We start from the raw sequence: 57,671 nt of genomic DNA on the forward strand, positions 1-57,671 counted from the left end.
GCCGGTCTACGCCTCCCTCATCCAGGGCGACAAAGGCGAGCACAAGCTCATCTGGTCCCGCTGACCAGCCCAAGGGCGCTCCGCTCAAAACGGGGCGCCTGCCTTCCACGCCTCGGAATTATGCGGAGCAGAAATCCGCCGCAACTACCGGCAAATCCAGCCTTCATCGATTGAGGCTCCGCATAATCCCACTCTCAGCATAATCGACGTTGCCGGCGTAGATGCGGAAGTGCGGTCCCTTGTCGGAGGGGTTCTCAATGCGGGCGATACGGGCCTTGGCGTTGAGGGAGAGTGTGCGGATCGAGCCGTTGAAGCCGTTTTCGGTGGAGGTAAGGTGCCGATGGTTGCCATTTTCATGTTCCTTTCGTTGGTTTCGGGCCGCGCCCTTTGCGGCCTCGATGGCTGTCGCAAGGATCGGGGATGATCGGACCGCACCCATAGGGCCGGAACAGCGTGGAGGACGGCAAGTCGCAAATTTGTTAGTCGGCGAGGAATGGCGGGCGACCTGGGGTCCCCGCTCGACCTGTCGAGTGGGGTGGGTACCGGCAGGGGTAAGAAAATTGCGGCCGGCCGTTGCGGGAGGACGATCGAGGCGAAGCCTCCGATCAGACATGCCTCATCGAGCCCGCGGGAGGTGGCCCATGCGGCGCATCATGAGGAACGGGCAATGACGAGCGCCGTCCCTGCCTTGGCCAACTAGAATATTGCTCTGGCGTTGCCTCTCCTAAAGTCATGGCATTTACCTTGATGTCGATAAACCCGACCGACGGGAGAGTTGCCTCCTATCAGCACGATGGCCTCGCGATTGGGCTCGCCTTTGGCGCGGTTCTCCTAAGATGTCCTGAGGTTAATTGGACCGATCGGATGCTAGGCCGCCGAGACGAGATTTTCCTGAACTACTGCTGTTGGCGTCAGACCCGAGGCCAATGGGCTGGCGGGCTTGATGCTGACACTCTGGCACAAGCCAATGAGTGGATAGAAGTTCGCAATCGCTGATGCCCATTGGGACTCGCGACACGAAAGTGCTCCTAAAACGTGTCCGAACCCTTGACTTGTTTACCGGGAGCGGTGCCGGAATGCCTGCTGATCGAGATGCTTTCGGGGATCGGCGGTCAATTGGTCCTTTGGAGGCGCCTATGCGGCGCCCCTGACCTCATGCTGGCGAGCGCCGGCTTGCTGCGCGTGCATCCAATCGGCGATCTGCTGCGCCTTGCTTGCGGCGGTGAAGATGGCGCGCGAGTCGGAACGAAGCACCTCGAGCCAAGAGACGATGTAGCGGGCATGGTCGGGTCGCGGCTCGACGCTAAGGTTGAGATCGGCGCAGATCATCGCGCTCAAGAGCTCGACCGTGCATTCCTCCATGGCGTAGGCGGCCGAGCCGAACCGTCCGGAAAGATCGCGGTCGAGGCGATGCTGGGCGCCGGAGGCGTGTCCGCATTCATGCAGCAGCACGGCGTAATAGGCGACCGCGTCGCAAAAGCAAGCGAACTCGGGCATCTGCACATGGTCGGTTGATGGGCGATAGTAGGCCTGTGATCCCCCATAGCGGATGTCGATGCCCAGCGCCGCGCAAAACCGTTCGGCCTGTTCGATCCGTTCGGCTTCGGGCAGCGCCGGCACCTCGGGCGGCGTGTAACCGTCAACCTGCGCGCAGTTGAAAACCGTGTAGCCGCGGGCGAACAGGCGCCGTGCGGGCTGGTCGTTGTCTTCGTCACCGTCTCGATCATCGGGCTCGCCGTGGCGATCGGTGGTCTTCCAGAACACGACGAGATGGCCGCGCTCGCCCTTGCGAACCTGGGCGCCGAGCGCCTGCCATTGGCGGTAGGTGCCCCAGATGCCGGCGGGATAGCCAGCAGCATGCGCCGCGGCCCAGAGCGAGAGGATGTTTACGCCGCGATAGGCCTTACGCGAGGCGATGTTGTAGGGTGTCGTGATGGCCGATCCGTCGTGATGCCAGGGCATCCGGTACTCGCCGGCGCCGGCCTCGATGGCGGCGATGATCTGGCTGGTGACGCGCTCGTAGATATCGGTCCGGGTCGGGCTCGTGGAATCTGTGGTCATTGGTGCCTCCTTCAGCTCGCCCTCTTCGTCGAGGGCGAGGCAGCAGGGGCAGACGCGGAAAGCCGGCTTGTCATACCCTGTTCTCGGTGCTGGTTGCGGAACAGGGTTGATGGGCTGGCAGCGTCTGCCACGCAACCGAGCCCCGCCTCGACGGGCGAGTTGAAGGAGGCACCCGAACAGATCGACGCCCGAAATGGCCCAGGATGATGGCCGCTCTCAGCCGGCGTCGTCTCGCGGCGAGCGCTCCAGCGGCACAACAACCTTGCATCACCAGATCGGCCAGCTCTTTCTGCGGACCGTCGGTGGCGGCATCACGCTCGGCGAACTGGAACGTCAGCACCGGTCACGGAGCCATTCCCTGCGGGATCGAAGGGCATGCCGGTGGCGCGACCGCAGGGGCCGCGATGGCGGCGTCGAGGAAGTTTTCGCGAAAGTGCTTGACCTCCCCCGCCCATTCGATGCCGCAGCTGAGGCATTTAATACCCCTCCAATGATCGACCGGGTTCAGCGGTTTTGATGTTCTCGACTATCGAGCCCATGGCGCCGTTATCGTTGGCGGCCTCGTCAACAATTATCGATTTCGTCGATGTCGGTTATTCTTCGCACGGGGATGGACCCTCATGAGATACATCGGGAGGGGTCCTTTCCGGGGATGGGGACCGGCCTTGGCTGGTCCTTGCTGTCTTCGTTCTTTCTCGAAGACATCTCCTGGACCGCTGAGCGGGCGGCCGGACGCACTGCGGCCGACCGGCAAAGGAAGAGCGGTCGGGGCGCAGGGCGGTGTTTGAGCGTCACAGGAGGACCGATCTGCGAAGGGTTTCCGCTCCTTTCAGTCCTTTCATTCTCTGGCCCGTCACACAACTACCATTTGAGTTTGTCACCAAACTGCAAGAATATCGGTTTGAGTGGAGGAGAGGCCTCATGAAGAGGACTTCCGCCTACGCCGAGACGGGGCGACATGCCGGCCCGATGCAGGCGACGGATTTCGTCATGACACTCGCGGCGTTGATCTCTTCGATCCTGGCGCAATCGTTCCAGCCCGGTTGGCACACTGACGGCGACGTTTTCGGCGTCATCGTAACAGCCACCGCAAACTGGAGTCAGCGCGCGTTGAGCAGAACTTGAGCCAATTGGGCACCTGTGCGCTCGGCGCCGACGCGGGCGATGATCGCATGCGATGCACGCCCTCGGTTCGATGCGGACGCGCCGCTGTCCCTTCGTGGCAGAGCCTGTTGCGCGGCGCCCGCCACAGCATTAGACGCCTCTCAGGCCAGCTCAGCTTGGGGCCGGCGGCTCTGGGGCAAGGAATCGACGTCCTCGGCGGGAGGAGCCTTCCTCCTCATGAGTAGAGTAGGGGGCTGGCGAGTTCGTCCGGTGCCCTAGCGCAAAAACGGCGGATCCGGGTCGCGCATAGCGTCAGGGCTAAGGCTCTAGCTTCACTGCTCCGGTGGGCCCGGGGAGGACCACTTCTGCCGCACTGATGGGGTCAAGACTCCGCTTCGTCTCCCGAAGTGGAAGATTGTGGCTGCAATACTAAACACGATGCTACAGCCTGCACTTCTGTCGTTAGTTGGCGTCCCGTCCGCAACTCATAGGAAAACGCGTGTCCGACTGTCTGGTTTGTCGCGTGTGCGACCAATGCGGTTCGGCCTGGTTTCCTGCTTCTCATTTAACCTGTTGATAGTCCAGGCATAATTCCTGCTGAGCGACCCTCTGCGTAGCTGGCACGAATTTTGATGCTTCCTCGTCGCGAGGCGGCACCAACTCCCAAATGTTACCTACTGATTGCCTCGCCTTGAGAGGAGATTAATGCTGAACGGATGGCGACCTAAACCTGTCGGAGGCCAGCTCATTGATGTAGTCGCGGCTATTGATGAAATTGCGGCATCGTTCCCGGACAGGATTGCGATTAAACATGGCGCGGAGGAACTCACATATGATGAGCTGCGAGTGCGGTCTGACAGCATCGCAAGCACCCTACGTGAGTGCGGCGCACAGGGCACGGTTGTGGGCTATTGCGGTGAACGGAACTCCAATTGGGTAGCCACAGTAATCGCAATTCTGAAAAGCGGCTCAACGTATTTACCCCTCGATCCATCCTTACCGGCCTCCCGAATTTCGTTCATGATTAAGCAGAGTGGGTGCACTTTGATTATCGGGCCAGAAAGACCGGAAGCGCTTGGTTTGTTTGAGGAAGACTGCGACGGCGCTCGACAATTCATGACGGTGCAGAAAGCGCTATTGGGTAGCCGGGTCTCTCCTGCCATGCCAGCTTCAGCGGAAGGCCGTCTCGCTTACATTCTGTTTACGTCCGGTTCGACGGGACGGCCCAAGGGCGTGATGGTGAAGCGCGCGGGGCTAAATAACCATTTGATGGCAAAGATAGAGGTGCTCGAACTACGTGAGCAGGACTGTGTCGCACAGACTGCCTCTCATTGCTTTGACATCTCCCTGTGGCAGCTTTTGGCAGGGTTATGTGTCGGCAGTTGCGTCGCGATCATAGATGATGCCGCACTGAGATCTCCGATAATCCTTCATAAGGCACTGCAGGCACATTGTGTCACGATTGTCCAATTCGTTCCATCGGTGCTCGCCGTTTTCGTTGAATATCTGCAGACACTCTCAGCCAAGGAGCGGCTCCTTGGTGCCTTACGCTTGGTCTCCACCGTCGGCGAACCGCTGACGCCCGCCTTGGCGCGCCGCTGGCTGAAACTCTATCGTCAAATCCCAATTCTCAATCACTACGGCCCGACCGAATGTGCGGACGGGGTTACGCATCATTTGATATCGGTCCCACCCAGCACAGCTGACGCCTATGTGCCTATCGGTAAGCCGATCTCCAATCTTGAGGTCTATGTCGCCGATGGATCGCGTCTGTGCAAGACGGGAGAGGTCGGCGAAATCTGTATCAGTGGAGTCGGTGTCGCCGATGGGTACATCAACGATAGCGAGCGTACCAAAGATGCCTTTTTGCCAAACCCGTTCTCGGACCACCCGTCCTATCGCCTCCTCTACAAGACCGGCGATCTCGGACGAATCAGGGCAGACGACCTGCTGGAATGTCTGGGTAGACGAGATCGTCAGATCAAGATCCGGGGGCACCGGATCGAACTTGGAGAGATCGAGTCTCGCCTCTGCGCTCATCGTTTGGTGACTGCCGCAGTGGCTATCGCACGCGTCCACGAGAGCGTGAAACTCACGGCGAGGGACATAACCAATACCGACGGCGATACTGGGTCAAGACGAATTGTGGCCTATGTGTCGGCTCCTGCCGACCTATCAGAGGGTGAACTCCGGAGCTTTGTTGCCGAAGCGCTTCCCAACTACATGGTTCCGGAACGAATCATTCGTGTCGACCGGCTTCCTGTCACCCCAAACGGGAAGGTAGATCTCGCGTCGTTGCCAGATCCGACGACCTTTCGCCCCGAGCTGCTCAGTCCCTTCGAGGAACCAAAGACGGAGTTCGAAAGCACACTGCGGGACATTTGGTCCAACGTTCTTAGGATCAAAGATATCGGCGTCAACGACCAATTCATGGACCTCGGCGGCGACTCGCTCCGAGCGATGCTTATATTGGCTCAGATCCAGAGCCAGCTCGGGGCGAATGTGGATTTCAGGCTTGTTCTGAATGGGACCATCAGATCGCTGGCGACGGCGATATCAAGCCAATCCAAAGAAGCACATCACCTGCTTCCCACGTGTGGGAAGCTCAATCGATCACCCCTGACGCGAGTGCAAGAACACCTCTGGTTTCTTTGGCAGCTCGATCCGGCCGCGAAGAACTACATCATCCAGGGTGGTCTGCGTATACGAGGTTCCATCGATCTGACTGCATTCAATGAAGCCTGGTTCGATGTTGTTCAGGCGCATGACGCGCTTTCGGCACGTTTCAGCGACGAAGACGGGCCGGTTCAGATTTTTGATGATCCGCAGGGCTCCGATCTAGAGTTGGTGGACGCCACTGACCTGACTGATCAAGAGGCTGATGAACTTGTGGCAGAGCTGCGGCGCACGGAGCTCAACAAGCCCTTTGATCTCAGTCAGGGGAGTTTGTTTCGGGCGCGGATGATCCGCTTCGGCGCGGATGATCATCTCGTGCTGATCAGCGCGCACGAAATCATCATAGATGCATGGTCAATCTCTGTCCTGCTTAGAGATCTGCGGACGAGATACTCCAATGCGGCTGCTTTCTCTCCAGCAGAACGCATATCACTCTCGACCTATGCTCTTTGGGAAAGTGTACACATTACACCGAAGTCGCTTGATGAGCAGCGGCGCTATTGGCGTCGGCAGATAGGCGACAATCCTCCGGTACTGTTGCTAGGCAGTAGTCGACCGCGGCAGGAAGAGAACTCCTGCCGCGGGAGCTCGCATGCGTTTTTTCTTGGCCGCGAACTGTCTGATCAAGTGCGAGATTTTGCACGCCGGCACAGATGCACGACTTCCACGATCCTCTTGGCATGTTTCAAGCTGCTGTTGCGAATGTATAGCGGCCAAGATGACGTTATTGTTGGTATACCGCACGTTGTGCGTGGCCAACCAGGCACCGAGAAGATCGTGGGATTTTTCCTCAACATGTTGCCAATCCGAAGCACGATTGACGTCAATAAGTCCTTTGTGACACACGCGACTCACGTGCAGGGCCTTATAAGCGATGCTATCGCGAACTCGGCGTATCCATTTAGCTGGATGGTCAGGGATACCCGATTCCACCGCGAGCCCGGTCAATCGCCCATCTTCCAAGTCATGTTCAACATGTACTCCGAGCTTCCGGAGCCACCTGCAAAACGCGATTTGGAGCTGACATTTCGCGAATATGACACAGGTTATGTGAAATTCGACCTTACCCTGTACGCGCAAGACGAAAACAATGCAATTGCCTTGCAACTGGCTTATGCCGACCACAGTTTTTCGAGCGATGTGATCGCTCGCATGGCTGATAATCTTCGCCATCTCATTGCTGCCTGCGTTGAGAGGCCGGACGAGCCGATTGTTGCCCTGAGCGGCCTCAGCCCGTCGGAAGTTGCCTTTCTGGACTCGCTAAAGGGCGATGAGCGGTTATGCGAGAACGAGCCTTCGCTTGTGGAAGCGTTTGACCAAGTGAGCGCTTTAAATGTGGATCAGGTGGCTTATTTCGGCGAGTTCGGGGCAATTACGTTTGGCCAGCTGCGCAAGCGCATGACCGCGATCCACTCCGTTCTGCGAACTTGCGGGGTGGGGCCGGGTGACACGGTGGCCATGCTGGTGGACCGGTCGCCGGATGTGGCGGCGACAACTTTGGCGATCCGAAATTTGCAGGCCGTCGTCGTGCCTATATCGCCAGATTACCCGAAAGCACGGATCGGCCATATCATAAGGGATAGCGGCGCAAAACTCCTTGTTCACGCAAGCGCGGATGAAGAGGTCATGGTCGGTGTGCCGTCCGTCAATCTGTCTACGCTGCAGGCTAGATACGAGCGTGCTCGGGTCTCGAGTCGGACTATAGAGCCCATCGAGAAGGACGCAGCCAGCCTAATATATACTTCATCCTCGACGGGTAAGGCGAAGGGCGTTCTCATCCCCGAATCCGCAATACTTAATCGACTGAACTGGATGTGGCGATGCTTTCCCTTTGATGGCACCGACGTGATGGTGGTTCAGAAGTCAGCGGCACTTGTTGCAGCGGTGTGGGAGTATTTTGGAGGGCTCTTGAAGGGGGTTCCGACGCTAATCCTTACGCATGAGCAGTTGCTCGACCCCGACCTCTTGTTGAGGGCATTGGCAAGCTATCGCGTTACGCGGTTGTTTGCCTCTCCGCCCATCTTGGCCGGTTTAATCGCCTCTCAAAAACGACATCCGAAAACGACCAGCCTGCGCCTAGTTACAAGCAGTGCTGAACCGATGCCGTCATCGCTTCTTGTCCCTTGGCGAGAGTGCTTTCCAGATGTGCCGCTCTGGAATTTCTATGGCACCACGGAGTGCGCGTCTAACGCAGCGGTGTACAGAACATCGGAGACCGACCATGGCTCATCAGCTGTGCCGATTGGGCGCCCGATCGATAACGTGAAAGCTTACGTCCTTGATGCAGAGTTGAAGCGGGTCCCCGTTGGAGTCGCGGGTGAACTCTGTGTGGCAGGACGCTGCGTGAGCGCGGGATATTGGAAGGATTCCGAGCGAACAAAGCACTCTTTCGTGACAAACCCATACGATGAAGGTCAATACAGCGTCCTTTATCGCAGTGGTGATATCGCCCGCATCTCAGCCAAGGGCCTTCTGGAGATTTGCGGTCGAGCGGATAACCAAATTCAGCTTCGAGGTTTCAGAATTGAGCTGGAGGAAATTGAAGCGGCGCTTGTATCTCATCCTGGCATTCAGCAGGCCGCCGTAGTGCTAGAGAGCGTGGGCGACGACCGGAGGCTGGTTGCCGTTGTGGTCCCCACTCAACATAGCCTGAACTCAGGAGACATTGTGAATCACCTGCAGCTGGCACTGCCGTCTTACATGATGCCATCGGATTTTCGGATGGTGGAACGTATGCCGCTCACGCACAGCGGGAAAATAGATCGAGCGCGTTTGTCCTCGATCTCATCCCGGCGGATCCGAAAAAGCAGATCGGTTGAACCGCGTACGGAGAGGGAGCAACTCCTCGCCGAGATCTGGCAAGAGCTGTTGGGCACCAACACTGTTGGCATCGATGATAGCTTCTTTGATATCGGCGGAAATTCGCTTCTGAGTGTGCGGTGCGTTACACTGGCGCGCAAAGCGGGACTGAAGTTGACCGTCGGTCAGTTGCACCGGACACCGACGATTCGGCAACTGGCAACGGGCCAGACGCCGGCCGCGACGTGTGCCATCGCGGCTTCCAATGGACCGTTGCCAGTGCCCCCCGCGGTCTCACATTGGAATAGTGTTGTCGGAATCGGCGAGCACTACAACATTGGCGATCTCTTCTTCATGCCCGCCGGCCTCTTGGATATATCCATTCTTGAACGTGCCCTTGTGCATGTCATCGGCCGGGAGGAAGGACTGAGGCTCCGAATCGCGCAAACGGAAAGCGGCCTGTCTCAGGTAATCGGATCGATACCAGATTCCCTGATAGAAGAAGTTGACCTTGTCGGTATGGCCACGTCAGAGCAACTCACCGTCATTGAGCGCGCCTGTGCGGAGCGTCAGCACAGATTTCGATTTGACGGTCGGACACCTCTTATCCGAGTCTCAGCATTCCGGACATCAGAGAGCGGCGATTACTATTTGCTTGTTCTGCTCCACCACTTTGTAACAGACGGGGTTGGATACAGACTGTTCCTGAATGCGCTCGAGACGGCGTATAACTCGTTTGCTGCAGGCCGAACCGCTGTAGATCCAGAGACTACAACCCTCTCTCAGTGGCTCGAGCGGTTGGATGATTACGCGAATAGCGAAGCGACAACCGAGCTCGAACATTGGGAGGGCCTGCGGTATGACTTGTTCGATATGCGCGTGAGCGACGCTGGGTCAGGTGCGGCGGGGTTTTCAGCTGACACTGCGAGGTGGCTCCACTATGCAGGTTTTGAAGCCCCTATGGATGAGGAATTCTGCAGACCACTGTGGAAAGATCAGGCCACATATCATCTAAGGATCAGTGAGGAGACGACGGCGAGACTTCTCAAGATTGCGCCGACTTCTGCGCATTGCGAAGATTTTGATATATTGCTTGCGGCTATCTCGGGGGCATTTGGCCGCGCTTTCGGAAATTACTCGCTCTGGATTGACAGCCTCACTTCGACGCGGGCAGGGCTGTTCGACGACATCGATCCGTCGCAAATCATCGGCTACATTGGTGAACTGGTACCGCTGCCGTTATACCTTACCGGAACGGAGTCTCGTCCAAACCGCGCTCGCGCCATATATCAGCAGCGCAACTCGTTGCCGCGCAAGGGCATTGGTTTCCGTGCCTTGAAGTTCTTGAACCGGTATCCCGCTGTGCGGGACCGGGTCGATCGTTTGCCGTTACCCCGGATCGGAGTGAACTATCGCTCGAGACTCCAACGTCATTATCCGCGCCGCCTGTTATCCAGAGATCCATCCCCACTGTGGATCGGCGAAGATATGGATCAGTCAGTGATGAACTACCTCTTCTGGTTTCGTGTTGGATATCAGTCGGGCGAACTACGAGTTGAAGTGAGGTACGATCCACGACAAGTGAGCTACGAATCCACCCGCACCCTCTGCACCTTCTTCCGCGAGGAACTGCTGCGGACTGTCGATGCGTTCGGAGAGTTGGGGCAACCGGCCCGATAGGGCCGTTGAAGCTGCTTATGAAGGAAGAACGCATGTCATCGCAGGCAGAGCATTTCGGTTTGTTGGCGGACAAGATTCCCCGCCTCATCATGCGTCTTGCCATACCCTCGATTATTGGTTTGTCGATTAATGCACTTCAGCAGTTCGTGAATGCAATCTTTGTTGGAAGGCTCGGCCCCCAGGCTATCGCTGCCGTCAGCATCACTTTACCGATTATCATCCTGCTTTCGGCCGTCGGGCAGGGGATCGGCGTCGGTACAGCATCATTCGTGTCGCGAAATCTTGGCGCTGGCAACTCGTCAGAGGCGAGTCGCGGTGCGAGCTTGGCACTCGCTCTCGCGGCTCCGATTGGAGTGGCGCTTACCCTCGTTCTACTTTTCAGCTTGCGCGACGCTCTCGCTTTGTTCGGCGCCAGTCCGACCATAATGCCAGCCGCACTCGACTATGCATCGACGCTCCTATTTGGTTACACCTTCATGCTGTTGAACATAGTCAGTGGATTCATCGTCAGGGCGGAGGGTAACACACGATTCAGCATGTGGACCATGATTATGGCTTTTACGCTGAATGCCCTGCTCGATCCGATCCTAATTTTTTCGCTAGATCTCGGAGTTCGCGGCGCGGCGCTCGCAACACTGTTGTCTCTGATGGGCGCCACCAGCATCTACGTCGTATACTTCCTGAAGCAACGTGGGATTGCCCGTTTCAGCCCTTCTTACATCACTTTGAGGGGCGGGCGCATATGGCAGATCGCCGCCGTCGGAACGCCAGCAACCATCACCGGTATCTTGTCTGCTGTTGCATTTATGCTCTTGTACAGGGCTGCTGCACCATTCGGCGACAATTCCATTGCCGCTGTTGGCATAGCCTCACGATTGCTGACAATCGGGGCATTCCCGATTATCGGCTTTTGTATAGGCTCGCAGGCGGTTCTTGGTTTCAGTTGGGGAGCAGAGGATTTCGCTCGAGTGCAGAAGGCCGCGACGTTCATGCTTTCTATGGCCTTCGCATTGTCAGCTAGCTTTTCTGCTGTGGTCGTGATTTTTGCCCGGCCAATCGTCTGGCTTTTCAGCGATAGCGCGGATGTCATTGAAATCGCCGTCTCCACTTGTATTATGTTCCATCTCTTTTTCGGGCTCTTTGGCGTTCAATACGTTGTAATAACTATGCTTCAGTCGTTCGGGCGATCACGCCTGAGTGCGGTCGTGGCTTTCGCGAGGCAAGGATATCTCTTCGTACCAGCCATACTCCTATTTCCACGTATTTGGGGCTTCAAGGGACTATTGATCAGCCAGGCAGTTGCTGAGCTGGTGGCAGGCCTGCTTGCCGCGTTTGTAATGCTCAAGCAGTTCAGGGATATTAAGGGATTGCTCCTTAGACGGCCAGGGGACGAGGTGAAGGCTGAGAGTTGATGCGGACGTGCAGATCATTTCGGATCTGTTTGCGATTCTAGCTGACCAGCGCGGATGCAATTGGTAGTTCATCCTTACCCTTGGCTGCTAATCTCAATCCGACTCAAACGGCATCGGCGGGGACAGTCGTCGGCCTAAGCGCGATGTTGCATGAGGTATTCAACAGTACTCGTGCTCGAGCGAGAGGAAGTCCCAGGTGATAGAGACGCTGCTTCCATCAAACATAGCCGTACAAACGAGCAAGTGAAGTCAGCAGGGCCGAAGTGATGGTCGAAGAAGAGAGTGCGGTTGACCGTGCAGCCGAAAGCAGAAGGCGTGAATTCGCCATCGGACGGACCTGTGGTAGATCGGCATTGTCCAAGCTTGGCTTTCCTCCATGCGCCATCCCAGGTGGACCTCACAGAGCGCCACTTTGGCCGTCTAACATAGTTGGCAGCATAACGCATTGTGCTGGATTCTGCGCTGCGGCTGTGGCCCTGCAGGAGGACTACGTTGCGCTTGGAATCGATGCAGAAGTCGACGAGGAGCTGCCGTCGGGCGTTTTGGCGATCATTTCGGTTGACGAGGAGCGACAGTGGTTGGCCAACGCACCCGGGCGCCTCAATTGGGGCCGGTTGCTGTTTAGTGCTAAGGAGAGCGTCTTCAAGGCATGGTTTCCACTCACTCGTGAATGGTTGAGTTTCGAGGACGCCGTGGTCACTTTCATGCCGGACGATGGCACATTTGTTGCTCGACTTCCGCACACACTCGTGCAGGATTGCGCGGGGGGAGCTTCGTGGCCGCTTCAGCATTGCAAATGGACTGATACTAACGGCAGTGTTCATTGCGGGGGCAGCGTTCAAGGGGTGTGCGGGCCGGCGCCGGAACCTGCAAACCATGCATTCATCCGCTTGATCTCATGGAGCGCTCATGGTGAGCCGTGACAAGTAATGGAATGTCTACCGAATAAGGTGCTCACCGATATTCGTGCGTTTGGCGCCCTTTGCGCCCTACACTGCGAGAGCTCGCAAAGTGAGCGCCTCTTTTCGCCGGGCCGCACATGCGCCTCCCTGAGTACGCGCCCAAGACCAAGCAACCTTTCTCCTTCAAGTCATCGCGCGCGCAGCGGGCGCCCGGTTCGCATATACCTCGCAGTAATTCCGCGGCGTCACTTTGCTTGATTTCTCAATGAACCGATGGCTAACCCCCTTTCCTGTGGTGAGGGTAGGAGAGGGTGCGAAGGATCGATAGTCGCAAAAGTATGAGTGCCCGCTCTGGGTGGGCGGAATGGGCACTCACAAAGCACCGGACGCGCCCAGGCTTCTTTGCTCCTCCTACCTTGGGATTGTAGGTAATCTCACCTCCTCAAGTTATTGGTGCTGATGCGCTATGCCGATTATGTGCCGCTCCAGCAGCGCAGGCGCTGGCCCATTCGAGGCTATCCAATGACCGCCGGTCGGCTTCGCTGCCAAGAGCGCGATTCAAGACCGCCGTTTTAACCCCCTCATCTGAAGGGAGCAAAGCAAGGGGCTCCGGCGCGATATAGGGGCCATAATCCTTGGCGCGAATCGCGGTCACGGCGGCGTCGAGCGCTTCGAACTCGCCCTTGCCAGTGTGCTTGGCCAGAAGTCCCTCGGCCGTGGCGCAGGGCGTCCAGATCTGCCCGTCTTGCGTTCGCCCCGTCACCTTGCCCCAGGTGAGGCGGAGCGACCCATTCGCGTCGGGATACACGGGCCGGCCGATCGTCTTCCGATAGGCAAGTAGACCCTGCATGTAGATCGCGCGCGCCGCCTGCGTGCGGCCGGCGCGGTCCTTCTCCGCGCCCTCTGCGGCTAGGTCGCCGGGATAAAGCGCGGCCGCCAGCTTGATGAAAGGGTCGTCCGATGCCTCGAAGACAGCAGCCGGCCTGTCGAGCCAGTCGAGCCGCGTGGCCGTGTCGGCGAGTTTGGTGTCATCATAAAGTCGATCGACGTCGATTTGGCCCAGAGCGGTATCGAACGCAGTGTCGCGGTCTTTCGCCTCCAGCCGGTGATATTCCTTGAGCGCGCCGTCGAGCAGCTTGCGATCGACGTCGGGCAGATACTGGCATTCGACGTGTGACAGTCGATCGATGGTCTCGTTGCGGTCACCGTCCTGAAAGCCGCCTTTGCGGGCGGCATCGGGCTTCTCGTGCTCCTTCGCCCAGCGATAGAATGTGCGCGCGGAGGAGAGGATCTGCGCTTGGCCGAGCAGCGCCTCCCCAGCCCCTCGAGCGAGGCCCGGCTGTTCTCCGGAGATCGCCAGCCAGCTTCTTCTCGTAGTTTCCCACGCTTTGCAGGATGGAGGCGTAGCGGATCTGCGCGTCGCGGTTGCCTGCCGTGGCCTGCTTTATCTCGGCGGCATAATCCGAGAGCGGACGCTGGTGGTTGCCACTTCCACGGAGCAATTGCTCGGCGCGCCGGCGCGAGAGCGTGCCTTCCTTTAGAAGGAAAATGATCGATTTATTCCGAACTGGTCCGCTTTTTGCAGGAAGTCTCTCTCTGACAAAGCCCGCTGTCCGTTCGCGAAATGCGATGATGGGGGATCGATTTGCTGGTGGAGCCCCTATGGCAACTGCTGAAACCTTCTATGACGTCATTCGCCGCCAGGGGATCACACGGCGCAGCTTCACCAAGTTCTGCAGCGTAACGGCCGCGAGCCTCGGTTTAGGCCCGGCAGCGGCGACAGCCATGGCCGAGGCTCTCGAGACGAAAGAGCGCGTGCCCGTCATCTGGATGCACGGCCTCGAATGCACCTGCTGTTCGGAGAGCTTCATCCGCTCGGCCAACCCGCTGGTGAAGGATGTCGTTCTGTCAATGATCTCGCTCGACTACGACGACACGATCATGGCAGCGGCCGGCCATCGGGCGGAAGCCATCCTCGAAGAGACCAAGGAGAAGTACAAGGGCAAATACATTCTCGCCGTTGAGGGCAATCCGCCGCTCAAAGAGGACGGTATGTTCTGCATCGACGGCGGCCGACCTTTCGTCGAGAAGCTTAAATGGATGGCGGAGGACGCGATGGCGGTCATTGCCTGGGGTACTTGCGCCTCTTGGGGCTGCGTACAATCGGCAAAACCTAATCCGACCCAGGCGACACCGATCGACAAGGTCGTCCTCGACAAGCCGATCATTAAGGTCCCGGGGTGTCCGCCGACCGCCGAGGTGATGACGGGCGTCGTCACGTTTATCACCACATTTGGCAAGCTGCCCGCTGTCGACCGGCAGGGCCGGCCGAAGATGTTCTATTCTCAGCGCATCCACGACAAGTGCTATCGCCGCCCGCATTTCGACGCGGGCCAATTCGTCGAGGAATGGGATGACGATGGCGCTCGCAAGGGTCACTGTCTCTATAAGATGGGCTGCAAGGGGCCCACCACCTACAACGTCTGCTCCATCATGCGCTGGAACGGCGGGGTCTCCTTCCCGATCCAGTCGGGCCACGGCTGCATCGGCTGCTCGGAAGACGGTTTCTGGGACAATGGCACCTTCTATGACCGGCTGACCACCATCCACCAGTTCGGGATCGAGGCGAATGCCGACAAGGTCGGCATGGCCGCGGCCGGCGTCGTGGGCGGCGCGATCGCCGCGCATGCGGCTGTGACCGCCGTCAAGCGCGTAACCATAAAGCGCGAAAAAGCCGACTCTTAACCCTCTAGGCAGGAAAATCACCATCATGACGATCCGAACTCCGAACGGCTTCAAGCTGGACAATTCCGGCAAGCGCATCGTCGTCGATCCCGTTACCCGCATCGAGGGGCATATGCGGGTCGAGGTCAATGTCGATGAGAACAACGTCATCCGCAACGCCGTGTCGACCGGCACGATGTGGCGCGGCATCGAAGTGATCCTGAAGAACCGCGACCCGCGCGACGCCTGGGCCTTCACCGAGCGCATCTGCGGCGTCTGCACCGGCACCCATGCACTCACTTCGGTGCGCGCGGTGGAGAACGCGCTTGGCATCACAATCCCCGAAAACGCCAACTCGATCCGCAACCTGATGCAGCTCGCGCTGCAGGTTCATGACCACGTGGTGCACTTCTACCACCTCCACGCCCTCGACTGGGTCGACGTGATCTCGGCGGTTTCGGCCGATCCGAAGGCGACCTCCACGCTCGCGCAGTCGATGTCCGACTGGCCGCTCTCCTCGCCTGGGTATTTCAAGGACATCCACAGCCGGCTCAAGAAATTCGTGGAGTCGGGCCAGCTCGGCCCGTTCAAGAACGGCTATTGGGGCAACGCTTCCTACAAGCTGCCGCCGGAGGTCAACTTGATGACGGTGGCGCATTATCTCGAAGCGCTCGACTTCCAGAAGGAGATCGTCAAGATTCATACGATCTTCGGCGGCAAGAATCCGCATCCGAATTGGCTCGTCGGCGGCGTGCCCTGTCCGATCAACATCGATGGCACCGGCGCCGTCGGTGCGATCAACATGGAACGGCTGAGCATGGTGACCTCGATCATCGATCAGCTGATCGAGTTCAATGACAAGGTCTACATCCCCGATATTATGGCCATAGGCTCGTTCTACAAAGACTGGCTCTATGGCGGCGGGCTCTCCGGAAAGAATGTGCTCGCCTATGGCGACGTGCCGGAGTACGCCAACGACTATTCAGATGCGAGCCTCAAGCTGCCGCGCGGCGCGATCATCAACGGCAACCTTGCCGAAGTGCATCCGGTCGATCACGCTGACCCCGAGCAAATACAGGAATTTGTCACCCACTCCTGGTACAAGTATCCCGACGAGAGCAAAGGCCTGCATCCATGGGACGGCGTCACCGATCCGCATTACGAACTCGGCCCCAACGCCAAGGGCACCAAGACCAATATCCAGCAGCTCGACGAGGACGCCAAATATTCCTGGATCAAAGCGCCGCGCTGGCGCGGCAACGCCATGGAGGTCGGGCCGCTCGCCCGCTGGGTCGTCGGCTACGCCCAGAACAAGGCCGAGTTCACGGACCCAGTCGACAAGGTGCTCAAGGACCTCGGCCTGCCTGTCTCGGCGCTGTTCTCGACGCTCGGTCGTACGGCGGCCCGCGCGCTGGAATCACAATGGGCGGGCTACCAGATGCGCCATTTCCAGAACAAGCTGATCGCCAACATCAAGGCCGGCGACTCGAGCACCGCCCAAGTTGACAAGTGGAGCCCTGAGACTTGGCCAAAGGAGGTCAAGGGCGTTGGCTTCACCGAGGCGCCGCGCGGTGCGCTCGCCCACTGGATAAAGATCAAGGACGGCAAGATCGACAATTACCAGTGCGTCGTCCCCACCACATGGAACGGTAGCCCACGCGATCCGGCCGGCAACATCGGCGCCTTCGAGGCATCGCTGATAGATACACCGATGTCGGACCCCGCTCAGCCACTCGAAATCTTGAGGACCATCCACTCCTTCGATCCGTGCCTGGCATGCTCAACACATGTCATCAGCCCGGACGGTCAGCAAATGGCCAGGGTCAAGGTCCGGTGAGGAGGTTGGGGTATGAGTATCCATGAAACTCCCGCCGCCGCAGACGCACATGGCGAAAAGGCGGTCCAGCGCCAGAGCGTCTATGTCTATGAGGCCCCGGTGCGCATCTGGCACTGGGTCAACGCCTTCGCCATCCTGACGCTCGCGCTGACCGGTTACTTCATCGGCTCGCCGCTGCCTTCGGCGCCCGGAGAGGCGAGCGCCAATTTTCTGATGGGCTGTATCCGCTTCATCCACTTCGCGGCGGGGCAGGTCCTCGTCGTGTTCCTGATCCTCAGGGTCTACTGGGCATTCGTCGGCAACACTCATGCTCGCCAGATCTTTTACGTGCCGTTCTGGAGCGTCCATTTCTGGAAGGAATGGCTGCACGAGGTGCTGTGGTATACCTTCCTAGCGCGGCAGCCGACGAAATATGTCGGCCACAATCCGCTCGCCCGGTCTACCATGTTCCTCATGTTCACTCTGCCGCTTTCCTTCATGGTGAGCACAGGCTTCGCGCTCTATAGCGAGGGAGCCGGCCGCGACAGCTGGGAATATGCGCTCTTCGGCTGGATGTTCTCGATCTGGCCGAACAGCCAGGACATCCACTCCCACCACCATCTCGGCATGTGGGTGGTCCTCGTATTCACGATGGTCCACATCTATGTGGCCGTGCGCGACGACATCATGAGCCGGCAGAGCATCATCTCGTCGATGATTTCGGGCGTGCAGCTCTTCAAGGACGGGGAGGGCTAGATGGCCAGCCCTACCCCGGCACCCTCGTCAGTGTTACGCATTCTCGTACTCGGCATTGGCAACATTCTCTGGGCCGACGAGGGTTTTGGCGTACGCGCGGTGGAACAGTTCCATAAGACCTACCAAGTGCCCGATAGTGTCACTATCCTTGATGGCGGCACGCAGGGGCTCTACCTCGTCCAGTTCGTCAACGAGCACGATCGGCTGATCGTCTTTGACGCCATCGACTACGGTCTCGAGCCGGGCGCGATGAAGGTGGTGTTGGACGACGAAGTGCCGAAATTCACCGGCGCCAAGAAGTTGAGCCTGCACCAGACTGGATTCCAGGAGGTGCTGAGCGCCGCCGACCTAATGGGGCACTATCCGGCGCGACTGGCCCTGATAGGCTGCCAGCCTCTTGATCTCGAGGACTGGGGCGGTCCGCTGACAGCACCGATCAACGCGGTCATACCCGCGGCCGTCGAAACGGCGGTTCAGATACTGAGAAGCTGGGGCGTCGCGGTGAGGGCGCGACCGGATGGAGCGGTGTTTCTGCCGCTGCTCGAAAACGACATCGATTGCGAACATTACGAGCGGCGCGCCGAGTCGGCGCGTTCAACTAGTGAGGGGATCCCATGAATTGCCGGAAAATGACGGTGGCGCTCGCCGCGCTTACGCTACCGGGCGTCGCCCATGCCCATGTCGGGCTGCATGCCGATGGCACGCTTGCAGGTCTCGGCTATCCGTTCAGCGGTTTCGATCATATCCTGGCGATGGTTGCGGTTGGCTGCGCGCCGACCCTAGGCGGCAAGGCCCGATGGATCGTGCCCTCCACCTTTGTCGCGGTGATGGCGATCGGCGGCAGTATGGGCACCTATGGCATCGCGCTTCCGATGGCTGAGACCGGGGTCGCGCTGACGGTGGCCGTGCTCGGTACCTTGGTGGCCTTAGAGGCCTTGGTGGCCTTCGAGGTAAAGGTTCCTACTTCAGTGGCCGGGACCGTGGTCGGGATTTGCGCGCTCTTCCAAGGCCATGTCCATGGTACCGAACTGTCGAGAAGGGCGCATGCGGGCGACTATGTGGCCGTTTTTCTCGGCGCTACGATCGTCCTTCATCTCATTGGTTCGGGCTGGCCTCGCTCAAGTCCGACAGGGCCAGAGCGGCCGCGGCGCGAATCGACGGCGCGGCTGTCACCCCCGCTGGCGCGGCTCTGCTTGCGGGCTGAACCATCCCCCACCGCTGAGACCTGCCGGGAGCCGTATGGGGCACCCTACGCCCCGCGCCTACCCATTCCGCCGCTCGGAACGGAGTAATGTCATGTGCATCGGCATTCCCATGCGCGTCGTCGCGGTTAACGAGTTTGTCGCGCAATGCGAACGTCACGGCGCGATATTGTCGATCTCACTCACGCTGGTCGGCCCGCAGCCGCCCGGCACCTATGTCCTCACCCATCTCGGCTCGGCCATCCGCGTACTCGATGCCGACGAGGCGCGCGTGATCGACGATGCGCTGTCGGGTTTGGCCGAAGCGGCAGAGGGAAGAGCCTTCGAGACCTTTTTCTCCGATCTCATCTCCATCGAACCGGAACTACCATCGCATCTGCGCGACAAGTGAAAAATCCCGGACTGGAACTTGCATCCAGATCTCGGTGACGCTCAAGAAGGCGAAAAGTTTTCATCCAACATTCTTCAGTCTGGCACGCTGTTTGCAGGCCATCGTTCCGAACGTCCTGCATGGTGATTTGTGGAGGAGAGAATGCCATCTGCCGTGGTGCGCGCCCTGAGCGAGCGGGTGCGCCTTCCTGTTGTCGACGAGACGAACATCGATGTTTTCCTCGCCTCGACAACGGGCGAGCCTGTCAATGCCGTGTTGTTCTTCACCGGCGATCCGTCGCAACGGCCCGAGGTCGATGACGTCGCCGTCATTCTTCCCGAACTCCTGCGGCTCTTCCGCGGCCGCCTGCGCGGCGCGGTGGTCCGCCGCACGGCCGAGGACAAGCTCAAGACGCGCTTCAACGTCGTCGTCATGCCAAGCCTCGTCGTGACGTGGCGGGATCAGCTCGTGGGCGTGCTCGGTAACGTCCGCGACTGGTCGGAATATATCGAGAAAATCGGCGCCTGCCTCGCGCCCGACGCGCCGGTCGTGGTGCCCTCGGGCGGACCACAGGTCGTTATGCCCGTGCCGGCAGGTGAGATCGTGCGATGAGGGCCGGTTTTCGGGTTTCCCCCAATGGCGAGGATGCCGCGATGACGGTTATGCAGATCGGCGCCGAACCGCAACTGGGTGCCCGCAAGTTCAATCTCCTCGCCACCAGCAGCGGCGAAGAGATGATCCGCCGTTGTCGTCGGATGGCGATGCTCCTGCCGGAACTGGCCGACGCGCTCGCGGTTCAGAAGGCCGACGAGCCGGGCCGGCTGTTCGACATCACCGATTTCGCCGGTGAGGACAGAGAACTGATTGCTCAAACTCTCGGCGAGGGTGAGATTGCCGGCGTCGCGGCCCTTGCGAACGGCATCACGGCGCAGATGCAGGAAGCGGTCATGGCCGGCCTCTGGCGAATCCGATTTACCGACGGCGAGGGCAGGCGCATTGCCGACTATGTCGAAGTGGCAAGTATCCCGGCCGCCGTCCGGCAGGCCCGTTCGGTGCTGCCAGCATCGATCAGCCACGGGCCGGCCCCGCCCGGCGCCATGAATATCATGCCCGTGCTAAGCGAGATCGGCGACCGGATCAGTCGTTATCGCGATGGCGATCCAGGATATGTTATAAACTTCTCGCTCTTCCCAATGAGCCCGGAAGACATGGCCTTCTTGCAGGAGACGCTGGGTGCAGGCCCGGTACAGCTCACTTCACGCGGCTACGGAACCTGCCGTATCGTCGCGACCGGCACGCGCAATGTCTGGTCGGTCCAAATGTACAACGCCATGGACACGATCATTCTCGATACGTTGGAAATCTGCGGCATTCCCTCGGTCGCCATCGCCGCCGAGGAGGATTTCCGCGACTCCGAGGCGCGGTTGCGCGAGATTGAGGAGGCGTATTTCAAATGAGCGCCTTCGAGAATTTCGGTAAGCGCGAGACCGTGTCCGACGAGGACCGAATGGAATGCGGCATCTGCTGGCACGTTTACAATCCCGCCGACGGCGATCCGGTCTGGCAGATCCCGGCCCGCACGCCGTTCTCCGCGCTGCCGGAGGACTGGCGGTGTCCGAATTGCGATGCACTGCAATCGAAGTTCATGAGGCTCGGCGATGATAGCTGATGACGGAGCGGCAGTCGATCCGGCGCGGGCGCTCGGCTTGCGGCTCGAGAGGCACTATCGGCAGATCCACGCCACGGCCATGGTGGATGTACCGATCTGCAATGCCGCGCTCGGCGTCGCGGCGACCGGCTTCCGGACCTATAGCGGCCGCGCCTTCGGGATCGTGACCACGCCCTGGTTCATGAACCTCGTGGTTGCGGATCTGCCCGATGGAACGCCCGCCGCTCCGGCCGCCGCGGGCTCCACGGTCCGCATCGGCCTGCCTGCGGGCGAGGTCGACTTCATCGTCGGCGAACTCGACGCGGTCGCCCGTGTCGATTCCTGTTCACTGTTCTCTCCTGTCTTCGAGTTCTCGACCATGGAGGCGGCACTTGAAATCGCCGAGGAGGCCGTCCGCGCCCTCTTCAAGCCTGGCACGCTCGTACCGCCGCCGTCGCCGCCCGCGATCTCTAACCGGCGTGATCTGCTGCGCGGGCCCTTCTCTCGGCGCGAGGAGACTTCGGAATGACGCTCCTTCTCGGGGCAGGCACGATCAGTATCGAGGTGACGGTGTCACGCGCGCTTGCCCGCTCCGTCTCGGTGAAGGCGAACCGCCTGAAGGGGCTGACGTACATGTTCGTCGGTCGCAGACCCGAGGAAGCACCCGCGCTTGCGCCGCAGGTGTTCTCGCTTTGCGGCTTTGCGCAATCGGTGGCGGCCCGGCTTGCCGTCCTCAACGCGGCGGACCTGGCAATGAACTACGAGGAGCGCGCGGGCGCCAGCGCGGGAATGCTGGCGGAGCGGATATTCGAAACGCTGCGCGCGCTCATCCTCCATTGGCCGACTCCCCTGCCTGCACCGCTTGCCGCGGCCGCCGGTAAACATCTCCGCGAGGCGCTGGCCGCCTCGAAGGCGATTATCGCGGAGGTCAAGGCCCAGAGAATCGACCGGTCGCACCTGGCGGTGGCGACCGAGCGGCTTTCCGCTGCTGTCACCGCGCTCGGAATCCCTGGTCAGGGCGATGCGCCCTTGTCGGGGACAGCCTGGGCAGCGATGCTTCGCGACGTCGAGAACGACCATACCTTCACCGGCCGCAGTCCCGATGCGCTGACCATCAAGGACGACGCGGAAGTCGTAATGCGGCTCTGCAACGAGCCCGGCTATGCCGACCTGCCGCACCTTTTCGGCCGCGTAGCGGAAACCGGCGCATATGCCCGTTTCGCGCCCGCCGGCTTCGTCCCGGCATCCCATCTGGCGCAGCGCCTGCGGGCCAGAACCGCCGACGTCTACATCTCGCTTAGCCAGCTCATGGCTCTTGCGAGGACAGGCGAGTTCGACTGGACTAGGCTCGCCTCCAGCGGGCCTACGCCGCGCCAGGGTGGCTATGGTGCGGTCGAATGCGCGCGCGGACGGCTCTATCATCAGGCCGAGATCGGAGACGACGGCAGACTTTCAGCCTATCGCATTCTCGCCCCGACCGAATGGAACTTTCATCCAGCCGGCCCCTTCGTCGAGACACTTTTGTCGTCGTCGATCGGGACCAACGAGGCTGCCGTCCGGTCGGTATCCCGGCTCGCGGTCCTTTTCGATCCCTGCGTGGCCTTCGAGATCGATGTTCGCGAGGTTGGCGATGCATGAAATGTCGCTGATGGAGAGCGTGATCGAGATCGTCTGCCAGACGGCGCGGCAGAACGGCGCGACGCGGATCAAGTCGGTCCGCCTCGATGTCGGCGCGCTCAGCCACGTCGATACGTATGCGCTGCTCTTCTGCTACGAGGCGGCGCGGTACGGCACGATCGCCGACGCCGCCACGCTGGAGATCAATCGCATCGCCGGCGAAGGCTGGTGCCTCGATTGCGGCAAGACGGTAGCCCTGGAAGAGCGGTTCGGCGCCTGCCCGAACTGCAAACGGCACCGCGTCCAGATGACGGCAGGCGATGAATTGAAGATCAGGGACATGGAGGTGATCTGATGTGCACGGTATGCGGTTGCGGGACGTCGGCCATCGAGGGCAACAAGCACGAAGCGAGCGGCCACGGTCACGGCCATGACCATGACCATCACCATGGTCACCACGATCGTGGCCACCACCACCGACATCATGGCGCCCACGAGCACGACCAACAACCCCGGCACGGCAGCGTCGATTATGGCTACGCCATTTCCGGCGTGCATGTTCCGGGGATGAGCCAGGAACGGATCATCCAGGTGGAGCGGGATATCCTTTCCAAGAACGACGCCTATGCGGCCGAGAATCGGTGCTATTTCGGGCGCCGGGGCATCGTCGCCCTCAACTTCGTCTCCAGCCCCGGCTCGGGCAAGACCAGCCTGCTAGTCCGCACGATCAATGACCTGAAGAACCGCCTCTCGATCTCCGTCATCGAAGGCGACCAGCAGACCTCGAACGATGCGGCGCGGATCCGCGAAACCGGGGCGCAGGCGATCCAGATCAATACCGGCAAGGGCTGCCACCTTGACGCCCACATGGTCGGCCATGCGGCCGAGGAACTCGCGCCGGAACCGGGCTCGGTGCTCTTCATCGAGAACGTTGGTAATCTCGTCTGTCCCGCCGCCTTCGACCTCGGCGAGGCCCACAAGGTGGTGGTGCTCTCGGTCACCGAGGGCGAGGATAAGCCGCTCAAATATCCCGACATTTTCGCCGCTGCCGACCTGATGATCCTCAACAAGGCCGACTTGCTGGCGCATCTCGACTTCAATGTTGGGCTCTGCATTGCAAATGCATTGCGCGTCAATCCGCGCTTGCAGACGCTAACCCTCTCCGCCCGCACGGGAGAGGGGATGGAAGCCTTCTATGCCTGGCTCGAATCATCCGCTCCCCACCGGCCCGCGCGGCCGAAGGTGGCATGACCCATGGCGGGGGCGCTTGCACGACCGACCGCAAACCCGGTCCGGCGGCTGAGACTCCGAGTGCGCGGCGCCGTGCAGGGCGTCGGGTTCCGACCGTTCGCCTACAGGCTTGCGCGCACCATGCGGCTCTCAGGCTTTGTGATGAACGACAGTGCCGGCGTGCTGATAGAGATCGAGGGCCCGGATGCGGGCCGCTTTCCCGATGCGATCCGGACCCAGGCCCCGCCGCTCGCCCGCATCGATTCAATCGACGTGCTCGAACTCACGCCAGCCGGCGGCGAGCGGTTCGAGATCCTCGAGAGTGTGAGCGGCAGGAGCGCGACCCGAATCGGTGGGGATGCCGCGACCTGCGCCGAATGCCGCCGGGAACTTACCGATCCCGCGAGCCGCTTCTTCGGCTATCCCTTCGTCAACTGCACCCATTGCGGGCCGCGATTCACCATCACCCGCGCGCTTCCTTATGACCGGGCGCAGACCTCGATGGCCTCGTTTCCGATGTGCTCGGCCTGCGCGGCCGACTATGTCGACCCGGAGAACCGCCGCTTCCATACCGAGCCCGTCGCCTGTCCCGAATGCGGGCCGAGGCTCAGCCATCCGATTGGCGAGGTGGCCGCCCGGGTTGCTAGCGGCGCGATCGTCGCTCTTAAGGGAATTGGCGGGTTCCATCTGCTTTGCGATGCCCGGAATAATGCCGCCATCGACCTCCTCAGGCTGCGCAAGGCGCATAACGAGAAGCCGTTTGCCGTCATGGTGCGTGACATCGAGGCAGCCCGGCAACTCGCGAAGCTGACCGAAGCCGAAGAGGCGCTGCTGATCTCGGCGGCAAGTCCGATAGTCCTCGTCGAAGCTCGAGCAGGCGAAGTCTCCAACGCCATCGCGCCCAAACTCGGCCGCATCGGCGTGATGCTCGCCTATGCCCCGTTGCACTATCTGCTGTTTGATGCGCTGGCGAAGCGCTTGCCTCGTCCTCTCGCGCTGGTCACGACCAGCGCTAATGCTGGCGGAGAGCCGCTTGTCGCGGAAAATGCCGATGGCGTTCGCCGACTCGCCGCGATCGCCGATCTGATAGTCACCCATGACCGCGACATCGCCGTCCGCGCCGACGACTCCGTCATGCAGGTGATCAACGGCGCCCCTGCCTTCATCCGACGCGCGCGCGGATTCGTGCCGGAGCCCGTCGATCTCGGCGAGGATGGTCCCTCGGTAATTGCCACCGGCGCTGATTTGAAGAACACCGTCTGCGTAACGCGCGGGCGCGAAGCCTTCCTGTCGCAGCACGTCGGCGACCTCGACAATGCCGAGGCGATCAGCTTTCAGCGCGAGGCGATCAGCCATCTGTGCTCGATCCTCGACGTGCAGCCGGAATTCGCCGCATGCGATCTGCACCCGGATTTCCGCTCGGTGCGGATGGCGGAAGGTCTGAATTTACCAATCGTGCCGGTCCAGCATCACCTCGCCCATGTCGCGGCGGTGGCGGCGGAGCATCGTATTAAGGGGCGGGTCGTCGGTCTAGCACTCGACGGCCACGGCTTCGGCACCGACGGCACGAGCTGGGGCGGCGAAATGCTCGTCATCGACGGACATCGCTGGCAGCGCGCGGGAGCGCTCGCGCCGCTACCGCTGCCGGGCGGTGACCGTGCGGCTCGGGAGCCTTGGCGCATGGGTGTTGCTGCGCTTCAGGTGGCGGGATGTCTCGATCTCGCACCACAGCTCTGGCCGGCCCATCAGGGCGTCGCGCGTCTCAGGACGATGTTCAAGCGCGGCATGCAGCCGTCCCCGACAACCAGTCTAGGCAGGCTTTTCGATGCAGCTTGCGCGATAGCGGGCGTTCGTCTCGTCCAGAGTTACGAGGGGCAGGCCGCAATGGAGTTCGAAGCTCTGGTCCGGGCGCCGCGCCGGCTCCTCGACGGGTATACCGTCCGGGACGGCGTGCTCGATTTCCGAGCTCTCATCCTGCACCTCGCCGGGCAAGGTCTTTGCGACGGAGATGCCGCGGACCTCTTTCACGGAACGCTGATCGCAGGGCTTGCGGATTGGGCGGAGCAAGGAGCGCGCAGCCTCGGTACGAAGCAGATCGCGCTGGGTGGCGGATGCATGATGAACGGCGTCCTTGCGACCGGGCTCATGCAAGCGCTCCGCTCATGCGGCCTCGATCCCTATCTGCCGCGCTTGGCGCCGGCCAACGACGGTGGCATCGCGCTCGGCCAGGCGGCTTATGCGCGGCAGGTCATCATGAACGAACATGCGTGAGTAGAGGAAAACCGTCATGTGCCTAGCCGCCCCGGTCCAGGTCAAGGAATTGCTGCCTGATAACATGGCGAAAGCGACGATCGGCGGCGTATCGAAGATCGTTTCGATGGCGCTCCTCGACGATGTGAAGGTCGGCGACTACGTCGTGCTTCACGTAGGCTATGCGCTGGCGAAGATCGATCCGGAGGAGGCGGAGAGGACGCTCGCTCTGATCCGCGAAGCTGCGATCGGAGGTGCGGCATGAAGTATATCGACGAATATCGCGACGGCAGGCTCGCCAAGGACATCGCGCGGCGGATCGGCGCGATTGCCGACCCAACCCGCTCCTATCACTTAATGGAGTTCTGCGGCGGTCATACGCATGCGATCTCGCGTTACGGCCTCGAAGACCTGCTGCCCGCCAATGTGCGGATGATCCACGGGCCGGGCTGTCCCGTCTGCGTGCTGCCGATCGGCCGCATCGACGCGGCGATAGCGCTCGCGATGCGGCCGGAAATCACGCTCTGCACCTATGGCGACCTGATGCGCGTGCCTGGTTCGAACGGATCCAGCCTTCTGAAGGCCAAGGCGGCCGGTGCTGACATCCGCATGGTCTATTCGACGCTCGATGCGCTGAGGATCGCCGAGGCCGAGCCGGAGTGCGAAGTGGTGTTCTTCGCCATCGGCTTCGAGACCACCACGCCGCCCACCGCGTTGGCGCTCAAGGCGGCGATTGCAAAAGGGCTCGGCAATTTCTCAATCTTCTGCAACCACGTGCTGACGCCGGCGGCCATCCAGAACATCCTCGAAAGCCCGGACGTGCGCAAGCTCGGCGCGATCAAAATCGACGGCTTCATCGGCCCCGCCCATGTCTCGACCGTCATCGGCACCGAGCCATACGAATTCTTCGCCGAGGAATTCGGCAAGCCGGTGGTGGTGGCGGGCTTCGAGCCGCTCGACGTCATCCAGGCAATCCTGATGTTGGTCCGTCAGGTCAATGACGGCAGGCACGAGGTGGAGAACCAGTACATCCGCGCCGTCACCGCGATCGGCAACGAGAAGGCCAAGGCGGAAGTCGCGGAAGTCTTCGAACCGTGCGAGAGCTTCGAATGGCGCGGCCTCGGCGAAGTTCCCTATGGCGCTCTGCGGCTAAGGGCGCAATATGCGGCCTACGATGCCGAGAGGCGCTTCTCGATGGTGATCCCGGCCGCCAAGGACAATCCAGGCTGCGAATGCGGCGCGATATTGCGCGGTGTCAAGAAGCCGGCTGATTGTAAGCTGTTCGGCACGGTCTGCACGCCCGATACGCCGATGGGGTCGTGCATGGTATCGTCGGAGGGCGCCTGCGCTGCCTACTGGACCTATGGCCGCTTTCGCGAAAAGGCGCCGCAGGTGGACGCGGGGAGGGCGGTGGCATGAGTGTGATGATCCAGGCTCAAAGGCGCAAGCTCGACATCGCCAACGGCCGTGTCGACCTTTCGCATGGCGCCGGCGGCCGCGCCATGGGCCAGCTGATCGAGGGCATCTTCCACAGGGCCTTCGACAATGACTGGCTGCGCGCCGGAAACGATCAGTCGGCATTCGCCGTGCCCGGTGGGCGGATGGTGATGACGACCGACGGTTACGTTGTCTCGCCGCTCTTCTTTCCCGGCGGCAACATCGGCACGCTCGCCGTTTACGGCACGATCAACGACATCGCCATGGCGGGCGCGGTTCCGCTCTATCTCTCGGCGAGCTTCATCATCGAGGAGGGTTTCTCTCTCGTTGACCTCGGCCGGATTGCCGACAGCATGGGCGCCGCCTCGCGCGACGCGGGGGTGCCGATTATCACCGGCGATACCAAGGTGGTCGAGCGCGAAAAGGCGGACGGCGTGTTCATCTCGACTGCCGGCGTCGGCCTAGTTCCTGCCGGGCTCGATTTGCAGTCGAACGCTGCCAGGCCCGGCGATGCGGTGTTCATATCCGGCACTATAGGCGACCATGGCGTCGCCGTGATGTCGAAGCGCAAGAACCTTGAATTCGACACGGCGATCGTCTCGGATAGTGCCGCGTTGCACGGTCTTGTGGCCGACGTGGTCGCGGCGGGAGGTAGCCATATCCGGCTGATGCGCGATCCCACGCGCGGCGGCATTGCCGCGGTGCTGAACGAGATCGCCAGTCAGTCGAACGTCGGTTTCCACATCGAGGAGGAGGCGATTCCGCTGAAGCCGGAAGTCGCTGCGGCCTGCGAGTTGCTCGGCCTCGACCCGCTCAACATCGCCAACGAGGGGAAGCTCATGGCGGTCGTGGCGCCCGAGGCTGCTGACGTGGTGCTGGCGGCGATGCGGGCCCACCCGCTCGGACTCGAAGCGTCGCTTGTCGGCCATGCGGTGGCGGACGAAAACTGCTTCGTGCAGATGGCGACCTCGTTCGGGGGCCGCCGGATCGTCGACTGGCTATCTGGCGAACAGTTGCCGCGGATCTGCTGAGGCCGACCGATGCGGATACTGCTCCTCGGCATAGCTTCAATTCGCTTTCCCAGCGCCTGCAGGTCGACCTGCGGCGGCCCGGCACGGGGTGTCCTGTGGAACTCGCCATCCATGGCGCCCTCAGCCGCGGAGCGGTGACCCTGTTTTTACCGGACCTGGTGATTGCTCCGTTTCTCAAGCGAGCCATCGCTGGGGGATGTATGGCGCAGGGGCGCCCTGCGTGATCGCGCATCTTGGCTACGCGGCGACCGGGGGCCGAGCGCGCTCCACGGGGCGATACTAGATCGCGAAGGGGGGCGCGGTTTCCTGCCCAATGACCTGATGTAGCGTCTTGGTGGCGATCACGAGCGGGGGCATTTATCGGCAACAAGATGCAAGGCCCTGATCGATAAGGCCGTTGAACAATACCAACTCACCACCGGCGGTGCCTTTGCTCCGATTTATATGCGAACGGCGAGGAGGAGATCCTCGCAGGTGACTGGACAGATTAGGGTTCTTCGGGGCGAATAAACCTAACCTTGAGCAAAGGGCGCCTCTATTCGCAAAAAAGAAACCCCGGCGAACAGCTTTTGGCCAAGCCGGAACTGGCCGGGATGTTTGCTTCGACCTTCCCCAAGCCACCGGAGAGCCTGCTCGGTGGAGGACACTGCAAGCCCATGCGGAATCCCCGACGCACCGGCAACGATGCTTAGTGAGGGATCAGCATAAGCATCATGTCTAGATGAAAGCGATTGCACCCTTTGTCGGCTTTTAGACAATATGTCGGACGGAGACACTGGACTGTTTAGACTGAACATATTGTTTTCAAAGGGTTTTCTCCTTGGCACGGCATTTGCGTGGACACGGGCAACGACCCTACCACGAACCAGAGGCCGCCGATGGAGCTTGATTCTGCACGCTGTGATTCGACAAACCTGCATCCCCGCGCGGAGCGACAGTTTCCCACGGATGGAGTTACCCGGGAGCTGGTGCAGTTCGCCCAAACCCGCGAAGAATGCCAATTCGGTCTCATCTTTGGATCGTACGCCCTAGGAAAACGCGGGCGAGACATTGACGTTAAATTCTTTGTGTCTGGCGACGTAAGCGCGCAGTGTAGATCTGCATACACGAGCTTTGTCCAACGTATAAACGAGAAAATAGGTGCTCCGCCACTAACAGATGAAGATGTACCGTTCCACTATAAGGTAGTTCGTTCCGAGCGTATAATCGAGAAGGCCTTAAATCTGGTGCCGTTCAAGTGTAGTCGCGGTTTAGTCATTCCGATGATGGAGTTCTCCAAGTCCTTTCTGAGATCCGAGTTGTGCCAAATGCGCACAGTTCTGAGCGCCATAACCACTCCGCACGTAGTTCTTGTAGATCGACGAGGTGCGTATGAAAATATAGCTAGGAAAGCTGCGAGATCGCTAAACGTGTTGATTTCGAAAGTTTATGGCTTCGACTATCAAAACGAGGAAGAATTCTTTCGATGCTTGACTGGACAGTTCGAAGGACGTCGTCCGGTTGAGCATCTCGGCTACAAATCGTCTCCGGAACACAAGCAGTGGCTGCGGGACCTGATGCTTTGGGCGCATAGCTAATACTTTTCTCAACCCAACGGGAGGATGACGCGTGGAGGGTACCGAGCGCGCAAGCGAGCGATCTGCTCGCGCAATCGAAGAGAACTATGATCTGGTCGCCGGGGAGGATTTGCTTCACAGAACGCTCAATCAATGCATTGCTTTTAAAATGCGCTCCGGGGCGGGATATGGTCACGGTCCCGATGAAAGCGCGCGATTGAAGCGAATGTACGTAGGGCAAGCTCCGGTTCGAGGCTGCAGTTTTGAAGAGCTGGAAGATGAAATTGAGCTTGTTTTGGAGAATTCCTTCAATTTTTCCTCCCCGAACTTCCTGGGCTTCCCCGATGCAGGCAACAGTGTTGCGGCTTTGTCGGGCGCTTTGGTTGAGGCGCTAGCCCAGCAGAATATGAACAACTCGACCTTTGCCGCGAAGGCAGCAACTTTCGTGGAAGTGGCGACCGTATGTTGGCTACGTAGATTGGCGCAATTTCCTGAAATCGCCGAAATGCAGTCGGTCTTGGACGTAGGAGGGGTGGCCGTCACAGGAGGTACTATGGCCAACCTCTATGGCATCCTCATGGCGAGGAAACGTTTCAATCCGACAGTCTCAAAAGATGGGCTGCGCCAAGGCAAGAAGGTTAGAATACTGATCCCGGCGGGCCTCACGCATTACTCCGTGGTGGGAGGTGTCGCAATTTCGGGCATGGGTACTGATGCCATACTACCGGTGCCCACACGGGACTACCGATACGATCTCCAAGAACTCGATCGCATACTACGCAATTGCTTGGCTACCGACGAGTATCCTATATGCGTGGTAATCAACGCTGGGGATTCACGGACGCTTTCAATCGAGAAGATCGATGTCGTCATCGATTTGGTGAAAGAGCACGCGCCGGACGCATGGATCCATATTGATGCATGCCATGGCGGCCAGTTGCTGTTCAGCAAAGAGCGGCGCAGTCGCCTTCAGGGGATCGAGCGCGCCGATTCGATTTCCCTGGATCCCCACAAAGTACTCTCAGTGCCTTACACATGCAGCTACTTCCTAGTTCGCGACACTTCCGAGTTCGTTGGGTTTTGTACCTCCTCAACCCTTGTTATGGACGACCCTTGGTCGTTGGGGCAGCTAACCCCAGGGATCGGAAGCAAGTCCTTCTCAAGTCTGAAGCTATATCTGCAAATTAAAAAACTAGGGCTGGATGGAATGGCTACCCTAGTGGACCGGCGTTGCGCGTTGGCCGAGCAATTTTATCATCAAGTAGAAGCCGACGGTGAGTTCCAAACTCTGCTCGACGTTCCCGACATCAACTCTGTTCCATTTGTGTACATTGGGGGTGCAGAATCAACGTTTACGTTAGATGAAATCTCTAGACTGAACAAAGCTATATACGCGAGAATGACCCAACTAGGTATTTTTTACTTTCACGGGTTCTTGCTGAAGAACGACTCTCGAAGGTTCAAATATGAGCCTGCAGGGAAGATATTCTGCCTGCGATTTATGTCAGGCAATCCAGAGGTTACGTCGGATATGCTCCGGGCAGGCTTAGAGCATATTAAAACAATAGGCCGCGAAATTGTCAGCAAGGGTGCACCATGAGGATCTCCTTTCGAACTGTGCAGCTTTGTCCCTTACTCCTTGCGAACCGAATGAGATCGCACGCCCAGTGCCAACATCATATGGGAGTTAGAAGATGGCTGAAGATGAACCACATGGCCTTGATCGTGGACTGACAAATTATGGTGATCGGGACTTCGCGCGCTTTCTGCGCCGTTCTTTCGCTCGATCGCTGGGAATCTCTTCCAGTCTTTTCAACAAGCCGATCGTTGGAATTGTAATGACGCCGTCCGGCTTCAACAACTGTCATCGTATGATGCCGGAACTCGTTGAAGCCGTCTCTCGGGGCGTGCTTGCAGCGGGTGCGCTGCCGCGTCCATTCCCGACCGTGTCATTGGGAGAAGTCTTCCTGAACCCGACCAGCATGATGTACCGCAATCTGATGGCAATGGACACCGAGGAGATGATTGGTGCTCAGCCCATGGACGCCGTGGTTTTGATCGGCGGTTGCGACAAAACGGTGCCCGCGCAGCTTATGGGAGCGTCCTCGGCGGGTTTACCCGCGGTCCAGTTGGTTACCGGAGCAATGTCAACTGGCCGCCACCGCGGACAAAGACTTGGCGCATGTACCGACTGTCGAGGCTTCTGGTCCAAATACCGGGCAGGGACCGTTGATGCGCAGGAAATCGCGCAAGTCGAGGGTAGACTGTCAGTGACGGCAGGTACGTGCGCAGTCATGGGAACTGCATCGACGATGGCATGCCTCTCCGAGGCGCTCGGGATGTCGTTGCCGGGGACCGCAGCGATTCCCGCCGTCCACAGCGACCGTCTTGTCGCGGCCGAAGAAAGCGGCCGGGCCGCTGTCCGTTTGATTGAAACGCGCATTACTCCAAACCAGGTGATCACCGAGAAGTCGGTCGAAAACGCCATTCGTGTCCTGATGGCACTCTCGGGTTCAACGAACGCCATTGTCCATTTGACTGCCATTGCCGGCAGACTAGGCATTCGAATTTCGCCAGAGAGGTTCAACGAGATATCTGACGAGACACCAGTCCTTGTCGATCTTAAGCCCATAGGGCAAGGTTACATGGAAGACTTCCACGCGGCTGGCGGCATGGGCGCTCTGCTACGCGAACTCGCCCCTCTTCTTCACCAGGATACAGTCGATATCGAAGGGAGGACTCTTGCAGAGCGTTTGGAGGAGCCACTTGATTGGATCGACCGCTCGATAATTCGGTCTTTTGACGAACCGATTTCCCCGGTTGGCGGTTTGGTTGCTCTTTCCGGAAGCCTCGCTCCGGATGGAGCAATCTTCAAGCGGGCGGCGGCGACTCCGGAACTGTTCGAGTCTGACGGACGCGCAGTGGTGTTCACTGGATTGGAAGATCTGAGCCGTCGTATCGACTCCCCTGGTCTAGACGTGGAGCCGGGTGACATTCTGGTTCTGCAAAATGCCGGCCCGCATGCTGCAGGGATGCCCGAGGCTGGCTACCTCCCGATCCCGAAAAAGCTCGCCCAGGCGGGCGTGAAGGACATGGTGCGAATTTCAGACGCCCGTATGTCCGGTACTGCCTTCGGATCCATCGTTCTGCATGTTGCGCCAGAGGCCGCTGTCGGCGGACCATTGGCCGCTGTGCGGGACGGTGATCGAATCCGCTTATCCATCAAAGAAAAGCGCATAGACCTCATGGTCGACCAGGATGAGATCGCGCGTCGGATGGCGGACTTTCAACCGCCCCCGTCTCCAAGCCGCGGGTACAAGGCTCTCTATCGCCGAAGCGTAACCCAAGCCCCACAGGGATGTGACTTCGACTTCCTCGCTAGCGATTTTGCACTTGGGAGGAGAAAATGGAAGTAGTCAATCAAGTTTCTCTTATAAGGCGTGTATTCACACGTCTGATGCCGGTGCTGTTCGTGTATCCTTGCCTATATTGATTGTATCAATGTCGGCTTCGCTGCAATCCATATGGATTCTGATGTCGGAATTTCACCTTACATCTTCGGGCCTGGTGCGGGCGTATTCTTCTTTGGTTACTTCTTGTTCGAAGTTCCGAGCAATCTAATACTGGAAAAAGTTGGCGCCCGCCGTTAGATAGCGCGCATTATGATTTCCTGCGGGGTGTTATCAGCAGGAATGTCTCTCGTGCAGGGACCCACCCGTTTTCATCGGGCTTCGGTTTCTTCTGGGCGTCGCGGAAGCCGGCTTCTTTCCAGGTGTAATCCTATATCTCACCTGCTGATTTCCGCAGGAGTGCCAAGCGCGCATCTTGGCAGCGTTCATGGTGGCCATACCGGTCGCTTTAGCAGTAGGCGCACCTCTGTCTACGCTTAACCTTCAGATGGACGGCATCGCAGGCCTAAAGGGTTGGCAATGGCTGTTCATCCTTGAAGGAGTACCTACCGTTCTTTTTGGTTTGTCTTCTTCGCCGCCATGCCCGACAGGCCGCGTGACGCGCGTTGGCTTTCATCGATGAGAGATCCTGGCTACAGAACGCGATCGACAGTGAGCAGAGGGCCTTGGCTGCAGAGCACACAACGACCTTGGGGAGAGCGCTCGCCGATGGCCGTGTCATGGCACGTTCATTCATTTACGGGACGCGCTGGATGGGGCCGTAGCCCGCATAGCTTGCCATCGCAGCTAGGTGATGCAGCTCTCGGAGCAGTTCTTCGTACCCCGTCTTCTCTTTTCTCGCCTTCCGGATCTTCATGCGCAGGGCGACGGCCATCTCGCGCCAGGCCGCGGGCAGGGGCAGATGTCTGCGCGCTATTGCGTAACGTTGGTCGGGATCGTCCTTGATGCGCTCAAGGGCATGCCAGAACTCGCCGTTCTCCGGCGGTGGCCCAGGTGCCTGCGATATGACCGTGCCGTCAGGCTCCTCGCGGGCCACGAAATCCCACATGCCGCGATCCAAGGCGCGGGCTTCTTCGTCTGTCGTGGTGTCGACCCAGTGCCGCGGTGGCAACGGTTACTTCTCGAACGCTTTGAAGAGGTTCACCCACTGCTCCTGAAGTTTGGCATCAATCCTGTCGAGACCCCGGTTCAGAAGCTGCTGCTTTACACGGCGCGCCAGAGGAACCTTCCAGCCGTGTTCAAGGGTAAGACCTTGCGCCGCCGCCCAGTTCTGAATCTGTGGAACGATCGGACCTGACTTGCGGTAGTTCGCGAATTCGTTTTCCGGCTCGCTGACCCTGTATTCGCGGTCAACGGCGTCGGCGATAAATTCCGGAGGAATGAGATCTTCGACCTCGCTTCCGTCAACTTCCGTGAACTCCCGGACGTTCAGGACCTTGTCCTTGTGCTCTGTGTAGAGGGTGTTCTTGAGATCCAGCGCGGCCTGCTGGCCAGGCTTGTCGTCGTCAAGCAGGGCAAGGGGAAGGTCGTCGTCTCTTCCCGTCAGCATGCTCGCGATCTGTTTCGCCGTCTTCGCCCCGCCGGACGGTGGAAACACCAGTTCGCGGGCCGGAGCGATCTTCCCTGCGTGGATGAGAAGGATCTTCATCGCTGTCAGGTAGTGCTGATCGGAAGGGCCTTCGATGATGATGGGTTTGCAACCCACCATCAGGCTTTCGGCGATGGTCAGGTTCAGCGCGGAATGCACAGCATATGCCTTGGCGGCAAGGTCGACCGTCATCGGCATATCATCACGAGCAGGGCGTAGGCCGCACGGTACGGCGAGCTCGAGCAGGTGATCGGTCCGGGTCTGTGGGCGGCGGCTGTAGTCGCAGTAGAGTTCTGGTGACAGGCCCAACTGAGCTGCCACGGAGCGAGCAATTCACGCGGAATTGGTTGATCAGCGCTTAGGCTAAACCCGGGATGGCGCAACAGGCATATCTGCACGGTACGCCGATCCGGTTACCGGCCCCGCGCCTGGCAAGCGGCAATTCAAGCCTCGGGATCAGTATAGTGCCGAATGAATCCGTCACGGTCGCAGGATGCCACATAGCAGTTGCCGTTCGTCGTCAGACAGCAGGCCGCCAGCCATCCGACCACGGTACGCACGATACCCGCCTTGCGGAAGCTGCCATGCTCGGTCGCGCAGATGGCAAAGCTTGCAGGGACGCGCCTTCGCCAACGATGCACCTCAATTGGCCTTACCCGCTTGCGCGATGAGCGCGGCTATAAGACACTCGCCAGCAATCTCCGGCGGACCCGAATTACCGATATGCAGCACATCGTCACCTTCGACGCTTTGCTGCTCGCTTCGGACCAGACGTTCTCTGATGCTCTTCAGATTTTCACGTCCCCGTTCGACCAGGCGCTTCGCCAATACCTCCATTGGCGCGGTGACGTTGACGACGAGCAGTTGCGGGTAACGCTCGCGTGCTGCGGACAGAATGGCCCGGGAGCCGTTGGCGACGACGACATCGCCACGATGGAGCCACTCGTCAATATCCGTGGGAATTCCGTAGGAAAGGCCATGCGCCTGCCAATGCAGCGCAAAGGCGCCTTCGCGAACCCGTCGCTGGAACTCGTCATCGTCGACAGGTTCATGGTCCTCTCCGACCGCCGTTGGCCGGCTGATGACACGGCGCACGAAATGCACCCGCCGATCGGATCGAAGCCGGCTTAGTGCGTAGTCGATCAGCGTGTCCTTTCCCGCCCCGCTTGGCCCGACGACGAGAATGAGTGTTCTTTGCAGCGACATGGCGGCATCAGATCGCCGCCTTGAGCAGCGCTTCGCCTTTCAACGCGAACTGCGAGCGGACAGTGAAATCGCCCCGGTCATGCTCTTGCACGAACAGCGACAAGGTATCGATGCGGTAATCCTCGGACAGATACGGTTGGAACACCGTTTGCAGACGCTCTCTCGTTTTTGCTCGGTCCTCTTCGGGCACGCGGCCGGTCAGCGTCATATGAAAGCGGAAGCGATCGAGCACATAGGGGTAGCCCCATTGCACGAGATGGGCGATCTCGATCTCATCAAGCGGCGCTTGCAGCCGCCGTTGCAGTTCCGCCGTGTTCATCGGCGCCCGGAACCGGTCGAACTCTTCGACGATCTGCGCAGCGAAACCGCGCAGGGCCGCGATGGGGCTGGCGGGAACGAGTGCGAAGAAGCCGCCGAGAAGATCGATCTTCAACGGTCCGATTGGGCAAGGAGATCGCCATGCAGCAAAGGTGCCGAGCGCCCGTTCCAGATCCGCGACGGAAGTGCCTTCTCTCAGGCGGAAGGGTGCCTTGAGCGTGGCGTGAAAGCCGTATCGCCGTGGCTCCGATGTCAAGTCGAGCACGGCTGGTCCGCTCTCACGACCAGCATCAGGTGCGAAAGCATCGCGGCCAAGCCAGGAAGTCGCCGCCACGGACAGCGGGTGGTCTCGCGCCGGCGTGTAATAGACGGCGTAGCGAGGATTGGATTGGTCCGGCATCAGGCGCAGGCCTTCGCCATGGCGGCTGGCGGCACGGCCATGGCGGTCGCTTGGCTGCCGATCTCGAACAGCCTGTCGGCAACGGCTTCGCGCACTTCCTCGTCGTGGAAGATGCCGACGATGGCCGCCCCGCGGGATTTCGCCTCGTTGATCAGCTCGACGACGGTCGCGCGGTTGGCGGCGTCGAGCGAGGCGGTCGGTTCGTCGAGCAGCAGGATCGGATAATCGACGATGAAGCCACGGGCGATGTTGACGCGCTGCTGCTCGCCACCGGAGAAGGTGGCAGGGGCCAGAGACCATAGCCGCTCAGGGATCCGAAGCCGGGTCAGAAGGGTCTTGGCAAGCGCCCTGGCCTGCTCGGCCGGCATGCCGTTGGCGATCGCCGGCTCGGCGACGACGTCGAGGGCTCCGACGCGCGGGATGACGCGCAGGAACTGGCTGACATAACCGATCGTCGATCGGCGGATCTCCACCACTTTCCAGGGCTCGGCGGCAAGCAGGTCGAGACGCTCGCCCCTGTGCTCGACCAGGATCTGGCCTTCGTCCGGCTTGTAGTTGGCATAGAGCGAACGCAGCAGTGTCGACTTGCCGGCGCCGGACGGACCGTGCAGGCAGACGCATTCGCCGGACTTTACCGTCAGCTCGATGTTAACGAAGACCGGCAGGACGATACCGCCCTGGGTGTGGAGCGTGAAGGTCTTGGTCAGACCTTTGGCATGCAAACGAATGGTCATGGGATATCCTTTCGTCTCAAACCTGCAGGACGGAGGAGACGAGCAGTTGCGTATAGGGGTGATGGGGGTCATCGAGCACCTGGTCGGTCAGCCCCTGCTCGATGACGCGGCCGCGCTGCATGACCATCAGCCGGTCCGCGAGCAGACGCACGACCGCCAGATCGTGGGTGACGATGATGGCGGCGATGCCCAGTTCGCGCACCAGCCCGCGCAAAAGATCGAGCAGGCGCGCCTGCACTGAGACGTCGAGGCCGCCGGTCGGCTCGTCCATGAAGACGAGGCGGGGACGGGTGACGAGGTTGCGGGCGATCTGCAGGCGCTGCTGCATGCCGCCGGAGAAGGTGCGAGGCTTGTCATCGGTGCGGGCCAGATCGACTTCGACCTTCTTGAGCCAATCCTGCGCTTCCGCGCGAATGTCGCCGTAATGGCGGGCGCCGAGCGCCATCGGCCGCTCGCCGATATTGCCGCCAGCCGAAACGTCCAGCCGCAAACCGTCGCGCGGGTTCTGGTGAACAATGCCCCAGTCGGTACGGGCGAGTCGTCGTCGCTCGGGTTCGGAAAGCTTGAGAATGTCGACTGCCCCACGATCCTTCATGTCATAGGTGATCGTTCCGGCATCGGGGGTCAGCCGGCCGGAGAGGCAGGCGAGAAGCGTCGACTTGCCGGAACCACTTTCGCCGACGATGCCAAGCACCTCACCGGGCCGGATCGCGAAGGAAATGTCACGGCAGCCGATCTGCCCGCCATAGGACTTGCAAAGGCCGGAGACCTCGAGCAGCGGCGGCGTCGGAGCGAGCTTGCGGATCGCATTCATGGTCATTCCTCGCCTCCGGCGGCCCTCGGTTGCGCCTCGGCGGCGGCCTGGCGGGTGTTGCAGAAATCGGTATCGGAGCAGACGAACATGCGACTGCCCTTGTCGTCGGTGATCACCTCGTCGAGGTAGCTCTCCGTCGAGCCGCAGAGCGCGCAGCATCCCTTCCAGCTCTGAACCTCGAAGGGGTGGTCGTCGAAATCGAGGCTGCGGACCGAGGTATAGGGTGGGATGGCATAGATGCGTTTCTCGCGGCCGGCGCCGAACAGCTGGATGGCCGGATTGTTCTCCATCTTCGGATTGTCGAACTTCGGGATCGGCGACGGCGACATCAGATGCCTGCCGTTGACGATGGTCGGATAGTCATAGGCCTTGGCGATGCGGCCAAAGCGGGCGATGTCTTCGTAGAGGGTCACCTGCATCGCGCCGTACTCGCCATAGGCATGCATCTTGCGGGTCTCGGTTTCGCGCGGATCGATCTTCTTCAAAGGCTCAGGCTGCGGCACCTGATAGACAAGGACTTGGGTCTCTTTCAGCGGCGTCTCGGGAATGCGGTGGCGGGTCTGAACGATGGTCGCGTCTTCGGTGGATTCGGTGACGGCGACGTCGGCAACCGTCTCGAAGAAGCGCCGGATGGAGACGGCATTACTGGTGTCGTCGGCGCCCTGATCGATCACCTTGAGCCGGTCGTCGGGCCCGATGACGGCTGCCGTCACCTGAATGCCGCCGGTGCCCCAACCATAGGCGAGCGGCATTTCGCGGCCGCCGAAGGGCACCTGGTAGCCGGGAATGGACAGGGCCTTCAGCAGTGTGCGGCGGATCATCCGCTTGGTTTGCTCGTCGAGATAGGCGAAGTTGTAGCCACTGTCGTTGTGATTGGTGGTTATGCTGGCACTCATTACTCAGCGGCCTCCTTCATCTGTGCCGCTTCGCGGGTTGCTTCGTGTTCTGCCCGCAGTTGCCGAACAAGTTGCAGTTCCCCCTGGAAATCGACGTAATGCGGCAGCTTGAAATGCGTGACGAAGCCGTTCGCCTCGACATTGTCCGCATGGGAGAGTACGAATTCCTCGTCCTGGGCCGGATAGCGCACATCCTCGCCGAGCTCGCCGGCACGCATCGCCCGATCGACCAGCGACATGGCCATCACCTTACGTTCGTTATGGCCAAAGGTGAGGCCGTAACCGCGGGTGAACTGCGGCGGTTTCTCGGCGCTGCCGCGGAACTGGTTGATCATCTGGCATTCGGTGACGGTGATCTCAGCGATCGCGACCGGGAAGCCGAGCTCCTCGGGCACAATCTCGACCATCACTTCACCAAGCCTCAGTTCACCGACGAAGGGATGGTTGTGCCCATAGCCGCGCAGGGTAGAATAGGCTAGGCCAAGCACGAAACCCTCGTCGCCGCGCGCCAGGTTTTGCAGGCGCTGGTCGCGGCCAGCCGGAAAGCTCATCGGCTCGCGGGTGAGATCGAAGACCTCCTCCTGGCCGTCATCGCTCTCCTCTTCGATCAGCCCTTCGCTGTCGAGAAGATCGATCACCCGCGGAACTTCCTCATCCAGCGGTGCAGCAGCGAGTGCCGCCTGTGGTCGTTCCTGGCCTTCGGTGGCGAGCGCAAAGTCGAGCAGCCGATGGGTGAAGTCGTAGGTGGGTCCGAGCACCTGACCGCCCGGAATGTCCTTGAAGGTCGCCGAGACGCGCCGGCGGATCGCCATTTCCGATGTGTCAACCGGTTCGGACGCGGCGATGCGGGGCAGTGTGGTGCGATAGGCGCGCAGCAGGAAGATCGCTTCGATCATGTCTCCCTGCGCCTGCTTGAGAGCAAGGGCGGCAAGCTCGCGGTCATAAATCGAGCCTTCCGCCATCACCCGGTCGACGGCAAGGCCGAACTGCGCGCTGATTTGGGCAAGCGTCAGTTCGGCAAGGGCCTGATCGCCACGGCGGGTCTCGGAGATCAGCCTGTGGGTGTTGAGGATGGCCTGTTCGCCACCCTTGACGGCAACATAAGCCATTTAAGCCTCCACTGTGATTGTGCGCGGCAAGCCGATCAGGGCATTGCCGTTCGTGAACAAAACATCGATGCCGCGCGGATAGAGTTCCCGATTCAGATCCCAGTCGGACCAGAACCAAAAAGGCAGTCCGGCAATGGCGACGCTCGCACACGTCTTGATGCCGGGGCCGGTCCAGGCGGTCGGAGGTCCCTCCGTAAGCGACGGAACCTGGATGATCAGCGTCGTCGAGCGATCAGGATATTCGACGTTGCCCGGATGAAACTCGAAGAGGCGCGGCATGATCAGCGGATCGGTGACGACAGCGAAGCGAGCTGCCATAGGACCCTCGGCGACGGCAAGGCCGCAATGGAAGCCCAGCCATTGGGCTGCTTCGGTGCATGACGTCTGGTGGTCAAGCCAGGTCGGCGTCTCGAAATCCATCAGCGTCAGGCAGAGCGCCGCGGTTGCAGGGCTGAATGGCCTTGGAGCCGTAAAGCTGCGATCAAGCGACACGACGCGGCCGGGATAGGCGGTCGCCAGCAGGCTTGCGCGAAAGACCGCCTGGGCATCGAAGACCGGATCGATAAAGCCGGGTTTGAGCGAAGCATCGTAGGAGGTGACGGCGCGCAAGGATGTTGAAGATTGTATTGTCATGCCGGATTCTCCCCACGAACCAAGGTGAAGAACTCGACCTTGGTGGCTGCGGCCTTGCGGCTCTGTTCGAGACGCCGTGCTTCGGCTTTTTGGCGCAGCGGCGCGATCACCCTTGCCATGATCTCGTCATGACGGTCCGGCCGCTGCAGCAGCGCATCGACGATCGCTGCCAGTTCTGCGTGGCGCTTGTCGCGGCCATGTGCGTAGCCATGCCCGACAGTGCCGTCTTCAAGCCGTACCGATGCGCGGGTCACGGTCATCTCGCCAAGATTGAACATGTTGCCAGTGCCGCCCGCGCGACCGCGCACCATCACCAAGCCGACGTGGGGGGCTCTCAGCCATTCGAATGCCAATCCGGAGGTCAGGTCGGTCGCCAAGGCTTCGAGTTCACCGCCGATGCTGCGCGACAGGATGCCGAGCCAGTCGGAGCGCTGCGCGATGGCAGCCTGTTCCGCTTCCATCTTGCTAATTGAGTTCATAATTTAAATCCTTTGGGCTTGGGGAACCCGTTAGAGATACTGACGCCCGGCGACCCAGATGTTGCGGATCACCGGCACGCCGTCGATGAGACGCACCCGGATCAAGTCGGCGCGAAGGCCAGGAGCAATGCGGCCGCGATCGGTAAAACCAAGCAAGTCAGCGGGGTTCTTCGTCACCATGGCGACCGCCTCGGGGAGATCGAAGCCCTTCCCCGCGAGCGCAAATGCGGCGTGCAGCAGGCTTCCCGGCACGTAGTCGGAGGTGAGCACGTCGAGGAGACCACGGTCGGCAAGCTCCATCGCGCTGACATTGCCAGAATGCGACCCGCCGAGGATGACGTTGGGCGAGCCCATGACGATCTTCATACCGAGGTCGCGGGCGCGCCTCGCCGCCTCGACCGTCGTCGGAAACTCGCTGATGGTGATGCCGTCGGCATGAGATTGATCGACGTCCGCAGCTGTCGTGTCGTCGTGGCTGGCGACGCGGATATTACGCTCGCTGCAGAGACGCCCAATGGTCGAACGGCTCGGCGGGACATATTGCTGCTGGTGCTCGCGGCGCTCGGCGATGTAAAGTGCGAACTCGTCTTCTGTCCAGACCCGGGCGTTCTTCTTGCGCCGGAACTCGCGGTAAAGCGTCAGATTGTGCCACTGCCGCTGGCCGGGCGTGTGATCCATCATGCTGACGAGCCTGAGGGCAGGATTGTCGATGTGCCGCTCGACGGCCGGTAACAGGGCCGGATCGGAGAGTTCACAACGGAAGTGAAGATAGTGGTTGGCCTTGAGAAGACCGGCTGCACGCGCCTGCGCCAGCCCTGCGGTCACCGCGTTCACCATGGCGGGGCGAACACCGCCGCTATCGTAGTCGCCGAGCGCGAGCGCATCGAGCACGGTCGTGATGCCGCTGCCGAGCAACTCCCAATCGTGTGCAAGCACCGCAGCGAGCGGTGCGGGCCATTTGACGCCCGGGCGCGGAAACATGAATTGTTCGACATTGTCGGTGTGGAGGTCGATCAGGCCGGGCAGCAGGAAGTCGCCTTCGCAGTCGAGCACATCAATCTGGCTCACCCGTTCACTATCGATCGACGACACCAAGCCGGCCTGGATTTCCAGGTTGCCTTCGAGAACACGATCGACCTGCACGATCCGGGCGTTTGTTAATTTCATGGTCATTGACGATCTCTCTGCAGAGCCGTTTCCGTGGGAGGACGGCGGTTAGGTGACAATGGGAGTTCTGGCGTTCCCGTCAGAACGACTGATAGAACGATTGCTGGCTGGAGTCGGCCAAGTGGAACTTCGATTGGGCCTGAGTGTAGGCGGATAATTTCTCGATCACGGCATATCGTTTTCCATCGAAAACATGACGCGGTCGCCGCTGAAGCAGCCCTCCTGATAGGAAATCGGTCTACCCTCGAGATCGACGTCAACGCTCTCGTAGGCCAGGACCACGGATATGTTCGATTGCCGCAAGGCCCGCGCCTCGGCAGGCGTCGGCATGCGACCAATGACATTGGTGTATTTGCGGACGTAATCTTCGACGCCGAAATGACGGAAGGCTTCGGAGAACGATTGTGTTTTTTCAAACACGGGCATCAGATTCGGGAATCTGAGATAAGGAAAATATTTGGAGCCGACACCAATCGGAACATTGCTGGCATGACCAACAATCTCGACCCGAATGACCGCCATGCCAACATCGATCTCAAGTTTTTCGGCAATCCGCTCATCTGCCTCGATGATTTTTATGCCACCGATCTTACGGCTTGGCGCAAAGCTATTGGCTTTGAGGTTCTTATTGAACCGTACCCGCTCACCGAAGTTGTACTGAATGCGGCGTTCCACAAAGGTGCCGACGCCGTGCTCAATTCTCAGTACGCCCTGTTGCGCCAAGGATGAAAGAGCGCGACGCACCGTGAGCCGGTTCGCTCCGACTATTTCAGCGATCTGTCGGTCCGGCGGCAATTGCGATCCCGGCGGATAGCGGTCAGAGCTTATCCAATCCTTGAGCGTCGTTTCGATCTGCCGCCACAGCGACGTTGATGAGCCGTCCTCGCGCGCCTCTTCATTCGCCTCGACCTTGCCGTTCTGAATCTCATTCAGTCCAGATTCCGTGTGACTTTTTGTCATGAATCGCCCTTACGTGTCCTTTAGCGAGGTTTATACCATATACACAAGAGGTGTAAACCACGAAGCCGCCCATCGACAGTGATCAATTTAATAAGCTGGTCCGAACGCATATTGGCGCGCCCCCAAAATGGAATTGTGGTCGCCGGAAGCAATGGCCCGACCAGCGTGAGCGCGTTGGCGGGATCTGAAACCCGAGCCGCTGTACCTACGTCGATGGCAAGCAGTGCAACCATGGGGACGGGAGGATACGCCTCGACCGTAGGTGGCCGCCGTAACGCGCCTCATCATTTGCCTCGTCTCGGCTGTCCTGAATCTGACATTCGGTACGCCTTTTTGTCATGAACCGTTCACAAATGTCCCGTATGTGTCCTCCTCAAAGAGGTTTATACCATGTATTTATGAGGTATATACCACGGAATTAAAGCCGCCCATTCCTTAATCCAAGGAACGAATGAAGTCTCAAATGTACAAGCGATCCATAACGGGTTCTAAAAGCGGCATCCGCTTCGAACGCATTGGCAAATCTTTTGGCGCGACGTCCGTTCTGCGCGAGGTTTCGCTGAACATTGCCGATGGTGAGTTTCTGACACTGCTGGGACCATCAGGCTGCGGTAAGTCTACGCTGCTGCGCATCCTCGCCGGACTCGAGGTGCAAACCGCCGGCTGCGTGGCGATCGGCGATCGCCTCGTCGACGGCGTTCGTCCGAAGAAGCGCGACGTGGCCATGGTCTTCCAGTCCTACGCGCTCTACCCGCACATGACCGTACAAGAGAACATGAGCGTGCCGCTTAGAATGCGGCGGCTCTCGGCCTGGCAGCGCCTGCCGCTGCTCGGCCGCTTCTTGCCCGGAACCAAGGCGACAGCGGCAGAGATCGAGCTCGACGTGATGCGTACCGCCAAGGCGCTCGGCATCGGCCATCTGCTCGCCCGCAAGCCCGGTCAGCTGTCTGGCGGCCAGCGGCAGCGCGTTGCTGTCGGCCGCGCCATGGTGCGTAAGCCCGCCGTCTTCCTGATGGACGAGCCGCTCTCCAACCTCGATGCGAAGCTCCGGGTGCAGATGCGCGCCGAGATCAAGGAACTGCACCAGCGGCTCGGAGTCACCTTCGTCTATGTGACCCATGACCAGTCGGAAGCGATGACCATGTCGGACCGGGTGGCGGTGATGCTCGACGGTGAGTTGCTGCAGGTCGCTCCGTCGCAGCAGATCTATGCCGATCCGGACGATCGCCGCGTCGCCGAGTTCATCGGCTCGCCCAAGATCAACATGCTTGATGGGAAACTGCGAGATGGCGCGCTGGTCGACGTAGCCGGCACGACCTTCGCTGTTGCCGCGGACGCGGCTCATGGCACAGGCTTGACCCTCGGCATTCGACCGGAGGCGTTCCATCTCGTCGATGCCGGCGGCTTGAACGTGCTCACCGGTGCGGTGCGGCTCGTCGAGCACATGGGGTCAGACCTCTTCGTCCATCTGAATGTTCCTGGAATGGAGCAGCCGGTCGTCGCCCGGCTGCTGGCCGAGCGCGCGCCGCATATCGCCCCGGGCCAGACCCTGCATCTCGGCGTCAAGCCGGACCGGCTGCTCATGTTCGCCGCCGATGGCCGAAGGCTGCGGGGCGGCGACCAAAGCGATGCAAAGGTGCTGCGGATGAAGGAGCGCGTGCAATGACCGTCGCGTCCCCGACGGCGCCGCAAGAAGCCGGCATTCGGACCGACGCCGCTGCAGCCCGCAGGGCGCTGCGCCATCAGCGCATTGCAGAGGTCCTGTCGGCCTGGTCTCTCGCCGGTCCGGCGCTCGTCCTGCTGGTCGTGCTGTTCTTCCTCCCGGTCTTCGCTGTCTTCGCCATCGCATTGACCGACTGGCAGTTCGGCGCCAGCACGCTTTCCTTTGTCGGCCTGGCCAACTTCCGCGAGGTCGTCGCCGACGAAGGTTTCCGCGCCTCACTTGCCAACACGCTCCTTTACGTAGTGATCGTCGTGCCCGGCACGATCATGCTCGGTCTCGCGATCGCGCTCTTGATCGAGAGCGGCAAGTCGTGCCGCGCCTTCTACCGGGCGATCCACTTCCTGCCGTTCATGGCTACCTTGTCCGCCATGGCGATTGCCTGGGAGGCGCTGCTGCATCCCACCATCGGTCTGGTCAACCAGACGCTTGCCAGCCTTGGCCTGCCGAGCGCCAACTGGCTGCGCGACGAGAACACCGTTCTGCCGGTCCTTGCGATGATCGGCATCTGGCAAAACCTCGGCTATGCCATGGTGCTGTTTCTCGCCGGCCTCAAGGCGATCCCGCAGGACCTCTACGATGCGGCCGACATCGACGGCGCCGATCTCTGGTTCGACCGACTGCGCACCGTGACCCTGCCGATGCTCGGTCCCGTCGCCATGTTCGTCTTCATCGTCGTCGCGCTCAAGGCTTTCGAGACCTTCGACACCGTGCAGGTGCTGACGCAAGGCGGCCCAGGCCATGCCTCCGAGATGCTGCTCTATACGCTCTACCGCGAGAGCTTTGAATATCTGCGCACCGGTTATGGCGCCTCTCTCGCCGTCGTCTTCCTCTTCATCGTCGTCGCGCTGACGCTGATTCAGGCGCGCGTGATGGACAAAAGGGTTCACTACCAATGAGCACATCCGCGACCCATGGCCTTGGCTCGCCTGCGGCCATCACCCGTCATGCCATCCTGCTGATCACCGGCGCGTTGATCCTCATCCCCTTCGTTTGGATGATCTCGTTGTCGATCAAGCCGCCGGGCGAGATCTTTCGCGCTTCCTTCTCCTTCTGGCCTGAGCATTTCTTCGGCATCGTGAACTATACCAGGGCTCTGACGGAAGCACCGTTGCCGCAGTACATGCTGAACGGCGTCATCGTCTGCGGACTGATCGTCGCCGCCCAGATCGCCATTTGCGCGCCAGCTGCCTATGCACTCGCCAAGCTCGATTTTCCCGGCAAGAACCTGATGTTCGCGCTGGTGCTGGTCGCGCTGATCCTGCCGCACGAGGTCCTGTCCCTGCCGCTGTTCATCCTCGGCTACCAGATCGGCATCCTCAACACCTATGCGGCCCTGATCTTCCCGTATGTGGTCTCGCCGTTCGGCATCTTCCTGTTCCGGCAGTTCTTCAAGACCATTCCCAACGACGTGGTGCACGCCGCTCGCCTCGACGGGCTGTCGGAGCTTGCCATCGTCTGGAGGATCATGGTGCCGATGTCGCTACCAGCGATCATCGCCTTCGGCATTTTCTCCGTCGTCGGTCACTGGAACAGCCTGTTCTGGCCGCTGATCGCTGTACGCGACCAGTCCCTCATGCCGCCGCCGCTCGGCATCATGGCCTTCAAGAATGAAGAGGCCGGCAACGACTATGGTCCGCTGATGGCCGCATCCACCGTCGTCGTCGCTCCCCTCATCATCGCGTTCATCGCCGCCCAAAGATGGTTCGTCGAGGGGCTGACGGCAGGAAGTACGAAATAGTCAACTTTCGCTCAACAGGAGAACCACCATGCGTCTTATTACTACATTGGCGTGTGCTTCATTGCTCGGCGCCAGCAGCGCGATGGCAGCGGACGTAACGCTGCAAGTCAGTTACGCAGGCCCAATCTTGGAGACAATGCACAAGGAAATTGTGCAGCGCTTTGAGGCAGAGCACCCTGGAATCAAGATCGCGCTCGCTCCACCTGTCCGCGAATATGACGAATTGCTGCAGCAAACTCTTCGAAAGGCTATCACGGGCGGCATGCCTGACGTCGCGTTCTTTCCGCTGAACAGAGTCTCTGTTCTGGCTGATCGCGGTCTACTCCAGCCGATGGACGCAAATTTAGCCTCCGACCCAGCGTGGAAAGACCTCGGATACAGCGAGGGCATTCTGCCGCTCGGCAAATTCGGCAATCATCAATGGAGCATTCCGTTCCAGCTGTCGACTCCGGTCATATTCTACAACAAGCAGCTGACCAGGGCGGCGGGTTTCGACAGCTTCCCCGATTCATGGAGCGGGATCGAAAAACTGATAGACACAATTCATCAATCGGGGAAGATCGGCGGCCACATCGACTATGATCTGCCGAACAATGGTGCGTTTCAGGCTTTGGTCATGGGGGCAGGCGGCGATCTGATGGATCCGGCGAAAAAGGAAATCACTTTCGACGGGCCGGAAGGTGTGGCAGCTATCGATCTCCTGCGCCGCTTCGTGGACGCTGGCATGGTCGATATGTCCCGCGATCAGGCACGGCAAGCTTTTGCAGCTGGAACTATCGGGCTCCAAGTCAGCTCGAGTTCCATCCTTGGGAAACTTGCACAGCAAATTGGCGACAAATTTGAGCTCGGGGTCGCACCGCTCCCCGTTTCGGCGAAAAATGGACGCGTACCGCTCGGCGGCAGCAGCGCCGTCATACTGACGAAGGATACGGTCAAGGAAAAGGCAGCTTGGGAATACATCAAGTTCGTTATCGGGCCGGAGGGACAGACAATTTCCACAAAAGCCACGGGCTACATTCCCCTTAACGACACGGCCGTCAAACGCGCCGATTTGCTTGGCGACTTTCTGAAAACCAATCCGAATTACAGCGTCGCGATAGCAGCTAAGGCCCACTCCGCACCTGTATTCGAGTTCCCAGGTGAAAATAGCGTCCGTATCTCGGACGAAATCCGTAACTGCTTGCAAGCGGCAATCAACGGCAAGACCTCTTCGACCGACACGCTTGCGTGCATGCGATCCGCCGTTCAACGGCTCGTGCCACAGCAGTAACTACAGCATTCTACGAAACGACACTCAACTCAGTCTAACAGGGAGACATGCGATGCGCGCTGCGCTTTTTGCAGTCGGAATTTCGCTTGCCTTATTTTCTTCGGAACCGACATTCGCTTCCGATACCACAATCGAAGTCGGCGTCGCACCCGCGGCAATGATGCCGACCTATCAGGCAGTCGCTGATGCATACATGCAGCAGAACCCCTCGGTGCAAGTTAAACTTCGGGCGGCACCGAGCTATCCAGAGCTGACACAACAAATCTTGAGAGAGAGTCTGACCGGACATGTTCCTGACATCTCCTTCCAAGCCTATAGCCAAATTCGCGTGCTTGTTGATCAGGGTCTGGCAGTTTCTCTGAACCACTTCATTGAAGCGTCCGGAGGCGAGCTTACCCGCTCTCCCGTCCTCCAGTCCCTCGGGCAGGTCAAAGGGCAGACATATGCTGTCCCATTCTGGACCTCCATGCCGGTGGTCTTCTTCAACCTGGATCTCGTCAAAAAAGCAGGCAGCGACCCAAAGAAATTGCCGACGACATGGGACGGGATATTGGCTCTAGGCCGCAAGATGTCTGATCTCGGAGATAATACGTCGGGCTTCTATTATATCTACAAGAACACCGACTGGCCCTTTCAGGCTCTCGTGGACAGCTTCGGCGGGCGGATGATGACGCCTGAAGAGGAATCAATCGCGTTCAATCAGCGCGCCGGGGAGCTTGCCTTTAACCTGCTTGAGAGATTGGGGAAGGCAGGCATGACCGATATGACCAAGGATCAGGCGCGCCAGGCCTTCGTCGCCGGCAAGCTCGGTATCCTTGTCGATGCCAGCAGTCTCCTGCCAGGCATGGAAGAGAAGGCAAAGGACCGTTTCGAGATTGGCATCGGGCTGCACCCCGTCGACTCGCCGGATGGCAGGCTTCCGGCTGGCGGCAACGCGATGATGTTGCTGTCTAAGGATCCCGACCGCCAAAAAGCGGCGTGGGATTTTATCAAATTCGCTTCCGGGCCAATCGGTCAAGCAATTGTGGTGAAAAAAACGGGAGCGTTGCCGTTGAGTTTGAGCGACAAGGAACGCGAAGAACTGCTTGGATCCTACTATCGCGAGCGGCCAAATCAGCGGGCGCTGCTTGAAGGGCGCCATCTCATCATTGATTGGTTTGGTTTTCCCGGGCCCAACGCCAACAAGATCGTCAGCCTGATCGAAAATAAAAGCGAAGCTGTTGCCACCATCAAGGAAAGTCCAGCAGAGGCAATGCGGACGCTTGCGGCAGACGTGAATGCTCTCCTTCCCCAATAAGGGGATTAAGATTCCCCATAAGCAGGAAATGAAGATGAGTAGACCGACTATACTACAATTCTCTGACTTGCATCTGTCAGAGAATATCCACCAGACAACCCTGAATTGGGAGCATTGCCTGCGAATTGTCGAGCAGGAAAAACCCGATTTGGTCGTCGTCAGCGGCGACGTGGTCCTCGACAATCCCGATGACGAAGCAGCACACGACTTTTCGAGGCGGCAATTGGAACGGATCCCAGCGAACTGGCGTCTGGTGCCCGGAAATCACGACCTCGGCGACTCGCTTGATCAACCGTATCAAGGACAGCCCATCACGACCGGTCGCCGCCAGCGGTTCCTCGATCATTATGGAAAAGATTGGTGGAGCGCGGACATCGGAGGCTGGAAAGTCGTCGGCATCAACAGCATGCTCCTGGCGAGTGGACTGCCGGCCGAAATTGAGCAATCGCAATGGCTGCGCCAAGAAATCGACTCCTTCGACGGACCAATCCTTCTGTTTCTGCATAAACCGCTGTGCCTCGATAGCCTCGACGAGGATGACACACCGGGTTGGGTGATTTCCCGCGAGGGACGCCAAAAATTTGCTGATCTGGTCCAGGGAGCAAATCTCCGCGCCGTCGCATCGGGACACTTGCATTGCCACAGGCACGTCATTGATGGAGCCTTCGAGATGGTCTGGGCCCCCGCGACATGCGTTGTGCATAGTGCGACGGTGCGGGGAGTGCCGAAATCTGTTGGATGGTTGTCATTCATTCTGGCTGAGAACGAACTCAGTTGGCGCCATAATATGGATGCAGCGCTCGGCCCAATCGACGTGACGGACATCCTGTCACGATTCGGCACGCTGCGCTCGACGCCAGCGAATGTTTTGAATGACCTCAAACCGAAGCAGCATGCGTTGGCCGGGATCTGATCGCCTGTCTAGCTTATGCCGAGGACCGAAATGAATGCGAGTGATTACTTATAATATCCAATATGGCAAGGGTCGTGATGACCACTACGATATCGACCGAACCATCCAGGCGCTACCTGAAGCTGATATAATCTGCCTCCAGGAGATCGAGGCGTACTGGGGTCGATCCGGCAACATCAACCAAGTCGAGCACATCGCGAAGCATCTCGGGTTCTTTACCATCTTCGGTGCAACAGTCGACGTGCACAAGCGTTTGCTTAGTTCGGACAGGTCCGCTCGGTACGTTAGGCGTCAATTTGGTAACGCCATTTTCTCGAGGTGGCCAATTCTGGCCACCCGAACATTTCTCCTTCCGAAACTGAATCCATCAAATGCCCACTCTATTCAAAGGGGGATCACGGAGGCCACAATCGAGACCGCGATCGGGCCGCTCCGGGTCTACACAAGTCATTTTTCACATCTCTGCGACGAAGAGCGTAGCATTCATGCTGCGTTCGCTCTCGATGTGCACCGACGGGCGATCATTGAGGGCCCAGTCATGAATGGCGACCACCCCGATAAGACATGGTTGGAGGAACCGCCGCCAGATGTGCCAACCAATGCGCTGCTGATGGGCGACTTGAACTTCACGCCGAGCAGTCCAGTCTATTCGATGCTTGCGGGAGGCACGAGCCACATGTATGGCCGCCTTCACCTTCCGGACGCGTTCGTTGATACGTGGGTAGCGGCTGGCAATGCTGCGGACGAAGGTCATACGGCCTATCGCGACTGGCACGCGAAGACTGGCAAACGAATAGACTATGTTTTCGCGAGCCCGGCGCTAGCCCCTCAAGTGAAATCCGCGGAGGTGCTAAGTGACGTCGACGCATCCGATCATCAGCCCCTGATCGTGACATTTGACATCTGATGAACCGAAGAATTTTGTCTGCGTCATCAATAACTTTGCGGTCGGTGTCACAGGCCATAAGCGCCAGCGCACTGACCCTCCGTAAAGAATTCTTCCTCACCAGCTCAGTTTTGCCTTGGTAAATTGAGGCCACTAATGACAATCGGAAAACACGTCTGCCCATCAGGCTCACTTCTCCCCCATGAATGGATAGCGGAGGGCGCTGGCTTTCCAGCAATATGCAGATTTTTCCGCAGCGACTGTAAAAAACCCCTCCTCGTATTTGTGCCCGGCGGTGGTTTCCTAGGTAGAATCGCCTACGGACATCCTGGAACGGAGCCGACGGACTTTCTGTGCGGCAACCTCCAGACCGCCGGATATAATATCTTGGTGCAGTCATATCCCTCTGATCACCCGGCATTCGGCCGCGTCTATCCCGAGATGACCGTGAGTGACTGGGGCTGCAGCGTCGCTTCGATTGCGGCAGAAGTCATACGGCGCGAGAGTCTCACCCCTCACGTTCTCCTGGTCGGCTGGAGTATGGCGGGACGCATGTCCCAATCATTTAATCGGAGCGCGACTGCAATCGGACTGAGGGTACTAGGTTTCATATCCCTGGCGGCGAATGCGCCGCTTCCCGGCCTCGCTCCGATTTCTGACGATCGCATATCCCTGACACGGGACTCGCTTTGGACTGTGACGGAGTGTGCGCCCAACGGCATACCATATTACCAGCGTTGGACGGATGAACTGACCCAAATCATGGGTTCAACGGAGCAGGCTCTTTTTACCGAAGAGATATGCCGGCACCACTATTTTGCGAATTGCCCAATCAATCTGCGGGGCGAGGCGACACGATTTCGAAATGGCAAATTGGCAAATGCGATAAATGACGCCATCGCCGATCTGGGTTCACTTGATTTCGCCGACTATCCATTGACAGCAAGCATCGTGCCTACCTTGCCATCTGACGCGAAACACGCCCTGACGGACCAGGCCGCGTTCGCATTTTTCAATTCGCGCAGGATCTACCACGGGCTTCCACCTGGCATACTGAAGGAAATATCGCCGGATGAGTGGGATGAACTCCGCTCGTTAATGCAGGACCTGCCCCGCAGGCTGACGCGTTTCCAAGACGGTGGGCACTTTTTCTTTGTCGGTGAGGCAGGAGCCGCAGCGACCTCGGCCCATATCGGCGAACTGTTGAACGAGTTGGAAGCGGTGGCCTCGTTATTGAGGAAAATTTCTGACGCAGAGGGACGAGCGGACTAAACAACATGGCGCGAGCTCTAGGTACATGCGTGCGGATCAAGGCTGAGTTTTTCTCTGAGAGTTCGACCTTCTTGTTTGGCAGCCAACCGGTTTCTTTTATAGAGCTCGGGAATGACAAGACGGGCAAAATCCGTTAGTCCATCCGGAAAGTGCGCGGGCATAACATTAAACCCATCTGCCGCCAGCGTATCGACCCATTCGACCATCACATCAACGATATCGGCCGGTGTTCCAACTGCGAGAAGGTGGCCCCTGGCGAGGGACGTGTGAAGAGCCAGCTGACGCAACGTAAAGCCGGCCGCTCTGGACGATTCTAAGAGTAGTTGAGGCCTGCTCTTGCTGGCATTCGTTGCGGTGGGCTCTGGTGGTGGTCCGTCCAGTGGGTAATGAGAGAGGTCCATCCCTCCGAGAAGCTCGGCTAAGAGCGAAATAGCAACCTCCGGAGCCACCAAGGACTGAAGTTCAGCCAGCTTTTCTTCCGCCTCGGATCGGCTGGTACCAACGATTGGCATTAAGCCCGGCATTATCTTGATCCGATCAGGATCGCGACCCGCAGCTAGAGCACTGTCCTTTATTTCGCGATAGAAGAGTCTTCCCCCATCAATCCCGCTTTGAGCTGTGAACACGATGTCTGAACACTGACCGGCAAGCGAGACCGCGGCAGGTGATCCGCCGGAGAGAACTATTACGGGACGATGTTGCGGGGGACGCGCAATGTTTAGTGGTCCCTGAACTCGGAAGTGTTTCCCGCGATGATCGGTATCATGGAGCTTTTCCGGGTCAAAGTACACACCCCCCACCTTGTCATAAATGAATGCGTTATCTTCCCAGCTGTCCCAGAGTTTCATCAGAACTCTGGCGAACTCGTCGGCTCTTTCGTATCTCGTCGCGTGGTCCGCCAGCGAAGCATCACCGAAGTTCGCAGCTTCGTGGTCATAGTAAGATGTTACCAAATTGCATCCGCTTCTACCATTGCTGAGATGGTCCAGAGAGGCCACCTTTCGGGCAATGTGGTAAGGCTCATTATAGCTGGTCGACACGGTCGCAATCAGGCCGATGTTCTCGGTACTGCCAGATAGAGCGGCGAGGAGCGTTAGTGGCTCGAATTGCGAAACATATCGTGCTGTCCGACTAAGTTGGATTCGATCGGCCTGTCTCAAACCGAGGCTATCTGCGAGAAACAGAAAGTCAAAACCGGCCGTCTCGGCCGTTAGCGCCAAGTCGGTTAGGTGGGGCAGCGTCAAGGATTGATCGGCTGCCGAATTTGGGTGCCGCCATCCCGCGATGTGGTGACCAACTGGACGCATGAAGAGTCCGAGCCGGATTTCTTTGATGCCTTCACTCATCGCGTCCTCCTATTTCGCAGAGACCGCACCAGCGGCGGTGCCAACGACCATTGAATACTGTGCTAAGACATGGAACGGGCGGGGGCCTGAGAAGCACTGGACGCCTCCAGTTGCTAGGCCTTGGCGGTAATGAAAAAATAGTCACCGCATGTTGATGGGAAATGCGCCATGACAGCTGCAATCCGGCCGGTCTCAATGTCCGAGCGCAAGCGCTCGCAACCTTGTGTGACGGCCTCTTGGTCCGCCTCCCGGAACAAAGTGGAGCCTCGTCTTAGGTTCGGATCCAGATAGCGTGATGGCGAATGCTTGGCACCATAAAGGAAGTCATCAATGTTCGTTGGTGGCACGTCCCAGGGAAGCACTCGGATGTTCCTAAACCCAGCATCGCGCAGCGCCGTGAGTACGCGAAGTGCACGTGGCACTTTCGAAGTTATTTTTTGGAACACAGATGGAAAGTATTCAACTAGCCAGTATGTGAGAATTTGATCCGGGTCGGCACCGAAAATCACGTAATTTGCATCTGGCGCCAAAACGCGGTGGACTTCTCGGCATGCTGCATTTACATCAGCAAAGTGATGCACTGCAAGCATCGAAAACGCGCCCTGAAACTCAGCATCCTCCAGAGGTAGCTGCTCCGCGCCGGCGCGATGGAATTGGGCGTTCGCGCAACGCTCCCTGGCGATCTCAAGCATGTTCTCCGAGGGGTCGACGCCCACAATTTCCGCGCCCATCGCCATGAGGAAGGCGGCGTAGTTTCCGGTCCCGCAGCCGACATCAAGAAGACGTGCCTTTGTACTCAACTCCAGTTGTTGAGCCAGTATTGTACCGACTTGCGGGTCCGCTCGCCGGGTCTTGTCATAAACGCTTGCGATTGGGTCGTATTTTGCCGCAGCGTCATTCAGAGTCGAGATTGCCATCGTGTTTGCTCCGTTTGTCTAAACAGTACGACGACCGCCTTTCGGTGGGCGGGCGGCATGAGGATTTGCGAGAGGCGATCGCGGCCAATCCGATGGGAGGAAATCGAATTCTGCCTTAAAATCTGGCGATGCCACGGAACGCGACCAGTCGACGATTTCAGCCATGTATGGGACTTCAGTTCTCAAGCGTCCGGCGATTTTCACCCAGAGGGCGAGGCTAAACGAGATATCCTCAACGAAAGCTCGTGAGCCCGTATCGAAGCGAAAGCCGCCATCACGGATAGCAGTAAGCGGCACCTTGCCCTGATACGCGCGATTCGTGCGCAGAACGGTGAAAAGCGTGCGCGCATCGTCGATCATCGGCCAGAACGAAGAGACGATTTCGTCGTATTGTGACCAGCTTGAATCAGCAGAGATACCTAGATGCGAGTGCGCAGCCTGAAGCAACTGCTGCCGCTCTAAGTCCAGGCGAGCGATGAAATATGCCCCGAGCTCCGAAATCTCGCGCCACCAGAAGCGGGGTGCGTCGAATAAAAGATCAGAATGCTGAGAATATGGCCCAATCAGTCCGTAGATCGCCCCACCATGCAATACGGGGTTACCAGGCGCTAATGTCAATTCGATAAAGCTCTGAACGACTCGGATGGGCCGATCGAAGAGGGCACTAATAGTCGAACTGAGCCAAGACACATCGGATTGTTCGGAGCCATTTCCAACCGCAATCTCTAGGCGCTCACGCCGTCCTCCAAGTCTAACAGATTGTCCTAAGACGACGTCCCGAGCGGTCCAAGGAACACCGCTCATCCCCCATAGAATAAGATTGTCCCGCCGTGGACGAAGTGACTGACAAAGCCAATCAAACCCACCATTCGCCGGGATGGCACCGAGGAATACCGGCCTGTCATCAGCTATGAATTGGTGGATAACCTGAAGCAATCCGCCTCGAATGTGAGCGGGGACGGTAAGTATCACGATGTTAGCGCTGGGTATTACCTCTTCCGCGCATGACGAAATTACAGCCGGTCGACCATGGGCCGGGTCATCATTCATTTGCTGAACGGCGATGCCTTCGATAGGCATGGCTCGACGGATTTCTGACGCCTTGTTGGATAGAAGAGAGACGGACACGCCAGGTCTTTGCGAAAGCATGGCCGCACACGCGTGGCCAATAGGTCCGCCGCCGCAAATAGCGATGGGCAGTGGTGCTGTCATGCCTTGGCTCCTGATGCGTTGGCTTGGTCAAGCACTCGAAGCCAATTGAGACCCATGATCTGGTCGATCACGAGGCTCGGATGGCCGCGTTCGACGAGGCGGACTCGAAGAGCGGGAAGCGATGTGATTGACGATATCCCTTCGGGGTAGGGATTAACCCCGAAGCTACCGACGTCTCCAAAAATATCCGGCCGGAGCGCTCTCCAGCGAGAGGTCGAGGGGAATTTCAAGCTTTCCGAATTCGACTTTTCGACAAAATCGAGCCCCAGCCCTACGTGATTGGGCCCGACGCACGAAAGCAGATATTCAATATGTGAAACAAGGTCCTCGATGGTTGGATTTTGCGTGGCGACGATCTTTGGCAACGCCGCAACTCCAATGACGCCCTGTCTATTAGCAATGGTTTTAATGCACTCATCTTTTACGTTTCGCGGATTGGGAACGAGGGAAAAAGCGTTTGAGTGCGTGCAAACTGGCACGCGCGCGAGAGCCGCCGCGGCGAGCCTTGTTGCATGGCTGCAATGAGATATATCAATTGCAAGGGGGAATTCATTCGCTGCATGAATGATATCTTCGCCTAGGAACGTCAACCCTCCGTCGAGCTTCTCGCCGCACCCATCTCCTAGCAAGTTCCTTGAAGTATAGACCAAGCCAAAGAAGCGCAATCCTAGGCGAGCCAAGGTCCGCAAGCGATGGGTCTGATCTACGTTATGGCCGTCAAGGAAAGATGCGCCTTGGCTACCAAGCACCACCGCAAGCTTGTTCGCCTTCTGAGCTGAATATATGTCCGACGAATTCGTCGCCTGCATGAGAAGTGGACTTCGGTCAATCGCCGTCAAAGCGCGGTCCAAGTTGCGAATTGAGCTTTCCCAGTCGTGCTCTAGAATGATTGACATGTTTGTTGCCGTCACGCCTGACAGCAAGTAGCGCTCTGCTACGTCGTTTCGTAGCAGCGAATCAATCGAAAGGGCATCGAATATAATTGTGGATATACCTCGCTCCTTTTCGGCAACTTTCGTTGATTTGTCGGCGTCCTTGTCCATCTTCTTTATCTCTCCCAAGAGAATCACGGAGAAAGGGCCGGTGGGTGTGCACCAAGGATCAACAACAGA

50 protein-coding genes and 1 pseudogene (1 of these 51 running past the window's edge) are annotated in these 57,671 nt (G+C 59.3%); 31 read left to right on the forward strand and 20 right to left on the reverse strand.

From position 1 onward, the window contains the following. Window positions 1-202: 202 nt before the first annotated feature. Window positions 203-351, reverse strand: a pseudogene (locus tag QN224_RS29190) (DUF736 family protein); the annotation flags it as partial. A 783-nt stretch (window positions 352-1,134) separates the two neighbouring features. Then, complete coding sequence (locus QN224_RS29195) at window positions 1,135-2,061, reverse strand: zincin-like metallopeptidase domain-containing protein (protein ID WP_283979508.1); 927 nt, start codon at window positions 2,059-2,061, stop codon at window positions 1,135-1,137. 921 nt (window positions 2,062-2,982) lie between these two features. Here QN224_RS29195 and QN224_RS29200 point away from each other — a divergent pair. The 4 genes from QN224_RS29200 to QN224_RS34125 all read left to right on the forward strand — a co-directional run bounded on the left by QN224_RS29200 (window position 2,983) and on the right by QN224_RS34125 (window position 12,655). Continuing rightward, complete coding sequence (locus QN224_RS29200; protein WP_283979509.1) at window positions 2,983-3,186, forward strand: hypothetical protein; 204 nt, start codon at window positions 2,983-2,985, stop codon at window positions 3,184-3,186. 684 nt (window positions 3,187-3,870) lie between these two features. Beyond that, window positions 3,871-10,320 (forward strand): non-ribosomal peptide synthetase, encoded by a 6,450-nt coding sequence (locus QN224_RS29205; RefSeq protein ID WP_283979510.1) that lies wholly within the window; start codon window positions 3,871-3,873, stop codon window positions 10,318-10,320. A 17-nt stretch (window positions 10,321-10,337) separates the two neighbouring features. Continuing rightward, complete coding sequence (locus QN224_RS29210; RefSeq protein WP_336621133.1) at window positions 10,338-11,732, forward strand: MATE family efflux transporter; 1,395 nt, start codon at window positions 10,338-10,340, stop codon at window positions 11,730-11,732. 266 nt (window positions 11,733-11,998) lie between these two features. Further along, window positions 11,999-12,655, forward strand: coding sequence for a 4'-phosphopantetheinyl transferase (locus QN224_RS34125; RefSeq protein WP_369292619.1), 657 nt, complete (start codon window positions 11,999-12,001; stop codon window positions 12,653-12,655). 421 nt (window positions 12,656-13,076) lie between these two features. Here the strand turns inward: QN224_RS34125 and QN224_RS29215 are convergent, their stop codons facing one another. Next, complete coding sequence (locus QN224_RS29215) at window positions 13,077-13,994, reverse strand: S46 family peptidase (protein ID WP_336621134.1); 918 nt, start codon at window positions 13,992-13,994, stop codon at window positions 13,077-13,079. Between the two features lie 302 nt (window positions 13,995-14,296). Between QN224_RS29215 and QN224_RS29220 the strand changes: the two genes are divergently transcribed. The 19 genes from QN224_RS29220 to QN224_RS29310 all read left to right on the forward strand — a co-directional run bounded on the left by QN224_RS29220 (window position 14,297) and on the right by QN224_RS29310 (window position 33,687). Beyond that, complete coding sequence (locus QN224_RS29220; RefSeq protein WP_283979511.1) at window positions 14,297-15,379, forward strand: hydrogenase small subunit; 1,083 nt, start codon at window positions 14,297-14,299, stop codon at window positions 15,377-15,379. Between the two features lie 25 nt (window positions 15,380-15,404). Then, complete coding sequence (locus QN224_RS29225) at window positions 15,405-17,195, forward strand: nickel-dependent hydrogenase large subunit (RefSeq protein ID WP_283979512.1); 1,791 nt, start codon at window positions 15,405-15,407, stop codon at window positions 17,193-17,195. A 12-nt stretch (window positions 17,196-17,207) separates the two neighbouring features. Beyond that, window positions 17,208-17,930, forward strand: coding sequence for a Ni/Fe-hydrogenase, b-type cytochrome subunit (gene cybH, locus QN224_RS29230; protein ID WP_283979513.1), 723 nt, complete (start codon window positions 17,208-17,210; stop codon window positions 17,928-17,930). Further along, window positions 17,931-18,548 (forward strand): HyaD/HybD family hydrogenase maturation endopeptidase, encoded by a 618-nt coding sequence (locus QN224_RS29235; protein ID WP_283979514.1) that lies wholly within the window; start codon window positions 17,931-17,933, stop codon window positions 18,546-18,548. Next, the gene (locus tag QN224_RS29240) at window positions 18,545-19,222 is read left to right on the forward strand and encodes a HupE/UreJ family protein (protein ID WP_283979515.1); all 678 of its coding nucleotides are present in this window, start codon (window positions 18,545-18,547) and stop codon (window positions 19,220-19,222) included. Before QN224_RS29235 ends, QN224_RS29240 begins: the two co-directional genes overlap by 4 nt. Window positions 19,223-19,226: 4 nt before the next feature. Beyond that, entirely contained in the window at window positions 19,227-19,523 is a 297-nt protein-coding gene (locus QN224_RS29245) for a HypC/HybG/HupF family hydrogenase formation chaperone (protein ID WP_283979516.1), read from the forward strand. 141 nt (window positions 19,524-19,664) lie between these two features. Then, window positions 19,665-20,114: a hydrogenase accessory protein gene (locus tag QN224_RS29250; protein ID WP_283979517.1), complete on the forward strand. Its 450-nt coding sequence runs from the start codon at window positions 19,665-19,667 to the stop codon at window positions 20,112-20,114. Then, window positions 20,111-20,959: a hydrogenase expression/formation protein gene (locus QN224_RS29255; protein ID WP_283979518.1), complete on the forward strand. Its 849-nt coding sequence runs from the start codon at window positions 20,111-20,113 to the stop codon at window positions 20,957-20,959. Before QN224_RS29250 ends, QN224_RS29255 begins: the two co-directional genes overlap by 4 nt. Beyond that, window positions 20,956-21,171 carry a rubredoxin gene (locus tag QN224_RS29260; protein WP_283979519.1) on the forward strand — a complete coding sequence of 72 codons (216 nt, stop codon included), beginning with the start codon at window positions 20,956-20,958 and terminating at the stop codon, window positions 21,169-21,171. The genes QN224_RS29255 and QN224_RS29260 overlap by 4 nt, the downstream gene beginning before the upstream one ends. Further along, the gene (gene hybE / locus QN224_RS29265) at window positions 21,161-21,679 is read left to right on the forward strand and encodes a [NiFe]-hydrogenase assembly chaperone HybE (protein WP_283979520.1); all 519 of its coding nucleotides are present in this window, start codon (window positions 21,161-21,163) and stop codon (window positions 21,677-21,679) included. The genes QN224_RS29260 and hybE overlap by 11 nt, the downstream gene beginning before the upstream one ends. Next, window positions 21,676-22,788, forward strand: coding sequence for a nickel-dependent hydrogenase large subunit (locus tag QN224_RS29270; protein ID WP_283979521.1), 1,113 nt, complete (start codon window positions 21,676-21,678; stop codon window positions 22,786-22,788). The genes hybE and QN224_RS29270 overlap by 4 nt, the downstream gene beginning before the upstream one ends. Further along, window positions 22,781-23,122: a hydrogenase maturation nickel metallochaperone HypA gene (gene hypA / locus QN224_RS29275; RefSeq protein ID WP_283979522.1), complete on the forward strand. Its 342-nt coding sequence runs from the start codon at window positions 22,781-22,783 to the stop codon at window positions 23,120-23,122. Before QN224_RS29270 ends, hypA begins: the two co-directional genes overlap by 8 nt. Next, window positions 23,122-24,018 carry a hydrogenase nickel incorporation protein HypB gene (gene hypB, locus QN224_RS29280; protein WP_283979523.1) on the forward strand — a complete coding sequence of 299 codons (897 nt, stop codon included), beginning with the start codon at window positions 23,122-23,124 and terminating at the stop codon, window positions 24,016-24,018. The genes hypA and hypB overlap by 1 nt, the downstream gene beginning before the upstream one ends. A 3-nt stretch (window positions 24,019-24,021) precedes the next feature. Beyond that, complete coding sequence (gene hypF, locus QN224_RS29285; RefSeq protein ID WP_283979524.1) at window positions 24,022-26,268, forward strand: carbamoyltransferase HypF; 2,247 nt, start codon at window positions 24,022-24,024, stop codon at window positions 26,266-26,268. Between the two features lie 16 nt (window positions 26,269-26,284). After that, window positions 26,285-26,512 carry a HypC/HybG/HupF family hydrogenase formation chaperone gene (locus QN224_RS29290; RefSeq protein ID WP_283979525.1) on the forward strand — a complete coding sequence of 76 codons (228 nt, stop codon included), beginning with the start codon at window positions 26,285-26,287 and terminating at the stop codon, window positions 26,510-26,512. Then, entirely contained in the window at window positions 26,509-27,666 is a 1,158-nt protein-coding gene (gene hypD / locus QN224_RS29295; RefSeq protein ID WP_283979526.1) for a hydrogenase formation protein HypD, read from the forward strand. The genes QN224_RS29290 and hypD overlap by 4 nt, the downstream gene beginning before the upstream one ends. Next, entirely contained in the window at window positions 27,663-28,715 is a 1,053-nt protein-coding gene (gene hypE, locus QN224_RS29300; RefSeq protein WP_283979527.1) for a hydrogenase expression/formation protein HypE, read from the forward strand. The genes hypD and hypE overlap by 4 nt, the downstream gene beginning before the upstream one ends. Before the next feature lie 1,608 nt (window positions 28,716-30,323). Next, window positions 30,324-31,871, forward strand: coding sequence for an aspartate aminotransferase family protein (locus QN224_RS29305; protein WP_283979528.1), 1,548 nt, complete (start codon window positions 30,324-30,326; stop codon window positions 31,869-31,871). A gap of 94 nt (window positions 31,872-31,965) precedes the next feature. Then, window positions 31,966-33,687 (forward strand): dihydroxy-acid dehydratase, encoded by a 1,722-nt coding sequence (locus tag QN224_RS29310; protein WP_283979529.1) that lies wholly within the window; start codon window positions 31,966-31,968, stop codon window positions 33,685-33,687. 730 nt (window positions 33,688-34,417) lie between these two features. Here the strand turns inward: QN224_RS29310 and QN224_RS29315 are convergent. The 12 genes from QN224_RS29315 to phnF all read right to left on the reverse strand — a co-directional run bounded on the left by QN224_RS29315 (window position 34,418) and on the right by phnF (window position 43,985). Continuing rightward, window positions 34,418-34,792 carry a hypothetical protein gene (locus tag QN224_RS29315; protein WP_283979530.1) on the reverse strand — a complete coding sequence of 125 codons (375 nt, stop codon included), beginning with the start codon at window positions 34,790-34,792 and terminating at the stop codon, window positions 34,418-34,420. Window positions 34,793-34,795: 3 nt separating this feature from the next. Continuing rightward, window positions 34,796-35,461 (reverse strand): hypothetical protein, encoded by a 666-nt coding sequence (locus QN224_RS29320; RefSeq protein WP_283979531.1) that lies wholly within the window; start codon window positions 35,459-35,461, stop codon window positions 34,796-34,798. Between the two features lie 450 nt (window positions 35,462-35,911). After that, window positions 35,912-36,475: a phosphonate metabolism protein/1,5-bisphosphokinase (PRPP-forming) PhnN gene (phnN, locus tag QN224_RS29325; protein ID WP_283979532.1), complete on the reverse strand. Its 564-nt coding sequence runs from the start codon at window positions 36,473-36,475 to the stop codon at window positions 35,912-35,914. Window positions 36,476-36,482: 7 nt separating this feature from the next. Then, window positions 36,483-37,193 carry a DUF1045 domain-containing protein gene (locus tag QN224_RS29330; RefSeq protein ID WP_283979533.1) on the reverse strand — a complete coding sequence of 237 codons (711 nt, stop codon included), beginning with the start codon at window positions 37,191-37,193 and terminating at the stop codon, window positions 36,483-36,485. Then, a complete protein-coding gene (gene phnL, locus QN224_RS29335; RefSeq protein WP_283979536.1) occupies window positions 37,193-37,927 on the reverse strand; it encodes a phosphonate C-P lyase system protein PhnL in 735 nt (244 codons plus the stop codon). The genes QN224_RS29330 and phnL overlap by 1 nt, the downstream gene beginning before the upstream one ends. A 16-nt stretch (window positions 37,928-37,943) precedes the next feature. Further along, window positions 37,944-38,741: a phosphonate C-P lyase system protein PhnK gene (phnK, locus tag QN224_RS29340; RefSeq protein ID WP_283979576.1), complete on the reverse strand. Its 798-nt coding sequence runs from the start codon at window positions 38,739-38,741 to the stop codon at window positions 37,944-37,946. Between the two features lie 2 nt (window positions 38,742-38,743). Continuing rightward, on the reverse strand, window positions 38,744-39,637 hold the full coding sequence (locus QN224_RS29345) for an alpha-D-ribose 1-methylphosphonate 5-phosphate C-P-lyase PhnJ (protein WP_283979537.1): 894 nt from the start codon (window positions 39,635-39,637) through the stop codon (window positions 38,744-38,746). Beyond that, window positions 39,637-40,746 carry a carbon-phosphorus lyase complex subunit PhnI gene (locus QN224_RS29350; protein ID WP_283979539.1) on the reverse strand — a complete coding sequence of 370 codons (1,110 nt, stop codon included), beginning with the start codon at window positions 40,744-40,746 and terminating at the stop codon, window positions 39,637-39,639. Before QN224_RS29350 ends, QN224_RS29345 begins: the two co-directional genes overlap by 1 nt. Continuing rightward, the gene (gene phnH, locus QN224_RS29355) at window positions 40,747-41,379 is read right to left on the reverse strand and encodes a phosphonate C-P lyase system protein PhnH (RefSeq protein ID WP_283979540.1); all 633 of its coding nucleotides are present in this window, start codon (window positions 41,377-41,379) and stop codon (window positions 40,747-40,749) included. Continuing rightward, on the reverse strand, window positions 41,376-41,858 hold the full coding sequence (gene phnG / locus QN224_RS29360) for a phosphonate C-P lyase system protein PhnG (RefSeq protein ID WP_283979542.1): 483 nt from the start codon (window positions 41,856-41,858) through the stop codon (window positions 41,376-41,378). The genes phnH and phnG overlap by 4 nt, the downstream gene beginning before the upstream one ends. A 30-nt stretch (window positions 41,859-41,888) precedes the next feature. Continuing rightward, the gene (locus QN224_RS29365; RefSeq protein WP_283979544.1) at window positions 41,889-43,031 is read right to left on the reverse strand and encodes an alpha-D-ribose 1-methylphosphonate 5-triphosphate diphosphatase; all 1,143 of its coding nucleotides are present in this window, start codon (window positions 43,029-43,031) and stop codon (window positions 41,889-41,891) included. A gap of 159 nt (window positions 43,032-43,190) precedes the next feature. After that, window positions 43,191-43,985, reverse strand: coding sequence for a phosphonate metabolism transcriptional regulator PhnF (phnF, locus tag QN224_RS29370; RefSeq protein WP_283979545.1), 795 nt, complete (start codon window positions 43,983-43,985; stop codon window positions 43,191-43,193). A 463-nt stretch (window positions 43,986-44,448) separates the two neighbouring features. Here phnF and QN224_RS29375 point away from each other — a divergent pair, with 463 nt between their 5' ends. The 8 genes from QN224_RS29375 to QN224_RS29410 all read left to right on the forward strand — a co-directional run bounded on the left by QN224_RS29375 (window position 44,449) and on the right by QN224_RS29410 (window position 53,084). Beyond that, window positions 44,449-45,651: an ABC transporter ATP-binding protein gene (locus QN224_RS29375; protein ID WP_283979546.1), complete on the forward strand. Its 1,203-nt coding sequence runs from the start codon at window positions 44,449-44,451 to the stop codon at window positions 45,649-45,651. Continuing rightward, window positions 45,648-46,604, forward strand: a complete 957-nt coding sequence (locus QN224_RS29380) for a sugar ABC transporter permease (RefSeq protein ID WP_283979547.1) — start codon at window positions 45,648-45,650, stop codon at window positions 46,602-46,604. Before QN224_RS29375 ends, QN224_RS29380 begins: the two co-directional genes overlap by 4 nt. Beyond that, window positions 46,601-47,446: a carbohydrate ABC transporter permease gene (locus QN224_RS29385; RefSeq protein ID WP_283979548.1), complete on the forward strand. Its 846-nt coding sequence runs from the start codon at window positions 46,601-46,603 to the stop codon at window positions 47,444-47,446. Before QN224_RS29380 ends, QN224_RS29385 begins: the two co-directional genes overlap by 4 nt. A 28-nt stretch (window positions 47,447-47,474) precedes the next feature. Further along, entirely contained in the window at window positions 47,475-48,716 is a 1,242-nt protein-coding gene (locus QN224_RS29390) for an ABC transporter substrate-binding protein (protein ID WP_283979549.1), read from the forward strand. Between the two features lie 52 nt (window positions 48,717-48,768). Next, entirely contained in the window at window positions 48,769-50,013 is a 1,245-nt protein-coding gene (locus tag QN224_RS29395) for an extracellular solute-binding protein (RefSeq protein ID WP_283979550.1), read from the forward strand. Window positions 50,014-50,047: 34 nt separating this feature from the next. Beyond that, complete coding sequence (locus tag QN224_RS29400) at window positions 50,048-50,926, forward strand: metallophosphoesterase (protein WP_283979551.1); 879 nt, start codon at window positions 50,048-50,050, stop codon at window positions 50,924-50,926. Window positions 50,927-50,960: 34 nt separating this feature from the next. Then, the gene (locus tag QN224_RS29405) at window positions 50,961-51,833 is read left to right on the forward strand and encodes an endonuclease/exonuclease/phosphatase family protein (RefSeq protein ID WP_283979552.1); all 873 of its coding nucleotides are present in this window, start codon (window positions 50,961-50,963) and stop codon (window positions 51,831-51,833) included. A 366-nt stretch (window positions 51,834-52,199) separates the two neighbouring features. After that, on the forward strand, window positions 52,200-53,084 hold the full coding sequence (locus QN224_RS29410) for a hypothetical protein (protein WP_283979553.1): 885 nt from the start codon (window positions 52,200-52,202) through the stop codon (window positions 53,082-53,084). A gap of 17 nt (window positions 53,085-53,101) precedes the next feature. Here the strand turns inward: QN224_RS29410 and QN224_RS29415 are convergent, their stop codons facing one another. From QN224_RS29415 to QN224_RS29435, 5 genes are all read right to left on the reverse strand, one after another. Continuing rightward, window positions 53,102-54,430: an LLM class flavin-dependent oxidoreductase gene (locus QN224_RS29415; protein ID WP_283979554.1), complete on the reverse strand. Its 1,329-nt coding sequence runs from the start codon at window positions 54,428-54,430 to the stop codon at window positions 53,102-53,104. Window positions 54,431-54,543: 113 nt separating this feature from the next. Next, window positions 54,544-55,347, reverse strand: a complete 804-nt coding sequence (locus tag QN224_RS29420; RefSeq protein ID WP_283979555.1) for a class I SAM-dependent methyltransferase — start codon at window positions 55,345-55,347, stop codon at window positions 54,544-54,546. An 18-nt stretch (window positions 55,348-55,365) separates the two neighbouring features. Beyond that, complete coding sequence (locus tag QN224_RS29425) at window positions 55,366-56,559, reverse strand: NAD/NADP octopine/nopaline dehydrogenase family protein (RefSeq protein ID WP_283979556.1); 1,194 nt, start codon at window positions 56,557-56,559, stop codon at window positions 55,366-55,368. Further along, entirely contained in the window at window positions 56,556-57,602 is a 1,047-nt protein-coding gene (locus tag QN224_RS29430) for a membrane dipeptidase (RefSeq protein ID WP_283979557.1), read from the reverse strand. Before QN224_RS29430 ends, QN224_RS29425 begins: the two co-directional genes overlap by 4 nt. A 23-nt stretch (window positions 57,603-57,625) precedes the next feature. Then, window positions 57,626-57,671 carry the end of a CDP-alcohol phosphatidyltransferase family protein gene (locus tag QN224_RS29435; protein ID WP_283979558.1) on the reverse strand. It continues 578 nt past the right edge of the window, so the window shows 46 of its 624 coding nt (coding positions 579-624); the start codon falls outside the window, past its right edge; it ends in the stop codon at window positions 57,626-57,628.

Source organism: Sinorhizobium sp. 7-81 (assembly GCF_030124405.1).
GTDB lineage: Bacteria > Pseudomonadota > Alphaproteobacteria > Rhizobiales > Rhizobiaceae > Sinorhizobium > Sinorhizobium psoraleae.

Coding starts and splice junctions, on each gene's coding strand:
- QN224_RS29290 (WP_283979525.1), top strand. CDS start 26,285: ATGTGCCTAGCCGCCCCGGTCCAGGTCAAGGAATTGCTGCCTGATAAC.
- phnK (WP_283979576.1), bottom strand. CDS start 38,741: ATGAATGCGATCCGCAAGCTCGCTCCGACGCCGCCGCTGCTCGAGGTC.
- QN224_RS29420 (WP_283979555.1), bottom strand. CDS start 55,347: ATGGCAATCTCGACTCTGAATGACGCTGCGGCAAAATACGACCCAATC.
- QN224_RS29375 (WP_283979546.1), top strand. CDS start 44,449: ATGTACAAGCGATCCATAACGGGTTCTAAAAGCGGCATCCGCTTCGAA.
- QN224_RS29415 (WP_283979554.1), bottom strand. CDS start 54,430: ATGAGTGAAGGCATCAAAGAAATCCGGCTCGGACTCTTCATGCGTCCA.
- QN224_RS29200 (WP_283979509.1), top strand. CDS start 2,983: ATGAAGAGGACTTCCGCCTACGCCGAGACGGGGCGACATGCCGGCCCG.
- QN224_RS29245 (WP_283979516.1), top strand. CDS start 19,227: ATGTGCATCGGCATTCCCATGCGCGTCGTCGCGGTTAACGAGTTTGTC.
- QN224_RS29390 (WP_283979549.1), top strand. CDS start 47,475: ATGCGTCTTATTACTACATTGGCGTGTGCTTCATTGCTCGGCGCCAGC.
- QN224_RS29425 (WP_283979556.1), bottom strand. CDS start 56,559: ATGACAGCACCACTGCCCATCGCTATTTGCGGCGGCGGACCTATTGGC.
- QN224_RS29240 (WP_283979515.1), top strand. CDS start 18,545: ATGAATTGCCGGAAAATGACGGTGGCGCTCGCCGCGCTTACGCTACCG.
- QN224_RS29310 (WP_283979529.1), top strand. CDS start 31,966: ATGGCTGAAGATGAACCACATGGCCTTGATCGTGGACTGACAAATTAT.
- hypD (WP_283979526.1), top strand. CDS start 26,509: ATGAAGTATATCGACGAATATCGCGACGGCAGGCTCGCCAAGGACATC.
- QN224_RS34125 (WP_369292619.1), top strand. CDS start 11,999: ATGGTCGAAGAAGAGAGTGCGGTTGACCGTGCAGCCGAAAGCAGAAGG.
- QN224_RS29320 (WP_283979531.1), bottom strand. CDS start 35,461: ATGACGGTCGACCTTGCCGCCAAGGCATATGCTGTGCATTCCGCGCTG.
- QN224_RS29250 (WP_283979517.1), top strand. CDS start 19,665: ATGCCATCTGCCGTGGTGCGCGCCCTGAGCGAGCGGGTGCGCCTTCCT.
- phnG (WP_283979542.1), bottom strand. CDS start 41,858: ATGAACTCAATTAGCAAGATGGAAGCGGAACAGGCTGCCATCGCGCAG.
- QN224_RS29225 (WP_283979512.1), top strand. CDS start 15,405: ATGACGATCCGAACTCCGAACGGCTTCAAGCTGGACAATTCCGGCAAG.
- QN224_RS29255 (WP_283979518.1), top strand. CDS start 20,111: ATGAGGGCCGGTTTTCGGGTTTCCCCCAATGGCGAGGATGCCGCGATG.
- hybE (WP_283979520.1), top strand. CDS start 21,161: ATGATAGCTGATGACGGAGCGGCAGTCGATCCGGCGCGGGCGCTCGGC.
- QN224_RS29365 (WP_283979544.1), bottom strand. CDS start 43,031: ATGACCATGAAATTAACAAACGCCCGGATCGTGCAGGTCGATCGTGTT.
- QN224_RS29210 (WP_336621133.1), top strand. CDS start 10,338: ATGAAGGAAGAACGCATGTCATCGCAGGCAGAGCATTTCGGTTTGTTG.
- hypA (WP_283979522.1), top strand. CDS start 22,781: ATGCATGAAATGTCGCTGATGGAGAGCGTGATCGAGATCGTCTGCCAG.
- QN224_RS29380 (WP_283979547.1), top strand. CDS start 45,648: ATGACCGTCGCGTCCCCGACGGCGCCGCAAGAAGCCGGCATTCGGACC.
- hypF (WP_283979524.1), top strand. CDS start 24,022: ATGGCGGGGGCGCTTGCACGACCGACCGCAAACCCGGTCCGGCGGCTG.
- QN224_RS29350 (WP_283979539.1), bottom strand. CDS start 40,746: ATGGCTTATGTTGCCGTCAAGGGTGGCGAACAGGCCATCCTCAACACC.
- hypB (WP_283979523.1), top strand. CDS start 23,122: ATGTGCACGGTATGCGGTTGCGGGACGTCGGCCATCGAGGGCAACAAG.
- QN224_RS29430 (WP_283979557.1), bottom strand. CDS start 57,602: ATGGACAAGGACGCCGACAAATCAACGAAAGTTGCCGAAAAGGAGCGA.
- QN224_RS29345 (WP_283979537.1), bottom strand. CDS start 39,637: ATGAGTGCCAGCATAACCACCAATCACAACGACAGTGGCTACAACTTC.
- QN224_RS29205 (WP_283979510.1), top strand. CDS start 3,871: ATGCTGAACGGATGGCGACCTAAACCTGTCGGAGGCCAGCTCATTGAT.
- phnF (WP_283979545.1), bottom strand. CDS start 43,985: ATGACAAAAAGTCACACGGAATCTGGACTGAATGAGATTCAGAACGGC.
- hypE (WP_283979527.1), top strand. CDS start 27,663: ATGAGTGTGATGATCCAGGCTCAAAGGCGCAAGCTCGACATCGCCAAC.
- QN224_RS29195 (WP_283979508.1), bottom strand. CDS start 2,061: ATGACCACAGATTCCACGAGCCCGACCCGGACCGATATCTACGAGCGC.
- phnN (WP_283979532.1), bottom strand. CDS start 36,475: ATGTCGCTGCAAAGAACACTCATTCTCGTCGTCGGGCCAAGCGGGGCG.
- QN224_RS29270 (WP_283979521.1), top strand. CDS start 21,676: ATGACGCTCCTTCTCGGGGCAGGCACGATCAGTATCGAGGTGACGGTG.
- QN224_RS29400 (WP_283979551.1), top strand. CDS start 50,048: ATGAGTAGACCGACTATACTACAATTCTCTGACTTGCATCTGTCAGAG.
- QN224_RS29260 (WP_283979519.1), top strand. CDS start 20,956: ATGAGCGCCTTCGAGAATTTCGGTAAGCGCGAGACCGTGTCCGACGAG.
- phnL (WP_283979536.1), bottom strand. CDS start 37,927: ATGACCATTCGTTTGCATGCCAAAGGTCTGACCAAGACCTTCACGCTC.
- QN224_RS29330 (WP_283979533.1), bottom strand. CDS start 37,193: ATGCCGGACCAATCCAATCCTCGCTACGCCGTCTATTACACGCCGGCG.
- QN224_RS29405 (WP_283979552.1), top strand. CDS start 50,961: ATGCGAGTGATTACTTATAATATCCAATATGGCAAGGGTCGTGATGAC.
- QN224_RS29220 (WP_283979511.1), top strand. CDS start 14,297: ATGGCAACTGCTGAAACCTTCTATGACGTCATTCGCCGCCAGGGGATC.
- cybH (WP_283979513.1), top strand. CDS start 17,208: ATGAGTATCCATGAAACTCCCGCCGCCGCAGACGCACATGGCGAAAAG.
- QN224_RS29235 (WP_283979514.1), top strand. CDS start 17,931: ATGGCCAGCCCTACCCCGGCACCCTCGTCAGTGTTACGCATTCTCGTA.
- phnH (WP_283979540.1), bottom strand. CDS start 41,379: ATGACAATACAATCTTCAACATCCTTGCGCGCCGTCACCTCCTACGAT.
- QN224_RS29385 (WP_283979548.1), top strand. CDS start 46,601: ATGAGCACATCCGCGACCCATGGCCTTGGCTCGCCTGCGGCCATCACC.
- QN224_RS29395 (WP_283979550.1), top strand. CDS start 48,769: ATGCGCGCTGCGCTTTTTGCAGTCGGAATTTCGCTTGCCTTATTTTCT.